The sequence below is a fragment of the Cupriavidus sp. FW306-01-F10A genome (assembly GCF_058782785.1).
Window position 1 is genome coordinate 55367 of record NZ_JBYSYA010000011.1, and the last position, 56474, is coordinate 111840.

The following is a 56474-nucleotide window of genomic DNA, read 5'->3' on the forward strand; positions in this document are numbered from 1 at the left end:
GACCTCCATCACCTTGACCTTGACGATCTGGCCGGCCTTGACCACCTCGTGCGCGTCCTTGACGAACTTGCTGGACAGCGCCGAGATGTGGACCAGGCCGTCCTGGTGCACGCCGATATCGACAAAGGCGCCGAAGGCCGCCACGTTGGTGACCACGCCTTCCAGCACCATGCCGGGCTGCAGGTCCTTCACGTCTTCCACGCCTTCCTGGAAGGTTGCGGTCTTGAACTCGGGGCGCGGATCGCGGCCCGGCTTTTCCAGCTCGGACAGGATGTCGCGCACGGTCGGCAGGCCGAAGGAGTCGTCGGTGAACTGCGTCGGCGACAGGCCGCGCAGCGCGTCGCGGTTGCCCATCACGTCGCGCAGGCCCTTCTTCACGTGTTCCAGGATGCGCTGCACCACCGGATACGCTTCCGGGTGCACCGAGGAGCGGTCCAGCGGATTGTCGCCGTCGTTGATGCGCAGGAAGCCGGCCGCCTGCTCGAAGGTCTTGTCGCCCAGGCGCGGCACCTTTTTCAGCGCGTCGCGGTTGGGGAAGGCGCCATTGGCGTCGCGGAACTCGACGATATTGCGCGCCAGCACCGTGTTCAGGCCCGACACGCGCGCCAGCAGCGGCGCCGAGGCGGTGTTGACGTCCACGCCCACGGCGTTGACGCAGTCTTCGACCACGGCGTCCAGCGCCCGCGCCAGCTCGCGCTGGTTGACGTCATGCTGGTACTGGCCCACGCCGATCGACTTGGGATCGATCTTGACCAGTTCGGCCAGCGGATCCTGCAGCCGGCGGGCAATCGATACCGCGCCGCGCAGCGACACGTCCAGGTCCGGGAATTCCTTGGCGGCCAGCTCCGACGCCGAATACACCGAAGCGCCGGCCTCGCTGACCACGATCTTGGTCAGCTTCAGCTCGGGCATTTGCTTCATCAGGTCCTGCACCAGCTTGTCGGTTTCGCGGCTGGCGGTGCCGTTGCCGATCGACACCAGCGCCACATTGTGCTGCTTTGCCAGGCGCGCCAGCGTGGCGAGCGAGCCGTTCCAGTCGCGGCGCGGCTCGTGCGGGTAGATGGTGGCGGTGTCCAGCAGCTTGCCGGTGCTGTCCACCACGGCGATCTTGCAGCCGGTGCGGATGCCCGGGTCGACGCCCATCACCGACTTGGGCCCGGCCGGCGCGGCCAGCAGCAGCTCATGCAGGTTGCGGCCGAACACCTTGATGGCTTCGTTCTCTGCGGTTTCGCGCAGCTGTGTCAGCAGTTCGGTTTCCAGGTGGGGCTGCACCTTGACGCGCCAGCACCAGCGGCATACATCGCCCAGCCACTTGTCGGCCGGGCGGCCCAACTGCTGGATGCCGACATGGCGCGCGATCATGCCTTCGCACGGGTGCGGCACCATCGCGTCCTGTTCTTCGCCCAGGCCCAGCTTGACCATCAGCACGCCCGCGTTGCGGCCGCGGAACAGCGCCAGCGCGCGGTGCGACGGCACCGTGCGGATGGTCTCGCTGTAGGCGTAGTAGTCGCGGAACTTCTCTTCCTCGGCGGTTTCCTTGCCTTCCATCACGGTGGAGGACACCACGCCGTTGATCCACAGGTGCTCGCGCAGCTTGCCCAGCAGTTCCGCGGTCTCGCCGAACTGCTCGGACAGGATGTCGCGCGCGCCGTCCAGCGCGGCCTTGACGTCGGGCACGCCGCCGTCGGCGGTGGGGTTGCCGTTGACGTACTTGGCGGCCTCGGCCTGCGGGTCCAGCGTGGGATCGGCCAGCAGCGCCAGCGCCAGCGGCTCCAGCCCGCATTCGCGTGCGATCTGGGCGCGGGTGCGGCGCTTGGGCTTGTAGGGCAGGTAGAGGTCTTCCAGCGTCTGCTTGGTTTCGGCGGCCTCGATGGCGGCTTGCAGCTCGGGCGTCAGCTTGCCTTGTTCCTGGATCGAGGCGAGGATGGCAGCGCGGCGGTCTTCCATGTCGCGCAGGTACAGCAGGCGCTCTTCCAGGTTGCGCAGTTGCGTGTCATCCAGGTTGCCGGTCACTTCCTTGCGGTAGCGGGCGATGAAGGGCACGGTGGCGCCTTCGTCGAGCAGCGCCACGGCCGCGGCCACCTGGCGGGGCTGCACGGACAGTTCAGCCGCGATGAGCGAGACGATCTTTTGCGAGACGGATGCGGGCAGGTTGGACATCGGAGAGCGCGGCGAAAAACGCAGTCAGTCGAAAGCGGGGCATTTTGCCACAAGCGCGCGAGGGATCAGCCAGGGCGCGCAGCGGGTGCGGGGCGGGCGGCGTCCCGCGCACGTCCGCACCGGCCCGGCAGGGCAGGCCGGTGCCCGGCCCGGATGCTAGAATCCGGTCATGATCGTCAAGTCCCGCCCGGCCGCCGCCAAGGCCACCATCCTGGCCATGCCAACCTTCGCCAACGTGCCTGAAACTTCCCTGTTCCGCTTCGGCCGCCTGGCTGCACTGGCCGTGGCTGCATGCGCCGTGCTGATGCCGCTGCGCGAGGCGCGCGCCCAGGCTTCCGCGCCCGCGGCGCCACCCGCCGCCAACGGCCAGCGCGACTTTGCCGCCGAACGCAAGGCCGTCGAGGATTCGCGCGCCTGGACCAACTACCGCTTTGCCGCCGCCGAGCGCGAGTGCTACGGCAAGTTCTTTGTCAACCACTGCATCAACAGCGCCAAGGAAGTCCAGCGCGAGGAGCTGCAGGTGCTGCGCAAGCGCGAACTGGAGGTAGGCGAGGCCGAACGCGCCTACCGCGCCGCCGAGCGCGACCGCGAACAGGCGGTGCGCAACGCCGAGTTCGAGGCCAGCCAGCCGAAGCGCTCGGCCAGCGAGCAGTCCAGCCGCGAGGCCTTCCAGAAGAAGCAGCAGGAACAGCAGCTGCGCGAGGCGCAGCGCCAGGGCGAGGCGCCGCAGCGTGCCGCCAATGCGCAGGCGTACGAAAAGAAGCAGTCTGACTTCGATGCCCGCATGCAGGAGGCCCAGCAGAAGGGCGCCGAGCAGGCCCGCCAGCGGCAGGAGAATGCCAAGGCATACGAGGCCAAGCAGCGCGACCTCGAACGGCGCCAGAAGGAGCTGGAAGAGCGCCGCGCCAAGGCGAAGGAGCAACAGGGGCAGGCATCGGCGCCGCGCCCGTTCGGCTTTTGAGGTCCGGCACCGTGACTGCGCAGCGGAGGCATAGATGGACAGCAACCTGAATACCCTGGAGCGGCGCATCATGGAGTTGCAGATCGAGCACCGCGATCTGGATTTCCTGATCGACCGGCTTGCCAACGATGCCGTCCATGACGAACTGCAGCTGCGCCGGCTGAAGAAGCGCCGCCTCAAGCTGAAGGACGCCATCACGCTGCTGCAGCTGCAGCTCGAACCCGACGTGCCGGCCTGAGCGCATCCGCGCCAGGCTTGCCGATCGCCGCCGGCGCTGTCCGGCGGCCCATACAAAATTCTCCCCCTGCCTTGTCCGATCTTCCAGATTCTCCTGAGCCGTCCGAAGCCGTCAGCCTGACCGACGCCGGGTCGCCCGCGCCTGCCGCGCCCGCCGACGACGTCGCCAGCCGCGGCGCGGAACTGGCCACCATCTTTGCCGATACCGGCACGCTGGCCCAGGCGATTCCCGGCTACCGGCCGCGCGCCTCGCAGCACAAGATGGCCGAGGCCGTCGCCGACGCGATCGTGCAGAACGATTCCGTCATCGTCGAAGCGGGCACCGGCACCGGCAAGACCTACGCCTACCTGGTGCCGGCGATGCTGTGGGGCGGCAAGGTGATCCTGTCGACCGGCACCAAGAACCTGCAGGACCAGCTCTTCCTGCGCGACATCCCCACCGTGCGCCATGCGCTGAACGTGCCGGTCTCGGTGGCGCTGCTCAAGGGCCGCGCCAACTACGTCTGCCACTACCACCTGGAACGCGCGCAGGCCAACGGCCGCCTGGCGTCGCGCCAGGATGCGGCGTGGCTGCGCGACATCGGCCGCTTCATCAAGGAAACCTCCACCGGCGACAAGGCCGAGCTGGCGTCCGTTCCCGAGAACGCGCCGGTATGGCAGCTGGTGACCTCCACGCGCGACAACTGCCTGGGATCGGAATGCCCGCATTACAAGGAATGCTTTGTGATGCGCGCGCGCAAGGAAGCGCAGCAGGCCGACGTGGTGGTGGTCAACCATCACCTGTTCTTTGCCGACGTGGTGCTGCGCGACACCGGCATGGCGGAACTGCTGCCGGCCGCCAACACCGTGATCTTCGACGAAGCCCACCAGCTGCCCGAGACCGCCACGCTGTTCTTCGGCGAGACGCTGTCCACCAGCCAGCTGCTGGAAATCGCCCGCGATACCGTGGCCGAAGGCCTGTCGCACGCGCGCGATGCGGTGGACTGGGTTGCGCTGGCCGCGCCGCTGGAGCGCGCCGCGCGCGACCTGCGCCTGGCCTTCAGCAAGGACAATGCGCGGCTGGCGCTGGGCCAGATCGAGGCCGACCGCCGTATCGCCGAGCCTTTCAACGAAACGCTCGATGCGCTGGACGAGGCCCTGTCAGACTTCGTCGAGATGCTCGAAAGCCAGGCCGAGCGTGCCGAATCGCTGCAGCAATGCCACCGCCGCGCGCTGGAGCTGGCCAACAAGCTGGCCGCGTGGCGCGCCGATGCCGCGCCCGCGCCGGCACCGCAGCCGACCGAGGGCGAAGGCGAAGCCGCGCCGGCGCTGCCCGCCGGCCCTGAAACCGTGCGCTGGGTCGAGGTGTTCTCGCATACTGTGCAGCTGCACCGCACGCCGCTGTCGATCGCGCCGATCTTCACGCGCCAGCGCGACGGCCAGCCGCGCGCCTGGGTTTTCACCTCGGCGACGCTGTCGGTGAAGGGGAATTTCACCCACTACGCGGCGCAGCTGGGGCTCGACAAGGACCGCTCGCTGACGCTGCCCAGCCCGTTCGATTACGCGAAGCAGGGGCTGCTCTATGTGCCGCGCGATATGCCGCAGCCGCAGTCGCCGCAGTTCACCGACGCGGTGGTGCAGGCGGCATTGCCGCTGATCGAGGCCGCCGGCGGACGCACCTTCCTGCTGTGCACCACGCTGCGCGCGGTGCAGCGTGCCTCGGACCTGCTCTATGACGCGTTTGCCGAGCGCGGCCTGAACCTGCCGCTGCTGGTGCAGGGCCAGGCCAGCCGCACCGAATTGCTGGACCGCTTCCGCGAGCTGGGCAACGCGGTGCTGGTCGGAAGCCAGAGCTTCTGGGAGGGCGTGGATGTGCGCGGCGAGGCGCTGTCGCTGGTGATCATCGACAAGCTGCCGTTCGCGCCGCCCGACGACCCGGTGCTGGCCGCGCGCATGGAAGTGCTGCAGAAGAAGGGCCTGAGCCCGTTTGCCGTGCACCAGCTGCCGCATGCGGTGATCACGCTCAAGCAGGGGGCGGGGCGGTTGATCCGTTCGGAATCGGACCGCGGCGTGCTGGCGATCTTCGATACGCGGCTGGTCGAGAAGCCCTATGGCCGGCAGATCTGGCAAAGCCTGCCGCCGTTCACGCGCACGCGTGAGGCAGCGACGGTGGTGCGGTTCCTGGAGTCGCTGCGCGGTCCCGGCAAGGAGGCCGCGGCAGCGGACTGATCGCTACAGGTGCCGGAAAAAGAAAAACGGGACGTATCCTCCGATACGTCCCGTTTTTTTATGGCCGCTGGCCAGCCGGCGTCAGAACACTTCCCACCAGGACTTGTCCTTGCGGCGCGCGCCGTACTTGATGAAATCGCTGTCCGGGAAATTGCGCTCCATCACGCGTGCGGTGTCGTCGCGCAGGTCCTTCATTCCCATCGCGTCATATGAACGGACCATGATGTACAGCGCTTCTTCGTTGGCCGGGGCGCCGTCGTAGTCCTTCAGCGCCTGCTGGGCGCGGTTGACGGCGGCGAGGTACGCGCCGCGCCGGTAGTAGTAGCGCGCAGCGTGCACTTCGTGCTGGGCCAGCGAGTTGACGATGTACTGCATGCGCAGCGTGGCGTCGGGGGTGTACTTGCTTTCCGGGTAGCGCGTGATCAGCGTATTGAACGCGTCATAGGCGGCGCGCGCGGCCTTGGGGTCGCGCTCGCTCAGGTCCTGGCCCGAGAAGCGGCCCAGCCAGCCCAGGTTGTCGTTGAAGTTGATCAGGCCCTTGAGGTAGTAGGCGTAATCGATATTGGGATGGTTCGGGTGCAGCTGGATGAAGCGGTCCACCGCAGCCAGGGCTGCTGCCGTTTCACCATCCTTGTAGTTGGCGTAGGCGGTATCGATCTGGGCCTGCTGTGCATAGCGCCCAAACGGATAGCGGCCTTCGAGCTTTTCATACAGCTTGACGGCACGCGTGTAGTCGCCGCCATCCAGCGCATCCTTGGCTTCCGAATATAATTTGTTGGCCGACCAGCCTGCGGTCTCGTCGGGTTGGTCCGCCAGCAGGCCGCATGCAGACAGCATGACGCAGCCGCCTGCGAGCAGAACCGCTCCAATTGTCGTGCGCCAGCGCGCGCGTTTCATGCTCTGCAATTGCATGGGCAATCGTATCCCGGATGAAGAAAAATAGCGTCAAGCATTATAGCCCAAGCCCCCAGCCCAACCCCGAAGCAGGAGCTGGCGTGGGAGGACTTCCACCAGAACGGGTGCGCGCAGCCGCGTCCGTGGCCGATTTCGAGGCCCGTCCAGAGGAATTTGAAGACCTTGCCGAGGCGCCGCCCGGCGGCGCGCCGGCTGCCGAGCCGGCCGTGACCCTGTCGCTGGAGGTGGACAGCGCCTCGCATGGCGAGCGGCTCGATAAATTGCTCGCGCGTCACTTCAGCGAGTTTTCACGCAGCCGCCTGCAGCAGTGGATCGAAAGCGGCGCGGTGCGCGTCGACGGCCACGTGCGCCGGCCGCGCGATGCGGTGCAGATGGGCAACCGCATCGAGATCCAGCCGCAGGCCGCGCCGGAATCGTCCGCTTTCTCGCCCGAGGACGTGCCGCTGGACGTGGTCTATGAAGACGACACCCTGCTGGTGATCAACAAGCCCGCCGGGCTGGTGGTGCATCCGGCAGCCGGCAACTGGAGCGGCACCGTGCTTAACGGGTTGCTGCACCGCGACCCCGCCGCAGCGTCGCTGCCGCGCGCGGGCATCGTGCACCGGCTCGACAAGGAAACCTCCGGCCTGATGGTGGTGGCGCGCTCGCTCACCGCGCAGACCGACCTGGTGCGCCAGCTGCAGGCGCGCACGGTCAAGCGCACCTATATCGCGCTGGTGTGGGGCCGCACCTATGACGAGGGCACCATCGACGCGCCCATCGGCCGCGACCCGCGCGAGCGCACGCGCATGGCGGTCGTGCATACCGCCAGCGGCAAGCCGTCGCGCACGCATTTCCGCACGCTGGCCACGGTGCCGCTGGGGCGGGGCTTCGTGTCGATGGTGATGTGCAAGCTGGAGACCGGCCGCACACACCAGATCCGCGTGCATTTCGAGTCGATCGGCCACCCGCTGGTGGGCGACCCGGTCTACTTCCGCGCCACGCAGCGCGGGCAGCGCCCGGCAGTCCGCGCACCGCTGCCGGTGCCGTATGAGCGCCAGGCGCTGCATGCGTACCAGCTCGGCCTGGTGCATCCGGCCACCGGCAAGCGCATGTCCTGGACCGCGCAGCCGCCGCAAGACCTGCAGGCGCTGATCGATGCGCTGGATTTTGACAGCGCGCAGGCCGACGAGGAAGAAGAAGGCTGGGACGAAGTCTGGGAAGGCGGCGAGGCCCACTGGGAATACGCCGGTGATGACGAAGACGGTGACGACGATGACGATGAGCGCAGCGCCTGATCGCGCCTGGCTGGTCCCTGACTGGCCCGCGCCGGCGCGTGTGCGCGCGTTGTCAACCACGCGCCAGGGCGGTGTCAGCAAGGGCCCGTACGGGCTTGCCGGCGGTGCCCCGGGCGGCCTGAACCTGGGCACCCACGTTGGCGACGACCCCGCCGACGTGGCGCGCAACCGTGCGCGGCTGGCCGCGTGCCTGCCGTCGATGCCGCAATGGCTGGAGCAGGTGCATGGCTGCGCGGTGGCCACGGTCGACCATGTTGCGGCCCCGGGCGCGCCCGTGCCCCAGGCCGACGCGAGCCTGGCGCTGGCACCCGGCCACGTCTGCGCCGTGATGACGGCGGATTGCCTGCCGGTGCTGCTGTGCGATGCGCAGGGTATGGTGGTGGGCGCGGCGCATGCGGGCTGGCGCGGCCTGTGCAGCGGCGTGATCGAAGCCACGCTGTCACGGATGCAGGCCGCTGCCGGCGCCGCGCGCTGGCTGGCATGGCTGGGGCCGGCCATCGGCCCCGATGCGTTCGAGGTGGGTGCCGAAGTGCGCGATGCCTTCCTGGCCCAGGCACGCGCCGATGAGCAGGCCGCGGTTGCCGCAGCGTTCCGCCCTGGTGCCCCGGGCAAGTACCTTGCCGACATCTATGCGCTGGCGCGCACGCGGCTGGCGCGCGCCGGCTGCACCGAGGTCTACGGCGGCGACGCCTGCACCGTGGCCGACGCCGGTCGCTTCTACTCCTATCGGCGCGACGGCGTGACCGGCCGCATGGCCAGCCTGGTCTGGCTGGCGGACTGAGCCCGCCGCTGCCTCACTCGTCCTGGCCCCTGGCCGCCTGCGCGCGCTCGGCTTCGGCCTTGCGCCGGCGCCGGCCGGGCGTGCCCATGATGTAGAGCACCAGCGCCACCGGTGCCACGCCATACATCAGGAAGGTGGCAACCCCTGCCACCACGTTGTGCTCGGTGATCGCCATCATCAGCGCCACGTAGAGCCAGCCAATGGCCACGATGTACATCAAAAATTCATCCTTCTCGCCTATGCTCTGTGGCCTCGGCAGATGCGAGCGCTGCATACCGTCCGGTAGGTCGGGAAGCGCGCAGCGCCGAGGCGGATTCCCGCATTGACAGCGCGTGCGTTGCAAGGCAACAATGGGCTCAAATGTCTCGGAATCGCTGACGATTCCCAGGTTTCTCCGGCAAGCATAGCGCATGGCGTTGCCATGCGAGGATGTCGCGCTTGCCGGATAAAAGGGGAGCCGCTATCGGAATGGACGCAAGCCACGGCCGCAGCAGGTGCGGTCGAGGGCTTCCCGCCAGTTCCAGGGCAGATGTGCCGGCAGACCCTCCCGCTTTGGGGGAGGCGCAAGCCGGGTCCATTCGGATAGCATCTCCCCATGCAAAGTGCCGGCCAGGGCAATGCCCGGAGCCGGTTCGAATAGTGACGGCAGAGAGACAATCAAATCATGGCGACCGGCAAAGGCGCGGCAGCTTCCACTCAGGAAGGCAAGTCCCAACCATTCAAGTTCACGCCGGGGCCATTCGATCCAGCCACATGGCTGGAATGGTCCCACCAGTGGCAGGGCACTGAAGGCAACGGCCACGCGGCCGCGTCCGGCATTCCGGGCCTGGATGCGCTGGCAGGCGTCAAGATCGCGCCGGCGCAGCTCGGTGATATCCAGCAGCGCTACATGAAGGACTTCTCAGCCCTGTGGCAGGCCATGGCCGAGGGCAAGGCCGAGGCCACCGGTCCGCTGCACGACCGGCGCTTCGCCGGCGACGCATGGCGCACCAACCTCCCATATCGCTTCGCTGCCGCGTTCTATCTGCTCAATGCGCGCGCCTTGACCGAGCTGGCCGATGCCGTCGAGGCCGATGCCAAGACGCGCCAACGCATCCGCTTCGCGATCTCGCAATGGGTCGATGCGATGTCGCCCGCCAACTTCCTTGCCACCAATCCCGAGGCGCAGCGCCTGCTGATCGAGTCGGGCGGCGAATCGCTGCGTGCCGGCGTGCGCAACATGATGGAAGACCTGACGCGCGGCAAGATCTCGCAGACCGACGAGAGCGCGTTTGAGGTCGGCCGCAATGTCGCGGTGACCGAAGGCGCCGTGGTTTTCGAGAACGAGTACTTCCAGCTGTTGCAGTACAAGCCGCTGACCGACAAGGTGCACGTGCGCCCGCTGCTGATGGTGCCGCCGTGCATCAACAAGTACTACATCCTGGACCTGCAGCCGGAGAGCTCGCTGGTGCGCCATGTGGTGGAGCAGGGACATACGGTGTTCCTGGTGTCGTGGCGCAATCCGGACGCCAGCATGGCCGGCAGCACCTGGGACGACTACATCGAGCACGCGGCCATCCGCGCCATCGAAGTCGCGCGCGACATCAGCGGCCAGGACAAGATCAACGTGCTCGGCTTCTGCGTGGGCGGCACCATTGTCTCGACCGCGCTGGCGGTGCTGGCCGCGCGCGGCGAGCACCCGGCCGCAAGCGTCACGCTGCTGACCACGCTGCTGGACTTTGCCGACACCGGCATCCTCGACGTCTTTGTCGACGAGGGCCATGTGCAGCTGCGCGAGGCCACGCTGGGCGGCGCCGCCGGCGCGCCGTGCGCGCTGCTGCGTGGCCTTGAGCTGGCCAACACCTTCTCGTTCCTGCGCCCGAACGACCTGGTGTGGAACTACGTGGTCGACAACTACCTGAAGGGCAACACGCCGGTGCCGTTCGACCTGCTGTTCTGGAACGGCGACGCCACCAACCTGCCGGGGCCGTGGTACTGCTGGTACCTGCGCCACACCTACCTGCAGAACGAGCTCAAGGTGCCGGGCAAGCTGACTGTGTGCGGCGTGCCGGTGGACCTGGCCAGCATCGACGTGCCGACCTACATCTACGGCTCGCGCGAAGACCATATCGTGCCGTGGACCGCGGCCTATGCCTCGACCGCGCTGCTGGCGAACAAGCTGCGCTTCGTGCTGGGTGCGTCGGGCCATATCGCCGGTGTGATCAACCCGCCGGCCAAGAACAAGCGCAGCCACTGGACCAACGATGCGTTGCCGGAGTCGCCGCAGCAATGGCTGGCCGGCGCCACCGAGCATCACGGCAGCTGGTGGCCGGACTGGACCGCATGGCTGGCCGGGCAGGCCGGCGCGAAACGCGCCGCGCCCGCCAACTATGGCAATGCGCGCTATCGCGCGATCGAACCCGCGCCTGGGCGATACGTCAAAGCCAAGGCATGACGCTTGCATGAGTGCCGGCGTGCGTCATGCACGGCGCCGGCAGGCCTGCAGGTTCCCTCCCGTTTCCATTGAAAGGACTACACAATGACTGACGTTGTCATCGTATCCGCCGCCCGCACCGCGGTCGGCAAGTTTGGCGGCTCGCTGGCCAAGATCCCGGCACCGGAACTGGGTGCCGTGGTCATCAAGGCCGCGCTGGAGCGCGCCGGCGTCAAGCCGGAGCAGGTGAGCGAAGTCATCATGGGTCAGGTGCTGACCGCCGGTTCGGGCCAGAACCCCGCACGCCAGGCCGCGATCAAGGCCGGCCTGCCGGCGATGGTGCCGGCCATGACCATCAACAAGGTGTGCGGCTCGGGCCTGAAGGCCGTGATGCTGGCCGCCAACGCGATCATGGCGGGCGACGCCGAGATCGTGGTGGCCGGCGGCCAGGAAAACATGAGCGCCGCCCCGCACGTGCTGCCGGGCTCGCGCGACGGTTTCCGCATGGGCGATGCCAAGCTGATCGACACCATGATCGTCGACGGCCTGTGGGACGTGTACAACCAGTACCACATGGGCATCACCGCCGAGAACGTGGCCAAGGAATACGGCATCACGCGCGAGGCGCAGGATGAGTTCGCCGTCGGCTCGCAGAACAAGGCCGAAGCCGCGCAGAAGGCCGGCAAGTTTGACGAAGAGATCGTCCCGGTGCTGATCCCGCAGCGCAAGGGCGACCCGGTGGCCTTCAAGACCGACGAGTTCGTGCGCCAGGGCGCCACGCTGGACAGCATGTCCGGCCTCAAGCCCGCCTTCGACAAGGCCGGCACGGTGACCGCGGCCAACGCCTCGGGCCTGAACGACGGCGCCGCCGCGGTGGTGGTGATGTCGGCGGCCAAGGCCAAGGAACTGGGCCTGACCCCGCTGGCCACGATCAAGAGCTATGCCAACGCCGGTGTCGATCCCAAGGTGATGGGCATGGGCCCGGTGCCGGCCTCCAAGCGCGCCCTGTCGCGCGCCGAGTGGACCCCGCAGGACCTGGACCTGATGGAGATCAACGAGGCCTTCGCCGCGCAGGCGCTGGCGGTGCACCAGCAGATGGGCTGGGACACCTCCAAGGTCAACGTGAACGGCGGCGCCATCGCCATCGGCCACCCGATCGGCGCGTCGGGCTGCCGTATCCTGGTGACGCTGCTGCACGAGATGAAGCGCCGTGACGCGAAGAAGGGCCTGGCCTCGCTGTGCATCGGCGGCGGCATGGGCGTGGCGCTGGCAGTCGAGCGCAAATAAGGAAGGGGTTTTCCGGGGCCGCGCGCGGTTGGCGCGGACCCGGCGACGATAACGAAGAGCCAATCAAGGAGTGGACATGACTCAGCGCATTGCGTATGTGACCGGCGGCATGGGTGGTATCGGAACCGCCATTTGCCAGCGACTGGCCAAGGATGGCTTTCGTGTGGTGGCCGGTTGCGGCCCCAACTCGCCGCGCCGCGAAAAGTGGCTGGAGCAGCAGAAGGCCCTGGGCTTCGATTTCATTGCCTCGGAAGGCAATGTGGCTGACTGGGACTCGACCAAGACCGCATTCGACAAGGTCAAGTCCGAGGTCGGCGAGGTCGATGTGCTGATCAACAACGCCGGTATCACCCGCGACGTAGTGTTCCGCAAGATGACCCGCGCCGACTGGGATGCGGTGATCGACACCAACCTGACCTCGCTGTTCAACGTCACCAAGCAGGTGATCGACGGCATGGCCGACCGTGGCTGGGGCCGCATCGTCAACATCTCGTCGGTGAACGGGCAGAAGGGCCAGTTCGGCCAGACCAACTACTCCACCGCCAAGGCCGGCCTGCATGGCTTCACCATGGCGCTGGCGCAGGAAGTGGCGACCAAGGGCGTGACCGTCAACACGGTTTCTCCGGGCTATATCGCCACCGACATGGTCAAGGCGATCCGCCAGGACGTGCTCGACAAGATCGTCGCGACCATTCCGGTCAAGCGCCTGGGCCTGCCGGAAGAGATCGCCTCGATCTGCGCCTGGTTGTCGTCGGAGGAGTCCGGTTTCTCGACCGGCGCCGACTTCTCGCTCAACGGCGGCCTGCATATGGGCTGACCTGCCGGCCTGGTTCAACCAGTCGGCAGCCGGCGCTGGCGCCCGCGTATTGCGGTGCAGCCAGCGCGGCGCACAAGGCGGCGGGCGCTTCGTTTCGCCGCCCGTTTCGCGGGCCGTCAAGGCCCGCGAATCGTTTCTGCCAGCGCGGCATTCCTCCCTTTTTGCGCCAATTCACCGGGTTTTCCTTAAGCCCGGTCGCTTTTCTTAGTGCCTTGTTGGGCATAGAATCAGGGCAGCGGCGCAGCCAGCACCATGTTCGTGCAGCGCGGCCCTCGCGGGGGCGAGGTTGCAGGCCGCCACGCGCAGCCATGCGCGAACGGGCCACCAGATGGCCGGCACGACAACAAGCAGATGGCGCGGGCGATACCGATTTGCGCACTGCACCCCATGCGGTGCAGCAGCGCGCAAACAGCGATGACACAAGGACAGAGCACCGATGGCCACGACCAAAAAAGGCGCAGAGCGACTGATCAAAAAGTATCCGAACCGCAGGCTCTACGACACCCAGACCAGCACCTACATCACCCTGGCCGACGTCAAGCAGCTGGTCATGGATTCAGAGGAATTCAAGGTCGTCGACGCCAAGTCTGGTGACGAACTGACCCGCAGCATCTTGCTGCAGATCATCCTGGAAGAAGAAACGGGCGGCGTGCCGATGTTCTCCAGCGCGATGCTGTCGCAGATCATCCGCTTCTACGGCCATGCCATGCAGGGCATGATGGGCACCTACCTGGAAAAGAACATCCAGGCCTTCATCGACATCCAGAACAAGCTGGCCGAGAACTCCAAGGGCCTGTATTCCGGCGAAACCTTCAGCCCCGACATGTGGTCGCAGTTCATGAACATGCAGGGCCCGATGATGCAGGGCATGATGAGCAACTACATCGAGCAGAGCAAGAACCTGTTCGTGCAGATGCAGGAGCAGATGCAAAGCCAGGCCAAGAATATGTTCGGGACGTTCCCGTTCAACCAGCCGGACAAGAAGTAGGACACCGGCAGCGGCGGGCCCCGGTCCGCCGCATATCCCGCGCGCTGGCTGGCACTCAGCCAGCGCCCGCATCACCTTCCAGATCGTCCCGAACTCCGGATTGCCTTCGCCTGACAGCGAGCGGTAGAGGCTTTCGCGCGAAAGCCCCGTCTCGTGCGCCAGTCGCGTCATGGCGCGCGCGCGTGCCACCACGCCGAGCGCGTAGGCAATGAATCGATCGTCGTCGCCGGCCTCGGCCAGGCTGGCATCCAGGTAGGCGGCGATCTCCTGCTCGTTCCTCAGATGCTCAGCGGAGTCCCAGGGGCGGGTTGGTTCTTTCATGGCTCACTCCAGATCAAGATTGGCCGCCAGATTGTGTGCTCTTTCCAAATCAGCGTGCCGGGTCGACTTGATCCACGCGCATTTCGCTGATCCCACCGCCAAGGGCTTTAACGTCGCCGGGGTTCCCATTCAGCAAGCGGTCTTGTACCTCGCCGCGTTGCTGAAATTAGATGCGGTAGCCCGGGCCGTGGGCAGACGCAAAGCAGGTAGAATGCGCGGTCTGCGTCCCCCAGGCGCACGCAATCACGCAACTTTCTTCCAGCGGCGGCTCAGTGTGGACTCGCCTTTTGTGCGCGAAACCCCATGCCCTCCGTTATCCAATTTGCTCGTCCGGCCTTTAAGGCCCGGCTCTCCGCTTCGGTGAAGGCTTCGCCATGAGCCGGCTGTTCCTGGCCCCCATGGAAGGGCTTGCCGACTACGTCTTGCGCGACGTGCTGACCGACACCGGCGGCTACGACGGCTGTGTGTCCGAGTTCGTCCGAGTGACGGGTTCGTTGCTTCCAGCCCGCGTCTACGAGCGCGATACGCCCGAAATCCTCGCCGGCGGCTATACCCGCAGCGGCACGCCGATGGTGATCCAGTTGCTCGGCAGCGATCCGGAATGGCTGGCGCGCAATGCGGCCTATGCCGCCACCTTGTCGCCGCATGGCATCGACCTGAACTTCGGCTGTCCCGCCAAGGTCGTCAACCGGCATGGCGGCGGCGCCATGCTGCTGACGAACCCTGAGTTGTTGAACCGGATCGTTGCGTCCGTGCGCGCGGCGGTGCCGGCCCATATCGCCGTGACGGCAAAAATGCGGCTGGGCGTGTCCGATACCTCGCTGGCCATTGATTGCGCCACGGCGCTGGCCGAAGGCGGCGCGGCGTCGCTGGTCGTGCATGCCCGGACGCGGGACCATGGCTACCGGCCGCCGGCCCACTGGGACTGGATCGCGCGCATTGCGGCGGCGGTGGACGTGCCGGTGATTGCCAACGGAGATGTCTGGACCGTCGCCGACTGGGAGCGTTGCCGGGCCGTCAGCGGCTGCGCCGACGTGATGATCGGGCGCGGCGCCGTGTCCGATCCTTTCCTGGCCTTGCGCATTCGCGGGCTGATGGACAGTTCGCCGTCAGACCAGGAGTGGCCGCTGGTGCTGCGCCAGATCGCCACCTACCTGAAAAAGCTGCATGCCCGTATCGCCTCGTGCCATGAGCATGGGCGCGTGAAACTGTGGCTCAGCTATCTCAAGCGGACCTGGCCACAGGCCGCCGAACTGCATGCGGCCATCCGGCGCATGCAGGACTCGCTGGAGATAGAGCGGGTCCTGGAAGGCCTGCCGGGAGCCGCGACCGCGCCGGAATGACGCAGCCTGGGCCACATGTGTGGAGTCAGGCGCCGAGAATTCATGGCAAACGGTTAAAATGCGCGATTAGCTCACCGGCTGCCGGCCTTGTCCCCGCATATTCCGCCGCGCCCGCCCCCACATTCGGATTGCACTGTGAAAAACCCTTCAGAATCAACGACCCAGAAAGACCATAGTCCGCGTGTGGGATTCGTTTCCCTGGGCTGCCCCAAGGCCCTGGTCGACTCCGAGCAGATCATCACCCAGCTGCGCGCCGAGGGCTATGCCATCAGCGGCACCTATGACGGCGCCGACCTGGTCGTGGTCAATACCTGCGGCTTTATCGACGAGGCCGTGCAGGAGAGCCTGGACGCCATCGGCGAGGCCCTGACCGAGAACGGCAAGGTCATCGTCACCGGCTGCCTGGGTGCGAAGAAGGATGCGGCGGGCCACGACATCGTGTCGTCGGTGCACCCCAAGGTGCTGGCCGTGACCGGCCCGCATGCGCTGGGCGAGGTGATGCAGGCGGTGCACACGCACCTGCCCAAGCCGCATGACCCGTTCACCGACCTGGTGCCGGCCGCCGGCATCAAGCTGACGCCCAAGCATTACGCCTACCTGAAGATCTCCGAGGGCTGCAACCACCGTTGCTCGTTCTGCATCATCCCGTCGATGCGCGGCGACCTGGTGTCGCGCCCGGTGGCCGAGGTCATGCTGGAGGCCGAGAACCTGTTCAAGGCCGGCGTCAAGGAATTGCTGGTGATCTCGCAGGACACCAGTGCCTACGGCGTCGACGTCAAGTACCGCACCGGCTTCTGGAACGGCCGCCCGCTCAAGACCCGCATGACCGAACTGGTGGCGGCGCTCGGCGAGCTGGCCGCGCAGTACGGTGCGTGGGTGCGCCTGCACTACGTCTACCCGTACCCGCACGTGGACGAGATCATCCCGCTGATGTCCCAAGGCCATGTGCTGCCGTACCTCGATGTGCCGCTGCAGCACGCGCACCCGGACGTGCTCAAGCGCATGAAGCGCCCGGCCAATGCCGAGAAGACCATGGACCGGATTCGCGCCTGGCGCGAGATCTGCCCTGAGCTGACCATCCGCAGCACCTTTATCGCCGGCTTCCCGGGCGAGACCGAGGCGGAGTTCCAGACCTTGCTCGACTTTATCGCCGAAGCCGAACTGGACCGCGTCGGCTGCTTCGCCTACTCGCCGGTGGAGGGCGCCACCGCCAACGACCTGCCGGGCGCGCTGCCCGACGAGGTGCGCGAGGAACGCCGCGCCCGCTTCATGGAAGTGGCCGAAGCGGTCTCGGCACGCCGCCTGCAGCGCAAGGTCGGCCAGACCCTGCGCGTGCTGGTGGACGAGGTCAACCAGGATGGCGGCATCGGCCGTTCGTCCGCGGATGCGCCGGAAATCGACGGCCTGGTCTATATCGCGCCGCCGGAACGCCACTCCCAGCGCTATCGCGCCGGCGAGTTCGTCGAGGTGAAGATCACCGGCGCCGATGGCCACGACCTGTGGGGCGAGGTCTGAAACGGGTTGATTAGGTAAAAGTACGCCCGTTCGATTTCGTCCGCGTCCCGCTATACTGTGCGGTGCAACATAACCTCATGGAGACAAAGTCATGACGCGTGAAGTGGTAGTGGTAGGCGGTGTCCGTACCGCGATCGGGACCTTTGGCGGCAGCCTGAAGGATGTGGCGCCGGCGGAGCTGGGTGCACTGGTGGTGCGCGAGGCGCTGGCGCGCGCGCAGGTGTCGGGCGACGATGTCGGCCACGTGGTGTTCGGCAACGTGATCCAGACCGAGCCGCGCGACATGTATCTGGGCCGCGTCGCGGCCGTCAACGGCGGGGTGACGATCAACGCCCCCGCGCTGACCGTGAACCGCCTGTGCGGCTCGGGCCTGCAGGCCATCGTCAGCGCCGCGCAGACCATCCTGCTGGGCGATACCGACGTCGCCATCGGCGGCGGCGCGGAAAGCATGAGCCGCGCCCCGTACCTGGCGCCGGCGGCGCGCTGGGGCGCACGCATGGGCGACGCCGGCCTGGTCGACATGATGCTGGGTGCGCTGCACGATCCCTTCCATCGCATCCACATGGGCGTGACCGCCGAGAATGTCGCCAAGGAATACGACATCTCGCGCGCGCAGCAGGACGAGGCCGCGCTGGAATCGCATCGCCGCGCTTCGGCAGCGATCAAGGCCGGCTACTTCAAGGACCAGATCGTCCCGGTGGTGAGCAAGGGCCGCAAGGGCGACGTTACCTTCGACACCGACGAGCACGTGCGCCATGACGCCACCATCGACGACATGACCAAGCTCAGGCCGGTCTTCGTCAAGGAAAACGGCACGGTCACGGCAGGCAATGCTTCGGGCCTGAACGACGCCGCCGCCGCGGTAGTGATGATGGAGCGCGCCGAAGCCGAGCGCCGCGGCCTGAAGCCGCTGGCCCGCCTGGTGTCGTACGGCCATGCCGGCGTGGACCCGAAGACCATGGGCATTGGCCCGGTGCCGGCGACGAAGATCGCGCTGGAGCGCGCCGGCTTGCAGGTGTCGGACCTGGACGTGATCGAAGCCAACGAAGCCTTTGCCGCACAGGCGTGCGCGGTGACCAAGGCGCTCGGCCTGGACCCGGCCAAGGTCAACCCGAACGGCTCGGGCATCTCGCTGGGCCACCCGATCGGCGCCACCGGTGCCCTGATCACGGTGAAGGCGCTGCATGAACTGAACCGCGTGCAGGGCCGCTACGCGCTGGTGACGATGTGCATCGGCGGCGGGCAGGGCATTGCCGCCATCTTCGAGCGTATCTGAGGTTAGCCTTGCGCCTGGCTTCGCTGACGAAGAACCTCTGCACGCTCGGCCTGGCCGCCGTGCTCGCGCTGGCGGGCACGGTGCAGGCAGCGCCGGGCACCGAGCTGTCGACTGGCCCGGTGATCGGCGGGGAAGGCCTGGGCATCAACCAGGCCATTCGCGATGGCGAAGCCCGGCGCGGCGGCACCTCGCTTTCCACTGGCGCGCCAAGACCTCTGGCGCCGCGGCCGGAGTATGCGTCGCTGCCGGTCTATGTCGGCAAGGTCGGCGACCAGCCGGTGCGGTTGCGCCTGGGCCCCAAGCCTGACGAGCGCGACAGCGTGCGCGGAGAATACGCCGGCCGTGGCGCCGGTGTGCGCCTGCTGGCCGGCGAGTGGGAGGACGGCGCTTTCCTGATGGAGGAGTCCGACGACGGCACCCGCGTATCGGGCAACTGGGAAGGCAGCATCGACGCCAGCGGCGCCGTGCGCGGCACCTGGACCGACGCGTTCAACCCGGCCATCGTGCTGCCGTTCTTTATCCGCCCTCTGGGCGTGCTCGTGATCCCCCCGTTCGACATGACACCCAACAGCGGCGTCACCTACGCGCCGCCGCCGCCGAAGTCCTCGATTTCCGGCTGGTAAGCCACTTCCTGGTGCCCGCCGTTGCCATCGCCGGTGGCGCGGCCGGCATTTGCTGGTAAGCTCGGAGGCTCATCGAGTCTCATTCCTGACCGTGCCGCGCTTCTGCCTGGGCGATACCGCCACGGCAGCGCGCCGTGGCCCGCCAGCAGCCAGCAAGGAAACCGCCGTGTCCGATTCGCCATCCGGCAAGCCCGCGTCGCCCGCCCATTACCTGCAAACCGTTGCGGTCCAGCCCGAGCTGGAGATCGCGCCCGGCTTTGCCTCGTTTTCTCCCGCCACGCACCGCGGCTCCACCGTGGTGTTCCGCAACCTGGCCGAACTGCGCGCCCATGGCGACGGTGCCACCACCTACTGGCGCTATGGCCTGCACGCCACGCCGACCAGCGAGGCGCTGTGCCAGCACCTGGCGCTGCTGGAGGGCGCGCGCCACACGCTGCTGCAGCCGTCGGGGCTGGCGGCGATCTCGCTGGTCTACTTCGCGCTGCTCAAGAGCGGCGACGACGTGCTGGTGCCGCACAACGTCTACGGCCCCAACCGCGACCACGGCGAGTGGCTGGCACGCGAATTCGGCGTGGCCGTGCGCTACTACGACCCGATGGACGCTGCTGCGATGGCGGCGATGATTCGGCCGAATACGCGCCTGATCTGGATGGAGTCGCCCGGTTCGGTGACCATGGAAGTGCCCGACAGCGACGCCATCGTCGCCGCGGCCAGGGCGCGAGGCGTGCTGACCGCGATCGACAATACCTGGTCGGCCGGCATCTACTTCCGTCCGTTCGACAAGGGCATCGACATCTCGGTGCAGGCGCTGACCAAGTACCAGTCCGGCGGCAGCGACGTGCTGATGGGCGCGGTGCTGACCTGCGACGATGCGCTGCATGAGCGCCTGAAGCGCACCCGCATGCTGATGGGCTGGGGGGTTTCCGCCGATGACTGCCACCTGGTGCTGCGCGGGCTGCCGAGCCTGCCGGTGCGCCTGGCCGCGCATGACCGTGCGGCCCGCGAAGTGGCGGAGTGGCTGCGCCAGCGGCCCGAGGTTGCGCGCGTGCTGCATCCGGCGCTGCCGGACTGCCCGGGCCACGCCAACTGGCGGCGCGATTTCACCGGTGCCAGCGGGCTCTTTGCCATCATCCTGCGGGCAAGCTATACGCGCCAGCAGGTGGATGCCTTGGTCGAGGCGCTGCAACTGTTTGCGATCGGCTGGTCCTGGGGCGGCGCCCACAGCCTGGCCGTGCCGTACCACGTGCAGGGCATGCGGCCGGCGGGCACATGGCCGCCGGCCGGCTGGCAGGATAGCGGCGAACTGGTGCGGCTTTATATCGGCCTGGAAGACACGCGCGACCTGATCGCCGACCTGCGCCAGGCGCTGGAGGCTACGCTGGCCGCGTAAGCGGCCTCAGGCCGGCTGTCTCAGGGCGAGATTGAGCTGGTCGACGACCTCGGCCCAGTCGGCGTCGTCCAGCAGCTCGTCGCGCAGCAGCGTGGCCTGGGCGGGGGTCCAGAACGGTGCCTCGGCCAGTTCGACATCGTCGGGCAGTGGGGCGTGCGTGCCGATAAAGCTGCGGATGCTGGCTTCGTCGGAGGCCAGGCCGAGTTGGGCGAACAGTTCGGAAAACTGGTGGAAGGTCGATTCCATGGTGGTCGGCTCGATGTTGTTGGCCTGAGATAGTGTAGGGCAGCGGCCGGGCCGGCGCTGCCCGGGAAACAAAAACGGACGCTGCTGCGTCCGTTTTTGCGTGCGGGCGCCATGCGCTCAGGGCGTATCCGTGCTGGGCATGGTCTTGGCGCTCGCGGTGGGCCTGGCGGCCCGGGCTGCCCGGGCTGCCTGCGGCATCGCCCAGACCGACTCCGCCGGCCCGCTGCGCGCGCGGCGCTGCGTGGCGCGGGCCAGGGCGACAAAGCCCGCGGCCAGCGCGATCGCGCCGATATCGAAGCCCGCGATGATCCAGTGCCCGCTGGGGATGCTGTGCAGCAGGTGGTCGCCGGTCAGGAGCGCGTTCGCCAGCGGCACCGTCAGCGAGGCCAGCGCGGCGGCGTAGAGCAATTCCACCGCGGCGCGCACCGGCGGGCGCAGCAGCGCCCAGGCACAGGCCAGGCCAAACACCGTGAAATAGGTGTAGCTCACCGCGCGCTCCGGCCACAGCAGTGCGGCCGGGAAGCACAGCGCCACGCCGATGCAGCAGCCGATGCACACGCCGACCGTGCCCTGCGCCAGCAGCCGGTGCACGCGCGGCTGCTCGGCCTGGCGCAGCTTGCGCCGCGACTCGATCCACAGCAGGTTGCCCGAATAGAACAGGAAGGCGCCGGCCAGCCCGGCCAGCAGGTAGACCAGCCGCACCGGCAACTCGCCGAAGGTGCCGAAATGCAGCGCGTACAGCGCGCTGTAGAGCCCGTGGTTGCTGTCGCGCGTGCCGGCGGTCTGGTTGGCGGTCAGCTGGCCCGCGTTGGGCTCGCCGCTGGCGGCGTGGATGCCGACCGAGCCCAGGTTGCCGAGGGCCTGCGTGCTGGTGCCGCGCACCTCCACCACGGCGTTGGCGTCGCCATGGCGCTGGAAGCGGAACGACTCGGGCGTGAAACGCTCGCCGCCGTGCTCGCGCGCGATCTGCATCAGCGTTGCCGTGGGCATGGTCGGCACCGCGCGGTTGGCCGCGGCCACTTCCAGCACGGCGGTGGTGGCGCGGGGTACCGCCTCGAACAGGCGGCCGTCGAAGGTCAGCGTGTTGAACACCATCATCAGCACCAGCGACAGGCAGAACAGTGCGCCGGTGATGGCAAAGACCAGGTGGAAGGGCAGGCTGAACAGGCCCAGCACGTTGTGGGTGTCCATCCAGAAACGCTTCAGGTTGCGACCGGGGCGCACCGCGAACAGGTCCTTCTTCAGCCGCGGCAGGTGCAGCAGCACGCCCGACACCAGCGCCAGCCCGTACAGCACCGAGATCGCGCCCATGAAATAGATGCCGCCGACCGGGATCCCCAGCGAGTAGTGCAGGCTATTCAGGAACGCCGACAGCTCGCCGATCACGTGGTCGCGCGAGGTGTCGCGCTGCATCGCGGCGTCGCCTGCCAGGCGGGCGTCAGTGGTCATCTGCCACTCGCCGGCCTTGTCCTGCCAGTAGGCCGAGATATTGGGCTCGCCCTCCGAAGGCATGATCACGTATGAGCTGGCCGCGGCCTCGGGGTGGATCGCGACCAGCTTCTGCATGAAGCGGTCGACTGCGGCCGGGTCGGCCTTGGCCTCGACCGGCGCGCTGCCCTTGAGCCGCGACGGCGACTGCCATACATGCAGTTCGTGGTGGAACACGGTGACCGCCCCGGCAAAGAAGGCGATAAACAAGGCCCAGCCGGCCATCAGGCCGACCCAGGTATGCAGCGTCTGGTACAGGCGCAGGGTTGCGGTTTTCATGATGGGCTTTCTCAGGAGGCGGGCAGGACGGCCAGTGCAGCCGGCGCCAGGCCGGCCAGGCGCAACACCCACAGCGCGCCGAAGCAGAGCAGGTTGGCGCCACCCAGCCAGATCCAGGCGGTGCGGCTGGAACGGAACAGCAGGCTGGCGCTGATGATGGCCACCCACACCGGCAGGCAGGCCACCACGGCCGCGACGATGCCGGTCTCCCAGCCGCCCGGCAGCCACAGGATCAACAGCGTGCACAGCGACACCGCCAGCGGCAGCCCGAGCAGCGCGCCGGCCAGCCATTTGGTGCCCATCGCGGATTGGTCTGCGCTCATGCCCGTTGCTCCCGCGCTGCCCGGCGCTTGCGCGCGGCATGGGTGCCGATGAAGGGCCATACCGACAGCGCGCAGGGCACGGTCACCAGGCTGGCGGCAATGGCCACGGGCCAGCCGTCGGTGGTGCTCCACAGCCAGGTGCTGACGATGACCAGGGCCAGGCCCAGCCAGCCCAGCATACGCGGTTGCGTGACCCTGCCGGGCGGCAGCAGGACCTGGTTGGGCGCGGCCAGGTACAGGCACGCAGCCGCAGCCAGGCCAAGAAGGGCAGCCAGAACTTGCATGGGGAAATGTCAGATAAACGAAACATTAATGGTAATGATTCGCATTTGAAGAGGCAAGCGCTAAGTAGACGTTGCGTCTCAGTAGGGATTTATCTGCACTTGGTGGAAGGATTTGCGCTGGCTGTTGCGATTAGTCGCTGGCGCCCCGGCGGACGGGGCCGGCCGGGCGCTTGCCGCCCGGCGCGCATTGCCGCGTTTGCCGCGGCCCGGGATCAGTGCGGGAACAGCGCCAGCAGGCCGTCCAGCCCGACGTGGTTGAACGCGACGCTGGCTTGCGTGCGCACCACCGGCTTGGCCCGGAAGGCCACCGACAGGCCGGCCACGGCCATCATCTTCAGGTCGTTGGAGCCATCACCCATGACAATGGCCTGGTCCGCCGTGGCGCCGATCCGGGCGCAGACTTCCTGCACGGTGCGGGCCTTGACGTCGGCGTTGACGATCTCGCCGACGACATTGCCGGTCAGCTTGCCGTCGATGATCTCCAGCGTATTGGCGCGGGTCACGTCGAGCTGGAGCCGTGCCTTGAGCTTCTCGGTGAAATGCACGAAGCCGCCCGACACCAGCAGCGTGCGCAGGCCCAGCGCCTGCACGGTCTGCAGCATGCGCTCGGCGCCCGGCGACAGCCGCAGGCGCTCTTCATAGACGCGGTCCAGCACGCTGGCGTCCAGCCCCTTGAGCAGGGCCACGCGGCGGCGCAGGCTTTCGTTGAAATCGGTGATCTCGCCGCGCATGGCGGCTTCGGTGATGGCCGAGACCTCGGCCTTGAGGCCGCAGAAGTCCGCGATCTCGTCGATGCACTCGATCGTGATCAGGGTCGAGTCCATGTCCATCGCCACCAGGCGGAAGTCGGACAGCTTGCGCCCCGCGGGCACCACTGCCCAGTCGATCGCGCGCGGGCCGCAGAAATCGTCCAGCGCATCGCGCAGCGCCGGCGTCAGCGGCGCGCATTCCTCGGCGGCGGCCACGGTGTCGCTGCGCAGCACCAGTTCAGAGGCGCGGGCCAGGGTGCGGGCGGTGTCGAGGTCGGCTGGGGAAAGCGGGGCGGTGCTCTGGAGGATCAGGGGCATGGCGGATGAAGATCGGGCGCTTGCCGCGCGGGGCTGCAACGCGGCAAAACCGCTATTGTAGCCCCGCCGCAGCGCCCCGGGCGAGCCGCTCAGCGCTGCGCCATCACCATGTAGTCCACGGTCAGGCTGGACAGGGCGCGCACGCCGTTGATCAGCGCCGGCTCGTCCACATAGAACTCAGGGGAGTGGTTGGAAGGCGCCTTGGTCACATCCTGGCCCTTGGGCGTCACCCCGAGGTTGAAGAACAGCCCCGGGACCTTCTCCTGGTAGAACGAGAAGTCCTCCGACGCGGTCGCCTTGGGCGTGATCATCCAGTTGCCTTCGCCGGCCACGCGCTGCAGCGTGGGCGCCATCTTCTCGGTCAGGGCCGGCTGGTTGATGGTGGCGTTATACAGCTCCACCACGCGGAAGCTGGCCTCGGCGCCGGCGCTGGTGGCGATGGCCTCGGTGGTGCGCTTCATGCGGGCATGGATGTCCTTCTTCATGCCTTCGTCATAGGTGCGCACGGTGCCCATCATCTCGACCTTCTCCGGCACGATGTTCATGCGGTTGCCGCCGTGGATGGTGCCCACGGTGATCACCGACGGCTCCAGCATGGCGTTGACCTGGCGGCTCTGGATGGTCTGCAGGCCCATCACGATCTGCGATGCCACCACGATCGGGTCGATCCCGCCCCACGGCCGCGCGCCGTGGGTCTGGCGGCCCTTGACGTCGATCCAGAACTGGTCGGCCGCCGCCATCGAGGGGCCGCTGCGCCAGCCCAGCTTGCCCGATTCGATGCCGCTGCTCACGTGCAGGCCGAAGATCGCGTCGACCTTGGGATTGTCCAGCACGCCCTCGGACACCATCTGCTTGGCGCCCCAGGTGTTGGAGCCATTGGGTTCGAAGTCGGCCGGGCTTTCCTCGGCCGGCTGGAAGATGAACTTGACCGTGCCGGGCAGCTGGTCCTTCATGCCGGCCAGCACTTCGGCGGTGGCCATCAGGATCGCCACGTGGGTGTCATGGCCGCAGGCGTGCATCACGTCCACTTCCTTGCCCAGGTACTGGCCCTTGGCCTTCGACGCGAACGGCACGTCCACGCGTTCCTTGACCGGCAGCGCATCCATGTCGGCGCGCAGCGCCACCACCGGACCGGGCTTGCCGCCCTTGAGCACGCCGACCACGCCGGTCTTGGCCACGCCCGTCTTCACTTCCATGCCGAGCTTGCGCAGGTGGTCGGCCACCAGCTTGGCGGTGCGCGTCTCGTAGTTGCCCAGTTCCGGATGCTGGTGGATATCGCGGCGCCACGCGATGAGTTGTTTCTCGACGGCCTTGGCGCGGGTTTCGATCTGGGCGTGCAGGGTTTCGGCGCCTTGCGTCTGGGCCTGCGCGGTGTTGCAGAGCAGGCCGGTGGCGAGCGCCAGGGTGGCGAGGGCAAAGCGGGTGGTGGAACGGTATGCGGTTTGACGTGCAGCCATGCAGGATCTCCTTCGTTGTTGTTGGTTTGATGCTGGCAGGACGTTGGCTTCTTGGTGAATGCGGACGTATCGACGAAGTGCAAGCGACAAAGCCGCGCCGACCTTGTCAGTCCGCCACGCGCAGGCTGTCGACTACCTTGTGCAGGAACGCCTCGCAAGCAGCCAGCTGCTCCAGCGCAACAAACTCATCCGGCTTGTGCGCCTGCTGGATATCGCCAGGCCCGCACACCACGGCCGGAATGCCGGCGCGCTGGAACAGGCCGGCCTCGGTGCCATATGCCACCTTGTTGGTGTCGCGGTCGGCAGTCAGCGCGCGCACCAGCTGCGTGATGGCTTCCTGCTCGGCCACGTCCAGCGACGGAGCTGCGGCGATCTTGCTCAGCGTCAGGCCGGCGTCGGCATGCTCGGCGCGCATCTTCGGCAGCAGCACGTCGTTGGCGTAGGCCTGGATGCGGGAGTAGATGGCTTCGGGATCCACGCCGGGCAGGTTGCGGAACTCGAACACGAACTCGCATAGTGCCGGGATGGTGTTCAGCGCGATGCCGCCCTGGATGGTGCCGGTCTGCGCGGTGGTGTAGGGCACGTCGAAGGCCTGGTCGTAGGGGCCGTTGGCCTTGAACTCATCGGCGATGTCGCGGATGAAACAAATCAGGCGCGCGGCGTATTCGATCGCATTGACGCCGCGCGGCGTCAGCGACGAGTGCGCGGCCTGGCCCCTGACGCAGCAACGGTAGGCGTTGATGCCCTTGTGCGCGACGATCACGCGCATGCTGGTGGGTTCGCCGACGATGCAGCCGCCGGGCGTCACGCCGCGGTCGCGCAGTTCGGCCAGCAGGTAGGGTGCGCCCATGCAGCCGATCTCTTCGTCGAAGGACAGCGCGTAGTGCACCGGCTCGCGCAGGCTGGCCTGCAGGATGGCCGGCAGCAGCGACAGGCTGGTGCCGATAAAGCCTTTCATGTCGCAGGTGCCGCGGCCGTAGAGTTTGTCGTCGCGCACCACCGGCTTGAACGGGTCGGTGGTCCAGTCCTGGCCGTCCACCGGCACCACGTCGGTATGGCCAGAGAGCACGATGCCGCCGTTGGTGTTGCCGTCGGCGGCGGGCACGGTGACGAACAGGTTGGCCTTGTCCTGCTGCGGGTTGTAGCTCAGATGCGGCTTCAGCCCCTTGGCCAGGAAATGGTCGCGCACCGACTCGATCAGGCCCAGGTTGGAGTTGCGGCTGGTGGTGTCGTACGCGACCAGCCGCTGGGTCCATTCAAGCGCGCTGCCGCGCGCGGCGGTTTCGGTGACGGGCTGGCGGGAGGAAGCGGCTTGGGCGGGCATGGGGGCGTTATCGCTAACTTGTTAAGGAATCGATGCTACACCCGGCCGCGCGCCGCGTCCATGCAGGACGCTAGGCCAGTTGCCGCAACGTGTGCTTGATGGTCTGCGCGCGGATCGCCACGTCCGGCATCTTGGCCTCGATGCGCAGCTTGTCCTGCCCGGCCAGCTTGATATGGCGGTTCTTCTGCACCAGGTCGATGATGCGCATCGCGTCGATCGGCGGGTTGGGCACGAACTGCACGCTGATGGTGACCTCGCCCGCATCGATCTTGCGCACGCCCAGCGGCGCCGCTGCGATGCGCAGCCGGTGGGTCTCGACCAGCGCCTGCGCCTGCGCCGGCAGCCGGCCGAAGCGGTCGATCAGCTCTTCCTGGATATCGTCCACGCGCTCGGCGGTCTCGCAGTTGGCCAGCCGCTTGTACAGCGACAGCCGCTCGTGCACGTCGGCGCAGTAGTCGTTGGGCAGCAGCGCCGGCGTGCCCAGGTTGATCTCGGTGGTGGCGGCCAGCGGCGCCATCAGGTCGGGCTCCTTGCCCGCCTTGAGCGCCTTGACCGCGGCGTTGAGCATGTCGGTGTAGAGCTGGAAGCCGATCTCGTGGATCTCGCCCGACTGCTTGTCGCCCAGCACCTCGCCCGCGCCGCGGATTTCCAGGTCGTGCATGGCCAGGTAGAAGCCCGAGCCCAGTTCCTCCATCTGCTGGATCGCTTCGAGCCGGCGCTGCGCCTGCTTGGTCAGGCCTTCGACGTCATGCACCAGCAGGTAGGCATAGGCCTGGTGGTGCGAGCGCCCGACCCGGCCACGCAGCTGGTGCAGCTGCGCCAGGCCGAACTTGTCCGAGCGGTGGATCAGGATGGTGTTGGCGGTCGGCACGTCGATGCCGGTCTCGATGATGGTGGTGCACAGCAGGATGTTGTCGCGGCGCGCGACGAAGTCGCGCATCACGCGCTCCAGCTCGCGCTCATGCATCTGGCCGTGCGCGACGGCAATGCGCGCTTCCGGCACCAGCTCGGCCAGCCGCGCGCGCTTGTTCTCGATGGTCTCGACCTCGTTGTGCAGGAAGTAGACCTGGCCGCCGCGCTTGAGCTCGCGCAGGATAGCCTCGCGGATCACGCCGTCTTCCTCGCGCCGCACGAAGGTCTTGATCGCCAGCCGCTTCTGCGGCGCGGTCGCGATCACCGAAAAGTCGCGCAGCCCTTCCAGCGCCATGCCCAGCGTGCGCGGGATCGGCGTGGCGGTCAGGGTCAGCACGTCGACCTCGGCGCGCAGGGTCTTCAGCGCCTCCTTCTGGCGCACGCCGAAGCGGTGTTCTTCGTCGATGATGACCAGCCCCAGGCGCTCGAACCTGACCTGGTCGGACAGGATCTTGTGGGTGCCGATGACGATGTCGACGGTGCCTTCGTTGATCTGCTTGATGGCCGCGTCGATCTCTTTCTTGGTCTTGAAGCGCGACAGCTCGACGATGCGCACCGGCCATTCGGCAAAGCGGTCTGACAGCGTCTGGAAATGCTGCTCGGCCAGCAGCGTGGTCGGTGCCAGCATCGCCACCTGCTTGCCGCCCAGCACCGCGACAAAGGCCGCGCGCAGCGCCACCTCGGTCTTGCCGAAGCCCACGTCGCCGCACACCAGCCGGTCCATCGGCTTGCCCGAGGTCATGTCGGCGATCACCGCGGCAATGGCGGCGGCCTGGTCCGGCGTTTCCTCGAAGCCGAAGCTTTCGGCGAAGGTCTCGTAGTCCTTGGGCGAGAGCGGGAAGGCAAAGCCCTCGCGCGCGGCGCGGCGCGCGTACAGGTTGAGCAGCTCGGCGGCGGTGTCGCGGATCTGCTGGGCTGCCTTGCGCTTGGCCTTGTCCCACTGGCCCGAGCCCAGGTGGTGCAGCGGCGCGGTATCGGGATCGGCGCCGGAATAGCGCGAAATCACATGCAGCTGGTGCACCGGCACGTACAGCTTGCTGCCCTTGTCGTAGTCCAGGTGCAGGAATTCCTCGTCGCCCTGGCCCATGTCGAGCGTGACCAGGCCCTGGTAGCGGCCGATGCCGTGCTCGCTGTGCACCACCGGGTCGCCGATCTTCAGCTCGGCCAGGTCGCGCACCATCGAGTCGACGGCCGAGGCCTGCTCCTGCTTGCGGCGGCCGGTGCGGCGCGCGGTGCCGGCGTACAGCTCGGCCTCGGTGACAAAGGCGATCCGCCCCTGCGGCAGCGCAAAGCCGCTCTGCAGCGGCGCCACCGCGATCGAGAAATGCGCTTCGCCGGCCAGGAACGCGGCAAAGTCGTCCACTGGCTGCGGGCGCAGGCCGCTTTCGGCAAAGAGCTGCAGCAGGGTCTCGCGCCGCCCGGCCGAGTCGGCGCACATCAGCACGCGGGTCTGCTTGTCGAGCAGCAGTGCTTCCAGGTTGACCAGCGGATCATCGGCGCGGCGGTTCACCGCGACGTCGGGCAGGATAGCCGAGAACGCCGCCTGGTCCGCATTGGCTTCGGCCTGCAGCACCAGGCGCGCCATCGGCTTGGCGGCGACGAAGAACTGCTCCTCGGACAGGAACAGGTCCGCGGGCGGCAGCAGCGGGCGCTCGCGGTCGTGGCGCATGAAGTTGTAGCGCTGCGTGGTATCGGCCCAGAAGCGGCGGATGGCCTCGTCGACATTGCCGGCGAATGCGAGCTGCGTATCGGCGGGCAGGTAGTCGAACACGGTCGCGCTGTGCTCGAAGAACAGCGGCAGGTAGTACTCGATGCCGGCCGACGGCACGCCGTTGCCGATGTCCTTGTAGATCGGCGACTTGGTCGGGTCGCCTTCGAACACCTCGCGCCAGCGGCCGCGGAAGGCGGTGCGCGCGGCTTCGTCGAGCGGGAACTCGCGCCCGGGCAGCAGCCGCACTTCGTTGACCGGGTACAGGCTGCGCTGGGTGTCGGGGTCGAAGGCGCGGATGGTCTCGATCTCGTCGCCGAACAGGTCGATCCGGTACGGCAGCGCCGAGCCCATCGGGTACAGGTCGATCAGGCCGCCGCGCACGCTGTATTCGCCGGGGCGCATCACCGCGCTGACGTGCTCGTAGCCGGCCAGCGTGAACTGGGCCTTGAGCGCCGCTTCATCCAGCCGCTCGCCCTGCTTGAAGAAGAAGGTGTAGGCGGCCAGGAACGCGGGCGGCGCCAGCCGGTACAGCGCGGTGGTGGCCGGCACCAGCATCACGTCGCATTGCCCGGTCTGGATGTCGTGCAGCGTGGCCAGGCGCTCTGACACCAGGTCCTGGTGCGGCGAGAAGCTGTCGTAGGGCAGTGTTTCCCAGTCGGGCAGCAGGCGCACGCGCAGTTCGGGCGCGAACCAGGGGATTTCCTCGGCCAGGCGCTGGGCATCGACGGCGTGGGAGCAGACCACGGCCAGCATCGGCGCGCGCTCGCGGTGCTGCCGAGCGTACGCGGCCACAGCCAGCGCATCGGCCGAGCCGCGCAGCCCGGCCACGCTGTGGCGCAGCCCCGGCTTGACCAGCGGCAGGTTGACAAAGGGGAAGGCGGGCTTGGCGTCAGGCATGTGGGCAGCGGGGCGTTCAAAACGACGACACCCCGCCGGCATTGCGGGCGGGGGTCGGAGCAGGGGACCTCAACGGCCCGTGGCGCCTGCCGGGCACGCGTCAATGCGGAATGGCGCGGCATGGCGACGGGCAAGGGCCGTATTATAGAATGCGCACCGGTTGTCCCGCTGGCCATGCTGGCCAGCAGGCGCCCGCGCCTCTTTCACTCAACGCCGATCCTGTGCCCGCTCGCCGCTTTGCCCTGATTCCCTGTGCCGGTACCGGCAGCCGCGCCGGCGGCGCCGTTCCCAAGCAATACCAGACCGTGGCCGGCCGGCCGATGATCTGGTACGCGCTGGCGGCGTTCTCGGCGTGCGACGCCATCAACGCCACCGCGCTGGTGCTGGCGCCCGACGACATGCCGCTGGAATCGCGCTTCGGCGCGGCCGCCTTTGCCGGGCTGCGCTTCGATACCGCCTTTGTCGGCGGCGAGACCCGCCATGCCTCGGTGCTGGCCGGGCTGCACCACCTGGCGCAGCTGGGCGCGACCGACAGCGACTGGGTGCTGGTGCACGATGCCGCGCGCCCGGGCCTGACCCCCGCGATGATCCACGCGCTGGTGCGCGCGGTGGAAAGCGATGGCGACGACGACCCGGACGCCGCCATCGGCGGCATCCTGGCGGTGCCGGTGCCCGACACGCTCAAGCGCGCCCAGGACGACGCCCGCATCGGCGCCACGGTGCCGCGCGAGGGCCTGTGGCAGGCGCAGACGCCGCAGATGTTCCGCCTGGGCGTGCTGCGCCAGGCGCTGCAGGACGCCATGGCGGCCGGCGCGGTGGTGACCGACGAGGCCAGCGCGATCGAGCGTCTGGGGCTGCATCCGCGGCTGGTCAACGGCTCGCTGCGCAATTTCAAGGTGACCTACCCGGAGGACTTCGCACTGGCCGAAGTGCTGCTGGGCAACGATGGCAAAGGAGACTGACCGCATGATGCCTTTCGATATCCGGGTGGGACAGGGCTATGACGTCCACGCGCTGGTGCCCGGCCGCAAGCTGATCCTGGGCGGGGTCGAGATTCCGCACGACCGCGGCCTGCTTGGCCATTCCGATGCGGATGCGCTGCTGCACGCGGTCACCGACGCGCTCTTCGGCGCGGCCGCGCTGGGCGATATCGGCCGCCATTTCCCCGACACCGACGCGCAGTTCGCCGGCGCCGACAGCCGCGTGCTGCTGCGCGAGGCCGCGCGCCGCGTGCGCGAGGCGGGCTATGAAATCGGCAATGTCGATGCCACCGTGATCGCGCAGGCGCCCAAGCTGGCGCCGCATATCGGGGCGATGGTGGCGAACCTGGCGGAGGACCTGGGGATTGCGCGCGGGCGTTGCAACGTCAAGGCCAAGACCAACGAGAAGCTGGGCTTCGAAGGGCGCCAGGAAGGCATCGTGGCGCAGGCCGCAGTGCTGCTCTGGCGCGCCTCGGTGGGCGACGCGCAGGACTGATCAGGGCCGCGCCGCGTCTGGCGCCGTGGCGTTTTCCGGCGGGATCGCGTAGGTATAGTCGATCAGGCGGGCCATTGCGCCGGTGCGCGCACCGGCTTCGGTGCGCTTGGTGAAGCCCATCTGCTGGCACAGCCGGATGGCCGATGCCATTTCCGGCATGGTGCGCACCACCAGCGTTGACGCGCCGATATCGCGCGCGCGCTGGATGCAGATCTGCATCAGCGTGCGGCCCAGGCCCAGGCCGCGCGCCTGCGGGCTGACCGACAGCAGCCGCGCTTCCGGCTGGGTCAGGGTGATGGTGCTGCCGTCCAGTGCCGGCAGCGTGGCGCCCGGATGGCAGAACAGGACGGCCCCCATGATGCCGTGATCGGTTTCCGCCACCCACCACTCCATATCCGGATGGCTGGTCGCCAGCACTGCCTGCATGCCGCGCTGGAACGACGCGCGGCAGTCTTCCATGATGGCCAGCTCATATTGCCCGTAGGCTTGTTGCGTGACGGCGGCGATGTCGCCCCAGTCATGCACCGCCGCGAGGCGGTAGTGGAAGCGGGGGGAAGTCGGCGAAGGCAGGGTCATGGCAGCCTGAAAGTGCGTGTCCTGCCTGGATTGTAGGCCGATCGCCGCACCTGTGCAGCCATGGCGCGGGGCGGTTGCAGGATGGGAACAGCCGGCAACTCCTGATGGGAAGCTGCCGGCTGCTGTGCTACGGCGCCCGTGGCAGGGCACCGCGGAGGGCGCGGGGGCGCGCTGTGGCGGGGCTTATTGCGCGGCGATCACGTTGGCGGCGGCCACGATCACGGCGGCAATGCGGCCGACATCGCGCAGCTGCTGCGCGGTCATGCCCTGTTCATTCTTCAGCAGCTGGTAGTGCGACTTCACGCAGAAGTGGCACTTGCCCACGATCGAGGCGGCCAGCGCGTACATCTCGAAACGGCGCTTGTCCACGCCGCCATGGGTGGCATAGGCGTTCATGCGCAGGCCGGCCGGCTGGGTGGCCAGGTCCGGATCGTCGGCCATTTCGACATACGGGTACCAGGTGTTGTTCATGCCCATCAGCGCGGCAGCGGTCAGCGCGCCGTTGGTTTCCTCGGGCGACAGCACGCCGGCATTGCGGATGGCATCCACCAGCACCTTGCTCTGCGCCGCGAATGCCGCCGCCAGCGCCACGCCGACCGCATCATTGCCTTCCAGCGAGGAGCGCGCGATGGTGCCGTCCACGTTCAGGCGGATGTCCTTGGCGTAATCGGGGATGAGATTCTTAATCGTGCTGAGGAATTCCATTTATTTCTCCTATCGATAGGGGCCCAAAAAACCCGCGCAAGCGGGTTTTGGTGCGGAGGGCAGCGCCCTCCGCGAATCGCCACGGTGTCTGGCGACTGACAGCAAATTACAGCGTGGCGCCACCAACGGCACGGTTGCACGGGCACAGCTCGTCCGTTTGCAGACCGTCCAGGATACGCAGGACTTCTTCCGGGTTGCGGCCCACGTTCAGGTTGTTCACCGACACGTGCTGGATCACGTTGTCCGGGTCGACGATGAAGGTCGCGCGCAGGGCAACGCCGGCAGCGTGGTCACGCACGCCCAGTTGGTCGATCAGCGAACCGGTCACGTCGGCGAATTGCCACTGGTTCAGCTTGTTCAGGTCCTTGTGTTCGCGGCGCCATGCCAGCTTGACGAATTCGTTGTCGGTCGAGCCGCCCAGCACGATCGCGTCGCGGTCGGCGAAGTCGCCGTTCAGCTTGGCGAAGGCAACGATTTCGGTCGGGCAGACGAAGGTGAAGTCCTTCGGGTAGAAGTAGATGATCTTCCACTTGCCTTCGAACGACTTTTCGGTGATGTCTTCGAAAGCCGACTGGCCGTTCTCTTCGTGATTGTTGAAACCCGGCTTGACACCGACGACGTGGAAGGCTTCGAGCTTGTCACCAACGGTCTTCATAGACTATCTCCTGATACGGTTGCAATGAGAGCGGTGCTGCTGCCGCGCGGCTGGCGTGGGCCGGCTACGCGGCTTACCGCGACAAAACGTGATTATGCGTCATCACCAGGTGCCGGGCTAATTGATATTCTCAAAGAGCCCGATAGGCAAGGCATGTGACGCCTGGAGCGAATCCCGGCATGGGAAGCCGCGGCATCGGCCAGGCGGCTTCGATGCGGAAGGGCAAGTATGCCATGCGCGCTGGGCCCGCTTATGGCAAGTTGGTGACGATGGCGGCGAGTTCAACCCGCCGTGTTCAGGCCGGATGCATGACGGGCTCCACTCGTTGCGCCCGGAAGATCACCAGCGTGGCAACCAGTCCGCACAGCGCGGCGAACATCAGCCACAGCCCCGGCGCCGCCTTGTTGCCGGTGGCGTGGATCAGCCAGGTCGAGATTGCCGGGGTGAAGCCGCCGAACAGCGCCGTGGCCAGGCTGTAGGCCAGCGAGAAGCCGGTGGTGCGCACCGCGGGCGGCATGATCTCGGTCAGCGCCACCACCATGGCGCCGTTATAGCTGCCGTACAGGAACGACAGCCACAGCCCCACCATCAGCAGCCGCGAGAACGACGGCTCGGCCACCAGCCATGACACGGCGGGGTACGCGGTCAGCAGCGTCGCCACGGTGAAGAACACCAGCAGTGGCTTGCGTCCGATGCGGTCCGACAGCGCGCCCATCAGCGGCAGCCAGATGAAGTTGGACAGGCCCACGCACATGGTGACGATCAGGTTGTCGGTGTCGTCCAGCTTCAGCACGGTCTTGCCGAAGGTCGGCGTGTATGCGGTGATCATGTAAAACGACACCGTGGTCATCACCACCATCATGCAGCCGGCCAGGATGATGCGCCAGTTGTCCAGCATCGAGCGGTAGATCTCGTCGATGGCGGGGCGGTGCTTGCGCGCCTTGAAGGCCTCGGTCTCTTCCAGCGAACGGCGGATCAGGAACAGGAACGGCACGATCAGGCAGCCCACCAGGAAGGGAATGCGCCAGCCCCATTCATCCATTTGCGCCGGCGCCAGCGTGGCGTGCAGGATCACGCCCAGCAGGCCGGCGAAGATCACCGCCACCTGCTGGCTGCCCGATTGCCACGCGACATAGAAGCCCTTGCGGCCAGGCCTGGCGATTTCCGACAGGTAGACCGAGACGCCGCCCAGCTCAACGCCCGCGGAGAAGCCCTGCAGCAGGCGCCCGGCCAATACCAGCAGCGGCGCGGCCACGCCAATGGTGGCGTAGCCCGGCACGCAGGCAATCAGCAGCGTGCCCATGGCCATCAGCGCCAGCGTCATGATCAGGCCCTTGCGGCGGCCATGGCGGTCGATGTAGGCGCCCAGCACGATCGCACCCAGCGGCCGCATCAGGAAGCCCGCGCCAAAGGTGGCGAGCGAAAGCATCAGCGAGGCGAACTCGTTGCCGCTGGGGAAGAAGGTCCTGGCGATGGCGGCCGCGTAGAAGCCGTACACCATGAAGTCATACATTTCCAGGAAGTTGCCGCTGACGACGCGGAACACGGTGCGGAACCCGTGCTGCCCGGCGGGGGTAGCTGCGGAGGTCTCTGACATGGCTGTCTCTCAGGCACCGCCGGCGGTCCCGGCGGCATGATGGTTCGGAGAAGTCAGCCAGGCGTGCGCGGGTCACGCCGTGTGGGAAGGATTTCGCCGCGCGCCTGATGACGGGCGCCAGTGTGCGCCGCGACCCTGTCATTGCCCTGACGAATGCCTTTCAGAAGGCTATCAAATGCTGTCGAAAACCTGTCAATGCGCCGCGGATGGCGCTCAGGCCGCGCTCAGCTGACGCTCAGGCGCGCCGGAAGCAGGCGCTGACCACCAGCCCCGTGGCCGGGGCGGGGCGGTTGGCCAGCAGCAGCCGGCCACCGTTGCGCTGCATGATGCGGTTGACGATGGACATGCCCAGCCCGGCGCCCTTGGCCTCGCTGCGCGCGGCATCGAGCCGGTAGAAGGGCCGCGTCAGCAGCGACAGCTGGCCGTCGGGCACGCCGTTGCCGTGGTCGGCCACGGTCAGCACGGCTTCCTTGTCGTCCACGCGCGTCGAGATCTCGACCACGGCCATGCCGCTTTGCTCGTCCTTGGCATAGCGGCGCGCGTTCTCGACCAGGTTGTCCAGGATGCGCTGCACTTCCATGCGGTTGGCCACGGCCATCACCGGCTCGTTGGCGCGCACGTGCACGCGCACGTCGTCATGCGCGGCGTAGACGCCCACGGCATCGTGCACCAGCGCCGACAGGTCAACCGGTTCCACGGTTTCCAGCGGCGGGCGCGCGTAGTTGAGGAACTGTCCGATGATGGCGTCCATCTGCTCGATGTCGGCGATCATGGCGTCGCGCGTGGGGGTGTCCATCGGCGACATCTCGGTTTCCAGGCGCAGGCGCGTCAGCGGCGTGCGCAGGTCGTGCGAGATGCCGGCCAGCATCACCACGCGGTCGTCGTCGAGTTGGCGCAGGTCGCGCACCATCTGGTTGAAGCTGTGGTTGGCCAGCGCCACCTCACTGGCGCCGTGCTCGGGCAGCGGCGGCGGGTCGCCGCCGGCACCGATGGCGCGCGCGGCGTTGGCCAGCCGCTTGAGCGGGTAGTTGACACGCGCGGTGATAAAGGCGGCGCCGATGATCGACAGCAGCAGCGCGGCAATACTCCACCACAGCCACTGGATGCCGGGCACGCGCTCGAAGCGCTCGGGGCTGATCGCCACCCAGTAGTCGTCGCCCTCGATCTCGAAGCTGACCCACACGCCGGGTATGTCGTTGACGGTGGTGGCCAGCACCGTGTCCTCGCCCAGGCGGCTGCGGATCTCCTGCTGCACCAGGGCGGTCAGGAACGGGTTGGCGGTGGGCGCGGCGAAGTCGTCGTCCTTCTCGCGCGGATAGACCTTGATGCCTTCGTTCTGCACCAGGTCGAGCAGCAGGAAGCGCCGCCGCGCGGGGTCGGAATAGAGCAGCGCGGCGCGCGTGAGCTTGACCACGCTGACCACCTGCATGGCGATCTGCTGCGCGCGCGGGGCGCGTTCGAACAGCCGGTAGCTCTGGAACCAGATGCCCAGCGAAATCGCCAGCAGCAGGGCGATAAGCATGAAGGTTCGCCAGAACAGCGAACCAAAGAACCGCGTTGCGGTTCTACCGATAACGGTCGCCACGATGGGAACAGCGGCCGTAATCGGTTATTTCACGCCATCGGGGATGAAGACGTAGCCCAGGCCCCACACCGTCTGGATAAAACGGGGGTTGCTGGGGTCCGGCTCGATCAGCTTGCGCAGGCGCGAGATCTGCACGTCCAGGCTGCGGTCGAAGACTTCATATTCACGGCCGCGTGCCATTTCCATCAGCTTCTCGCGCGACAGCGGCTGGCGCGGATGGCGGGCGAACACCTTGAGGACCGAGAACTCGCCGGTGGTCAGCGTGATTTCCTCGTCGTTCTTGGTCAGCGTGCGCGTGGCCAGGTTCAGCACGAAGTCGCCGAAGGCGAAGGTCTCGGGCGTTTCCGACGGGGCGCCGGGCACTTCGGCCGGGCCCTTGCGGCGCAGCACCGCGTGGATGCGCGCAATCAGCTCGCGCGGGTTGAAGGGCTTGGGCAGGTAGTCGTCGGCGCCCATCTCCAGGCCGACGATGCGGTCCACGTCCTCGCCCTTGGCGGTGAGCATGATGATCGGGGTCTGGTCGTTGGCCCCGCGCAGCCGGCGGCAGATCGACAGGCCGTCTTCGCCCGGCATCATCAGGTCCAGCACCAGCAGGTCGAAACGCTCGCGCAGCCAGAGCTTGTTCATCGCGGTGGCGTTTTCCGCCACCAGCACGGTGAAACCCTGTTCGCCCAGATAGCGGCGCAGCAAATCGCGCAGACGCGGGTCATCGTCGACGACAAGAATCTTGTGGCTGGTATTTTCCATGGCGGTATCTTAGCGACTATCGCTTTCGCTCAAAATGGCTTAACAAAACGTTACATACTTTACCCCGGCGTATGGCAGTGTGCACCAATCGTGCGATTACACTGCGCAATCCGTCTTTTTGGGCGCCGTGCGCGGCAGATTTCCACGCATTTGCAACCGACGAACCACTGTCTCGACCAGCCTGCCTTGCTCGCGCTGGCGCGATGCTTGCAGAGGGCGCGGCGCCGGACGGGGTACCGGAATTCCCGGCTTCAGGACAGTCCATCCAGTCTGTCCAAAGGCTGTTTTTCCCGAAGCCAAGATCGCCATTATCAATGAAAGTGAACCGAACCCGGCACGGGCATCCGCAGCATGGTGTCGCCGGCGCCTGCCTTGCGCTGGCGCTGGCCGTGCTGGCGCTGTGCATTCCGGCCGGGACGGTGCAGGCGCAATCGGCCGGCATGGCCAACCTGCTCAAGCGCCACCCGTCGACCCAGGCCAGCGATCCAGGCAACAGCCAGCGCGAGGCGCGGGCCCGTGCCGAGCGCCATCGCGCCGAGCAGCGCGACGCCGAGCGCCGGCGCGGTGACGAGCGCGGCGGCTCGCGCCTGTCGCCGGACGAGCGCCGCAAGCTGCGCAAGAACCTCTACGACTTCGGGCGCGATATCTACCAGGGCGGCTGATCCGTTCTTATCGTGCCGCGCCCCCATGGTACGCCAGTGTGGCGCTCAGGCGCGCGGCTGGAAGTGCCGCAGGAAATCCACGAAGACCTCCGCCGCCAGCTGGGCATCCTCCGCCGTGATGGTTTCCAGCGGGTTGTGGCTGATGCCGCCGTTGCCGCAGCGCACGAACAGCATGGCCACGTCGGTGATGCGCTGCATCATCATGGCGTCGTGGCCGGCGCCGGAGGGCAGCTCGAAGGCCTGCAGCCCGCGCTTCTTCAGCACCGCCCCGAACTGGTCCATCAGCCAGCGCGCGCACGGCGCGTTGTTGACCGGCGGCACGCGCTCCACCTGGGCGGCCAGCCCGCGCCGTTCCGCGATCTGGCCGATGCCGGCCACGATGTCGGCGATGGCGGCCTCGCGGATGCCATCCTCGCCGGCGCGAATATCCATCGAGAAGGTGCAGGCCGCCGGGATGACATTGCTCGACCCGTTGGGCACCTGCAGCTGGCCCACCGTTCCGACCAGCGTCGGCGCCGCCGCGCAGCGCTGCTCCACCAGCAGGATCATCTCGGCAGCGCCCGCGGCGGCGTCGCGGCGCATGCCCATCGGCGTGGTGCCGGCATGGCTGGCCAGGCCTTCGACCCGCACCGCAAAGCGGCTGCTGCCCGCGATCTGCGTGACCACGCCCAGCGGCAGGTCGTGGTGCAGCAGCACCGGGCCCTGCTCGATATGCACCTCGACAAAGCCCAGCAGCGACGCCGGATCGACCGCCGCGGCGCGCAGGGCCTGCAAATCGCCCGCGCCGGGCAGGTCCGATGCCGCCAGTGCCTCGCGCAGTGTGATGCCGTCCGCGTCCTGGCGCTCCAGCAGGGCGGGGTCGAAGCGGCCCGCCAGCACACTGCTGGCCAGGAAGCTGGTCTTGAAGCGCAGGCCCTCCTCTTCGGCGAACCCCACCACTTCAAAGTGATAGGGCAGGCGGATGCCGGCCTGGTTGAGCGCGCCGACCACGGCGATCGGCAGCAGGATGCCAAGCCGCCCGTCATAGCGCCCGCCATTGCGCACGGTGTCGAAGTGCGAGCCGGTCATCAGCACGCGCGCGTCGGGCACGGCCGGGTCGGCTGCATAGCGGCCGATGACGTTGCCGATGGCGTCGATCCGCACCTGCATGCCGGCCGCCTCCATCCACTGCGCAAGCCGGGCCTGCGCGGCGCGGTGGGCCGGGGTCAGGTAGGCGCAGGTAAGGCCGCCTTCCATGTCGGAGAAACTGGCGAGCTGGTCGGCGTGGGCAAGGATGGTGTCGCCGAGGGAGGCGGATGTCTGCGTCATGGCGGTACGGCTTGGCGGGTCGGAGAGGAAAGAGAGCAGGACGCTAGCTGTTGCGCACCCAGGTCTTCCAGGCAATCCACAGCTTGCGCAGCGGGGTCAGCGCAATGCGCTGGTTCAGCACCTGGAACTGGCTCGCTTCCAGTTCGTCGAGCAGCGCGTGGTAGATCGCGCCCATCAGCAGGCCGGCGCGCTGGGCGCGGCGGTCCTGCCTGGGCAGCAGCGCCAGTGCCTCATGGTACAGCGCGCGGGCCCGGCCGGCGTGGTACTGCATCAGCGCGACAAAGCGATCGGAATGCTGGCCCTTCAGGATCTCGGATGCAGGCACCTGGAACTGCTGCAGGGTATTGACCGGCAGGTAGATGCGCCCGCGCCGCGCGTCCTCGCCGACGTCGCGCAGGATATTGACCAGTTGCAGCGACTGGCCAAGCTTCTCGGCAAACACCAGGGTCTGCGGGTCGGTATAGCCGAACAGCCGCGCGCTGAGCGTGCCGACCACGCCGGCCACGCAATGGCAGTAGCGGGCCAGGCCGGGCTCGTCCAGGTAGCGGGTCTGGGTCAGGTCCATTTCCATGCCTTCCAGCACTTCGGACATCTCGCCCTGGGGCAGGCCGGCGCTGCGCACATGCGGCTGCAGGGCCTTGGTGGTCGGATGGGTCGGCTCGCCCTCGAACAGGCGGCGCAGCTCGGCGCGCCACCAGTCCAGCTGCTGGTGGGCCAGGCCAGCATCATGGCTGTCGTCGACCACGTCGTCGACTTCGCGGCACCAGGCGTACAGCGCGGTGATGGCGCGGCGGCGCTCGGCCGGCAGGAACAGGAAGCTGTAATAGAAGCTCGAGCCGCTCTGGGCGACTTTCTCTTGGCAATACTGATCGGGCGTCACGCCGGTCTCGGGTCGAAGATGTGGGGGGAAGCGCCAGCGGCGCGGCGGATTGTAGCATCGCGCCGGGCAGGGTATGGTCGCGCATGCCGAAGCCTGTCGGCGCAGTTCACCGGCCCGGAACGGCAACTGAGTCTTCATTCCAGCGGTTTCGTCGCCTGCCGTTTGACGCACCCGGGGTGCGTCGCTATATTACTGACCGGAAAGTTATTTATTGCCGATGCCGGCTGCGCGCGGCCATCCCCGCGCCTCGACGACTTCCCGGGCGCAGGGGATTGCGCTCACCGGCCAGTCTTGTCAGTGGTTCCATCCGACTTGTTGCCTACCGATGCCAGTGCTTTGCCAAGTGCCGGAAGTTGCGGCTGCAGATTCTCCTGTTGTTACGATGCCGCCGCGCCACCTCCGCCGAGGCGTGGCCGTGGCCACACTTTTGACGGCCAGCCTGCTGGCCCTGGCCGGCTGCGGCAAGAAGGCCGAGCCGGCGCCGGAGGTGCGCCCGGTGCGCCTGATGCAGCTGAGCCCGCACAATGGCAAGACCGCCTTCGAGTTCTCCGGCGACGTGCGCCCGCGCGTGGAGTCGCGGCTGGGCTTCCGCGTCGGGGGCAAGATCGCCGCCAGGCTGGTGGATGTGGGCGCGGTGGTCAGCAAGGGCCAGCCGCTGGCGCGCCTGGACCCCACCGACCTGTCGCTGGCCGAGGCCGGCTCGCGCGCCCAGTTCGAGGCCGCGAAGACTGACCGCGACCTGGCCGCCGCCGACCTGAAGCGCTACAACGACCTGTTCGCCAAGGGCTTTATCAGCGCTGCCGAGCAGCACCGGCGCCAGGCCAACTATGACGCCGCCGAATCGCGGCTGCGCCAGGCCCAGGCCGGGCTGCGCAGCCAGTCCAACCAGACCGGCTACGCGGTCCTGCATGCCGATGCCGACGGCGTGGTCACGGCGATCGATGCCGAGGTGGGCCAGGTGGTGACGCCGGGCCAGCCGGTGGTGCGCGTGGCGCAGACGGCAGAGAAGGAAGTCGCGATCGGCCTGCCCGAAGACCAGGTCGACCTGCTGCGCGGCATTACCGACGTGACCATCCATACCTGGGCCGAGCCGCAGCGCACGCTGCCTGGCCGCGTGCGCGAGATTGCCGCGGCGGCCGACCCGGTCACCCGCACCTATGCCACCCGCGTGACGGTGCCGAACCCGCCCGCCGACCTCAAGCTCGGCATGACCGCGGTGGTGACCTTCATGCGCACCGGCGCCACCCCGGCCATCCGGGTGCCGCTGACCGCGCTGCTGCAGGAGCAGGGCCGCAACCAGGTCTGGATCTATGACGCCGCCGCCGGCACGGTCAAGCCGGTGCCGGTGACGCTGGGCGAGGCCATCGGCAACGAGGTGGAGGTGCGCCAGGGCCTGGCCCCGGGCCAGACCATCGTCACCGCCGGGGTGCACCTTTTGCGCGCAGGCCAGAAGGTGCGACCGCTGCAGACGGTCGCGCCTGCGGCAGGGCCTGCATCGGCCCCGGCATCGGCACCGGCCGCCACCCCGAAGCAGGGGTGAGCGGATGGATCATTCCCGCTTCAACCTGTCGCGCTGGGCACTCGAGCACCAGCCGCTGACCCGCTACCTGCTGGTGGTGCTGCTGCTTGGCGGCATGCTGGCGTTCTTCCAGCTGGGCCAGGACGAGGATCCGCCCTTTACCTTCCGCGTGATGGTGGTGCAGGCCTTCTGGCCCGGCGCCACCGCCGAGCAGATCGCCGTCCAGGTGACGGACAAGATCGAGCGCCAGCTGCAGGAAGTGCCCTATGCGGACAAGATCCGCAGCTTCTCCAAGCCGGGCGAGACCACGGTGATCTTCCAGCTCAAGGACACCTCGCCGGCGAAGGAGACCGCGCAGGTCTGGTACACCGTGCGCAAGAAGATCGGCGATATCCAGCAGACGCTGCCCGCGGGCGTGCGCGGGCCGTTCTTCAATGATGAGTTTGGCGACGTGTACGGCACCATCTACGCGCTCTCCGCCGATGGCTTCAACTACAAGGAGCTGCGCGAGTACGCCGACCTGGTGCGCCAGGAACTGCTGCGCGTGCCGTCGGTGGCCAAGGTGTCGCTGATCGGCCTGCAGGACGAGAAGGTTTTCATCGAGTTCAACCAGGCGCGCTTTGCCCAGCTGGGGCTGGATATCAACGCCATCGCCGACCAGATCTCGCAGCAGAACAACCTGACCGGCAGCGGCGTGCTGGTCACCCCGACCGACAACCTGCAGGTGCGCCTGTCGGGCCAGTTCGCCAGCGTGGAAGACCTGGAGAACCTGGTGCTGCGCGGGCCCAACGGCATCGCCAACATCCGCCTGGGCGACATCGCGCACGTCTACCGGGGCTATGTCGACCCGACCCAGACGCGCATGCGCTTCAACGGCAAGGACGTGATCGGGCTGGGCATTTCGATGCAGAAGGGCGGCGACATCATCGAGCTGGGCAAGAACCTGCGCACGGCCTTTGACCAGCTGCGCGGCCAGCTGCCGGTAGGCATCGAGATGGACCAGGTGCAGGACCAGCCGCAAGCCGTCAAGCGCTCGGTCGGCGAGTTCGTGCGCGTGCTGATCGAGGCGGTGGTGATCGTGCTGGCGGTCAGTTTCATTGCGCTGGGCCTGCATACGCGGCCCTTGCGGCTGGACGTGCGTCCCGGGCTGGTGGTGGCGCTGACGATCCCGCTGGTGCTGGCCGTGACCTTCCTGTTCATGCATATCTTCGGCATCGGCCTGCACAAGATCTCGCTCGGGGCCTTGATCGTGGCGCTGGGACTGCTGGTGGACGACGCCATCATCGCGGTCGAGATGATGGTGCGCAAGCTGGAAGAGGGTTTCTCCAAGATGGAGGCGGCCACCTTCGCCTATACCTCCACCGCGATGCCGATGCTGACCGGCACGCTGATCACCGCGGCCGGCTTCCTGCCGGTGGGCCTGGCGCGCTCGACGGTGGGCGAATACACCTTCGCGATCTTTGCGGTGACGGCGCTGGCGCTGGTGCTGTCGTGGCTGGCGGCGGTCTATTTCACGCCCTACCTGGGCTACCTGCTGCTCAAGACCCGCGGCCCCGGCGCGGGCGAGGCCCACGAGGTCTTCGACACGCCGTTCTATGCGCGCTTTCGCCGGCTGGTGGACTGGTGCGTGAGCTGGCGCAAGGTGGTGATCGCGATCACGCTGGTGGCCTTTGCGCTGGGGATCTACGCCTTCAAGTTTGTCGAGAAGCAGTTCTTCCCCGATTCCAGCCGCCCCGAGCTGATGGTGGAACTGTGGATGCCCGAGGGCACCAGCTTTGCCCAGATGGAAACCGAGGCCAAGCGCTTCGAGCAGCTGGTCGGCAAGGACCGCGAGGTCGAGAGCCTGACCACCTTCGTCGGCACCGGCGCGCCGCGTTTCTACCTGCCGCTGGACCAGATCTTCCCGCAGACCAATGTGGCGCAGGTGATCGTGATGCCGGTCAGCACCGAGGTGCGCGATGCGCTGCGCCGCCGCATCATCAAGCTGATGGATGCCGAATTCCCGTACCTGCGGGGCCGCGTCAAGCTGTTGCCCAACGGGCCTCCGGTGGCCTATCCGGTGCAGTTCCGCGTGATCGGGCCGGACGCCGCCGGGGTGCGCCAGCTGGCCGACCAGGTCAAGGCCGAGATGCGCGCCAACCCCAACACCGTCGGGGTCAACGACAACTGGAATGAGAACGTCAAGATGCTGCGCCTGGAGATCGACCAGGACAAGGCGCGCGCACTGGGCGTGACCACCAATGCCATCGCCCGCGTCACGCAGACCGTGCTGAGCGGCGTGCCGGTGGGCCAGTACCGCGACGGCGACAAGCTGATCGACATCCTGATGCGCACCCCGCGCAGTGAGCGCGACGCGATCTCGGACCTGAACAACATGCTGGTGCCGACCAACACCGGGCGCATGGTGCCGCTGACGCAGGTGGCGCGCGTGACGCTGCGCTCGGAACCGGGCGTGGTGTGGCGCGAGAACCGCGACTTCGGCGTGACCGTGCAGTCCGACGTGGTCGACGGCATCCAGGGCCCGACGGTGACCGCGCAGATCAACCCGAAGCTGGACAAGCTGCGCGCGCAGTTGCCGCCAGGCTACCGCATCACCGTGGCCGGCGCGGAAGAAGAGAGCGGCAAGGCTGGCGCTTCGATCGCGGCGCAGCTGCCGCTGTGCATCTTCATCATCTTCACGCTGCTGATGCTTCAGCTGCACAGCTTCTCGCGCGCGGCCATGGTGTTCCTTACCGGCCCGCTGGGCCTGATCGGCGCCGCCGCCACGCTGTTGCTGCTGCGCGCGCCGATGGGGTTTGTGGCGCAGCTGGGCATCACCGCACTGCTGGGCATGATCATCCGCAACTCGGTGATCCTGGTCGACCAGATCGAGCAGGACGTCAGCGCCGGCGTGCCGCAGTGGACCGCCATCGTCGAAGCCGCGGTGCGCCGCTTCCGGCCGATCATCCTGACCGCCGCCGCGGCGGTGCTGGCGATGATCCCGCTGTCGCGCTCGATGTTCTGGGGGCCGATGGCGGTGGCGATCATGGGCGGGCTGATCATTGCCACGGTGCTGACGCTGCTGTTCCTGCCGGCGCTGTATGCGGCGTGGTTCCGCGTCAAGCGGCCGGAGGGCGGGGTGTCGGCGCTGGCGAGTTGAGGCGCGGCGCGGTTCAGGCTGCGGCTTCGCGGAAGCCGCGGGCCGGTCCTGGCGAGACGATGCCGGCATCGACCTCGCCGTCGGCATGCCGCGTGCCCTTTGCGTTACTGGTTCAAGCCTGGTGCGCCATGATCCGCTCCGCCAGAGCGACCAGGCTGCGGTCACTGCCCGCCGGCCCCAGCAGCGAGATGCCGAGCGGTGCGCCGTCGCGGCCGGCCAGCGGCAGGTTCAGCTGCGGGAAGCCGCTCAGCGGCGTCAGGCACAGCGTCTGGGCGGCGAGGTTGCGGTAGGTCTCCAGGGACTCGATCGGTTCGGCGCGCAGCGGCGCGATATCGGGCATGGTCGGCAGCACCAGCACGCCGTCCGGCCCCAGCAGGCGGCCCAGGTGCGCGGTGAAGTCGCGGCGCACGGCACTGGCTTCGTCGAACTGGCTGCGGGTGACGGCCTTCGCGAAGGCGAAGCGTGCCGCGACATCGGCACCCAGCTCCAGTCCGTGTTGCTCGATCAGTTCGCCGTCGCTGTGCCATGCCTCCCAGCCCTGCACGTAGCGGAACGCCCACCACAGCTCGGACAGCGGCCGGTCGGCTACGGTGACTGGCGCGGCGTGGCCCAGCGCGGCTTCGATCCGGGCGGCAGCCGGCGCCAGCGCGTCGCGGGCCTCCGGGGTCGGCTGGCCGAACAGGTCGGTGGCAAACAGCAGCCGCGGCGCGGCCGGCAGCGGCGCCGGGTCCGCCCCGAACAGCACCTCGGCCACGCGCGCGAAGGTGCCGATGTCGCGCGCAAAGAAGCCGCAGGTGTCCAGGCTTTCGGACAGCGGCAGGCAGCGTTCCAGTGAAATGCGCCCGTGCGTGGGCCGGATGCCGAACAGGCCGCAATGGCTGGCCGGCGCGCGCACCGAGCCGCCGGTGTCGGAGCCCAGCGCAAAGTCGCACAAGCCGTTCGATACCGCCGAGGCCGAGCCCGACGACGAGCCGCCGGTGATGCGCTCCGGCGCCGCGCCGTTGACCGGGCGCCCGTAGTGGGCGTTCTGGCCGTTCATGGAGAAGGCCAGCTCGTCGGTGTGGGTCTTGCCGACGAAGGCGGCGCCGGCATCCAGCAGCCGCTGCACCGCCGGCGCGGTCGCGGCCTTGATGCCCGAGCGCGCCAGCACGTGCGGATTGCCGCCGCCGGTCGGATAGCCAGCTACGTCGAACAGGTCCTTCACGGCGAAGCTCAGGCCCCGCAGCGGGCCGCCGGCGGCGTGCGGGACGGTGATCTGTGGGTACGGCATGAAGGCACGGGCAGGATGGGTGGCAAGCGTCATGGGTGGCCTGGAATACGTTGGGGTTCTGGGATGGGGGTCATGCCGCGGTGGCGACCGCGGGCTCGGCGGCCAGCACGCAGCTGACGCGGTGGCCGGTGCCGACGGTGAGCGCCTGCGGCACCTCGGCCAGGCATTGCGGGCGCGCATGCGGGCAGCGTGGCGCGAAGGTGCAGCCCGGCGGCAGCGCGGCCAGGTCGGGCGGGGCGCCGCCGATGGCCTGCAGCCGCTGGCCGCGGTCCATGCCATGCTGGCGGCTTTGCAGCAGGGCGATGGTGTAGGGGTGGCGCGCCGCGCGCAGCAGGGTGCGGATCGGGCCTTCCTCGACAATGCGCCCGCCGTACATCACCGCGACGCGGTCGGCGATCTCCACCGCGGCGCCGATATCGTGGGTGACGAAAACAATGGACAGCCCCAGTTCGCGCTGCAGCTCGCGCAGCAGGATCAGCACCTGGATCTGCACGGTGGCGTCCAGCGCGGTGGTGGGCTCGTCGGCCAGCAGGATCCTGGGCCGCGCCGACAGTGCCAGTGCGATCATGGCGCGCTGGCGCATGCCGCCCGACAGCTCGTGCGGATACGCTGCCAGCCGCCGCTCCGGGCTGGGAATGCGCACGGACTCGAGCGCCTGCAGCGCGCGCGCGCGCGCCTCGGCGGCCGAGACCGTGTCGTGGGTGCGGATGCATTCGACGATCTGCTGGCCCACGGTGTAGACCGGGTCCAGCGCCAGCAGCGGCTCCTGGAACACCATCGCCATGGTGCCGCCGCGCAGCCGGGCCAGCGCGCGCTGGTCGAGCGCCATCACGTCGGCGCCGTCGACGCGGATCTGGCCTGCCATGCGGGTGCGGCGCGGCGGGTGCAGGCGCATCAGCGCGCGCAGCGTGACACTCTTGCCGGAGCCGGATTCGCCGATCAGGGCCACGGCCTCGCCGGCGCCCACGTCGAGCGAGACGCCGTTGACGGCGCGGATGGTCTTGCCGCCGCCGGAGAAGGTGACGTGCAGGTCCCGCACCGAGATCATCGGCGCGCCGGGTGTGCTTTGTGGGGTGGTGGACATGGTGGGCTCCTCAGGGCGCGGCGGCCAGCAGGCAGGCGACCGGATGCCCGGCCACCAGGTCGGTCAGCTGCGGCTCGCGCCGCCCGCACACGTCCTGCGCCATGGCGCAGCGCGGATGGAAACTGCAGCCGGACGGCGGGTTGATCGGGTTGGGCGGGTCGCCCGTCAGCGGCGCGACCGCGGTGCGGCGGTCCGGGTCCATCGACGGCATCGACGCCAGCAGCGCGCGCGTGTATGGGTGCGCCGGGTGCTGATAAAGGGTCTCGGTATCCGCGATCTCCACCACCTTGCCCAGGTACATCACCATCACGCGGTCGCACAGGTAGCGGATCACGTTGAGGTCGTGGCTGATGAAGACGTAGGTCAGGTCGAACTCGGCCTTCAGGTCCAGCAGCAGGTTCAGCACCTGCGCCTCCACCGACTTGTCCAGTGCCGAGACCGCCTCGTCCAGGATCACCAGGCGCGGGCGCAGCGCCAGCGCGCGGGCAATGTTGACGCGCTGGCGCTGCCCGCCCGACAGCTCGTGCGGGTAGCGCCCGGCAAAGCGCACCGGGTCCAGCCCGACGCGCTGCAGCAGGTAGCGGGCGCGCTCGGTGGCTTCGCGCGCCGGCACGCCATGGACGCGTGGCGTGAAGGCGATCGACGCCTCGATGGTCAGGCGCGGGTTCAGCGACGAATAGCTGTCCTGGAACACCATCTGCACCTGGCTGCGGAACTTCTTCATCGGCAGCTGGGCCGAGCCCACGCCCTGCGCGTCGAAGATCAGCTCGCCGCGGTCCTGCTGCGTCAGCTGCATCAGCAGCCGCGCGGTGGTGGACTTGCCGCAGCCGGACTCGCCGACCACGCCCAGGGTCTCGCCCTTGAGCACGTCGAAGCTGACGCCATCGACCGCGCGCACCGACGCGGCGCGCGCGCGCAGGCCGGGCAGGCCGGAGTTGATGGGAAAGTGCTTGACCAGCTGGTGGGCGATCACCAGTGGCTGCGCCGGGCCGCCGACATCGCGGCCGGCCTGTGGCGAAGGGGCCTGCATCAGTGCTGGCATGGTTCAGTCCTTGATTTCCATGGCCGAGCGGATGCCGTCGGCCAGCAGGTTGAACGAGACCGAGGTCAGGAAGATCATGGCGCCGGGCAGGGCGGCAACCCACGGCTGGGTGTAGATGGCCGTGCGCAGCGTGTTGAGCATCAGGCCCCACTCCGGCTCGGGCGGCTTGACGCCCAGGCCCAGGAAGGACAGCCCCGAGGCCAGAATCATCGACACCGAGATCAGGCTGGTGGCATAGACGAAGATCGGCCCGAGCACGTTGTTGAGCACATGGGCGCGCACGATGGTCAGCGACGACGCCCCGGAAGCACGCGCCGCGTCGACAAACTCGCGGTTGCGCACCTGGGTGGTCACGCTTTCGGCCACGCGCACGATCTGCGGGATAAAGACGATGGTCAGCGACAGCAGCGCATTGCCCACGCCCGCCCCCAGCGTGCCTGACAGCGCGATCGCCAGCAGCACCGACGGGAAGGCGTACAGGATGTCGGTGAGCCGCATGATCACGGTGTTGGTCCAGCCGCCGGCATAGCCGGCGACGATGCCGAATGCGCTGCCGATGACAAAGGCAAGCAGCACCGGCGTGATGCCCATGAACAGCGACAGCCGCGCGCCCAGCATCAGCCGCGACAGCATGTCGCGTCCCAGCTCGTCGGTGCCGAGCGGAAAGTGCTCGGTGCCGATCGGCTTGAGGCGCTTGAGGATCGATGCCGCGTACGGATCGGCGGGCATCAGTGCCGGGGCGAACAGCGCCATCAGCACCAGCCCCAGCAGCACCAGCGCGGCCAGCATGGCCAGCCGGTTGCGCAGCAGGCGCCGGCCGACCGTGGTCCAGTAGCCGGGCGAGCGCTGCACCGCGGCGGCGGCCGGTGATTGGTCGAGGGTCATGTCCATGTCGGCCTCCTCAGTTGCGCTGGATGCGCGGGTCGAACAGCGTCTGCAGCGCATCGACCAGCAGGTTGAGCAGCACGAAGAACAACGCCAGCACCAGGATGGTCCCCTGCAGCAGCGGGAAGTCGCGCTGGAAGATGGCGGCGTTGAGCAGGAAGCCCGTGCCGGGCCACGAGAACACGGTCTCGATCAGGATCGAGCCGCCCAGCAGGTAGCCCAGTTGCAGGCCCATTACCGACAGCGCGGTTGGCGCCACGTTCTTGAGCACGTGGCGGAACACGGCCAGGTCGGACAGGCCGCGCGCGCGCAGGCCGACGATGAACTCGTTGGCCAGGATCTCCGCCACCAGCGCGCGCACCGTGCGCGCCACGATGCCCATCGGGATCACAGACATGGTCACCGCCGGCAGCAGCATGTACTGCATGTGCTCCCAGTCCCACGCCCAGTCGCCCGAACCGCCCGGCCCGGCGCCGGTGGCCGGCAGCCAGCCCAGCAGCACCGAGAACGCGATCACCAGCACCATCCCCAGCCAGTAGTGCGGGATGCTGACGCCCAGCACCGACAGCAGCGACGCGGTGCGGTCGGCCACGGAATCGCGCAGGTAGCCGGCGACAAAGCCGAACAGGCAGCCGAAGCTGAAGCCGATCAGCGTGGCCACGGTGGCCAGGCGCAGGGAATTGACCACGGCGGCGCCGACTTCGGCCATCACCGGTCGGCTGGTGGCGATCGAAGTGCCCAGGTCGCCCTGCAGCGCACGGCCCAGCCAGTGCACGAATTGCTCCAGGAAGGGCTTGTCGAAGCCGTAGAGTGCGGTCAGCTGGCGGCGCAGGTCTTCCGAGGCGTCGGGCGGCAGCACCGACACCAGCGGATCGCCGGGGGCGATATGGACCAGCGAGAAGCACAGCAGCGCCACCCCGAGCAGGATGGGAATGGCATAGAGGATGCGGCGGAACAGGTATTGCATGGGAGGATCCGGCAAGTTGGGGCGTGCGTGCGCCGTGCGCGGCACGCGGGGAAGACCGGGCGGGGTTGCCGGGCCGCGCGGGCGGCGGGCTGCCGCGCGGCGTCCGTCGGGCGCGGCCGGGATCAGTCCATCGACATTGTCGCGATATCGATAAACCAGCTCTGCGGCTGCACCACGCCCTTGACCTTCTTCGAAATCGCGCGCGGGCCGACGTCGTGCGCGATCAGCACGAACGGCGACTCCTCGACGATGCGGGCATGCAGCCTGGCCAGCGCCGCGTCGCGCGATTTCTCGTCAAACGCGGTGCGCGCGTTCTCGATCAGCTTGTCAAACTCGGCATTGCCGAAGTAGCCCCAGTTGTTCGAGACCGGCGGCTGGGTCTTGGTGCTGACGAAGCGGACCATGGCAAAGAACGGGTCCATTGCCGCAAAGCTGACGTTGATTGCGTTGGCGCCGTGCGCGCTGGCGTCCTTGGCGCCGACGCGCCAGTTGGTGAAGAGGGTGTTCCACTCGACCACGTCGAAGTCGACGTCGATAAAGCACTCCTTCAGGTTCTGCTGCACGTACTCGTTCATCGGCAGCGGCTGCATCTGGCCGGAGCCCGACGCCGACACCTGCACCTTGACCTTGACCGGTTTGGCGGCCGAGTAGCCGGCCTCCTGCATCAGCTTCTTCGCCGCGGCCGGGTCGTACTTGATATCGAACTTCGGATTGCCCCACCACGGATTGCCGGTCTCGACGATGCCCTTGGCCTCGGCCATGTACCCGCCCAGCAGGGTCTTCAGGCCGCTGCGGTTGACGCACAGGTTGGCGGCCTGGCGCACACGCTTGTCCAGCCATGGCGAGCCGGGCGCGAACGACAGCTGCCACGGCCACATATGCGGCTGCGCGTTGGCATAGACCTGGAAGCCGCGGCTCTTGATCTGGGTGATGGCGTCGGGTGCCGGGGCTTCGATCCAGTCGACCTGGCCCGACAGCAGCGCGGCGGTGCGCGCGTTGGCCTCGGGCATCGGCACCATCACCACCTTGTCGATCTTCGGCACGCGCTTCGCGTCCCAGTATTGCGCATTGCGCACCACTTCCAGGCGCTCGCGCGGCACGAAGCGGCTCATCCTGAACGGCCCGGTGCCGGCGGCGTCGGCGGCAAACGCGACCCAGGCCTGCTTGGAGCGCTCGACCGGATCGGTGACCGAGGCCGGCACCGCGGCGAATTTCTTCTCCCACTGCGTGGGCGAGGCCATGAACAGGTTGGTCAGGTTGTAGGGCAGGAACGAATCCGGCTCGGAGGTGACCAGCTCCACGGTGAGGTCGTCGATCTTCCTGGCCGTGCGCAGCGTCGGCATTCGCGAGGCGGTCACGCCGACCTGGCTGGGATCGAACTGCCTGGCGGTCTTGTCCAGCACTTTGCCGACGTTCCAGACCACGGCATCGGCGTTGAACGGGGTGCCGTCGTGGAACTTGACGCCGGGGCGCAGCTTGAACACCCATCTGGTCTTGTCGGCGGCGTCGACCTTCCATTCGGTGGCCAGGCCCGGGATCAGCAGGCTGGGGCCGTTGCCCCGGGACAGGTCCCACTGGGTGAGGCCGTCGTACATCGGGATACCGGAGAAGCGGTTGCCCTCGAAGCCCTGGTCGGGCTGGCCGAGCGTGCGCGGGATGTCGGCGGCGGTCATGCCGATGCGCAGCACCTTGTCGGCATGGGCGGCACCGGGCAGCGCGAGCAGCGCCAGCACGGCGGCGCTCATGACCGAGGCAGCTGACTTGAGACCTTTCGCGAGAAGGGAGGGATCGTGGTGCACAGGCTTGCTCCTGGGTTGGCTTGAGGGGACGGATGTCTGCAAAGCAAGTCATGTGCCACGGTGGCAGGGCCGGGAATGCGGGCCGAAGTGCCGGCGACGGTGGTCTGCTTCTTGCTGAACCTGCTGCCGTTTCCTCTCCCTCCCCCTACCCGCAACCAGACATGGACCAGCTACACCTTCCCTGCATCAATGGCGCCCGCCTGTGGCAATCGCTGATGGACCTCGCCGCGATCGGCGCCACGCCCAGGGGCGGCGTGTGCCGCATCGCGCTGACCGAAGCCGACCGCAAGGGGCGCGACCTGGTGGTGCAGTGGTGCCGCGAGGCCGGGCTCGAGGTGCGCGTCGACGAGATCGGCAACGTCTTCGCGCGCCGCGCCGGCAGCGACCCCGACGCGCGCGCCGTGGCCACCGGCAGCCATATCGACACCCAGCCCTCGGGCGGCAAGTTCGACGGCAACTTCGGCGTGCTGGCCGGCCTGGAAGTCATGCGCACGCTCGACGACCTGGGCATCGTCACGCGCGCGCCGCTGGAGGTCGCGTTCTGGACCAACGAGGAGGGCACGCGCTTCACGCCGGTGATGATGGGCTCGGGCGTATTTGCCGGAGAGTTCGACGCGGCTTTTGCGCGCGCGCAGACCGATGTGGATGGCGTCAGCGTGGGCGACGCGCTGGCGGCGATCGGCTACCGCGGCGCGCAGCCGGCGGGCGCGGTGCCGGGCGGCATGTTCGCGGCCTACTTCGAGGCGCATATCGAGCAGGGGCCGGTGCTGGAGGCGGCAGGTCTGCCGATCGGCGTGGTCTCGGGCGCGCTGGGCCAGCAGTGGTACGACGTGACCGTGACCGGCATGGACGCGCACGCCGGCCCGACGCCGCTGACGCTGCGCCACGACGCGATGCTGGCGGCCGCGCGCATGGTCGAGGCGGTCAACCAGATCGCGCGCGACGAGGCGCCGCACGGGCGCGGCACGGTCGGCTATCTGCAGGTCACGCCGAACTCGCGCAACGTGATTCCGGGCCGGGTCGATTTTTCGGTCGACTTCCGCAACCTGTCGCAGGCTGGCCTGGACCGCATGCATGCGGCCATGCAGGCGGCGTTCGAGGGCATTGCCGTGGCCGCCGGCGTGGAGGTCGAAATCTGCCAGGTGGTGAAGTTCGAGCCGTGCGTGTTCGCGCCCGAATGCGTTGACAGCGTGCGGCGCGCGGCCACGGCGCTGGGCCTGCCGCATATGGACGTGGTCAGCGGCGCTGGCCACGACGCGGTCTACGTCGCGCGGCGCGCGCCCACAGGCATGATCTTCGTGCCGTGCAAGGACGGCATCAGCCATAACGAGCTGGAAGACGCGCTGCCCGAGCACATCGAGGCGGGCGCCAACGTGCTGCTGCAGGCCATGCTGGCGCACGCGCGCTAGGCGCCCGCGCCAGATCCAGAGGCTAGTTGCAGATCGTGCCGGGAACCGGCTTGCCCGAGGCGGTCAGCCCCTGGCACGCATCGCCGCTCGCCAGGCTGGTATCCGAGGCCGCGGCCGGTGACAGCTTGAGCTTGCCTGCCACGGTGCAGCACCCGCGGGCTGGCGGCGGCGCTGGCGTGCGCTTGGTCGCCGGCAGCGGCGCCGGCCCACCGGCTTCCGCGGTTTCTTCCGCGTCAGGAAAGACGCACTGCCCTTGCTGGCAGATCCGCTCTCCTTTGCACTGCATGTCGTACTGGCATCCGGCAGCATAGGCGAGCGATGACCAGCCAGCGGCCATCGACGCTGCCAACAGCAAGGCAGGGAATTTCATATGCCCTCCGATCAGGGCTGAGGTGAAGATGCCGGAGCGGCTCGGTGCCGCCCCGACACCTTCAGCATAGATCGCGGCAAGGGTCCGCGAAAGGCACTGGCACTCAGGTGTTCTACCACCCCTGCGCGAGTTGGCCGGCCTTCGCCGTGCCGGGCCTCAGTGTGCGATCGAACGCGAGATCGCCCGCGCGCATTCCAGCACCAGCGGCGCCAGCTTTTTCTGCGCCTCGGCCATGCTCCAGCGGCTGGCCGGCGGCGACACGTGCACCGCGCCGACCGCAACGCCCTGGCTGTTGACGATGGGCGCGGCCAGGCCCATGTCGCCGATGAACAGTTCCTCTTCATTGCTGGCGTAGCCCAGCCGGCGGCACGCCGCCACGCGCTCGAAGATCGCATCCACGCCGGTCAGCGTCGAGGGCGTGCGCGCCACGCGCGCCGACTGCTCCAGCATCGCCAGGACCTGCTCGTCGGGCAGCGTGCTGAGGTAGGCCCGGCCGGAGCTGGTGCAATACATCGGGATGCGCATGCCCACCGGCGTCAGCACCGGCATGTGTTTGGCGGTCATCAACTGGGCCACGTAGACCATGTCCAGCCCGACCGGCTCGGTCAGGTTGGCGGTCTCGCCGCTGGCTGCGGCCAGCTGCGACAGGTAGGGGCTGGCCACCGGGATCAGCGCATCAGCCGCCAGGTAGTTGTAGCCGATCTCCATCACCCGCGGCGTCAACCGGAAGCGCCGCGTCTGCGGGTGCTTGTCGACATAGCCCAGCGCTTCCAGGGTATGGATGGTGCGCTGCGCCGAGCTCTTGTTCATGCCGGTCAGCGCGGCCAGTTCCGACAGGGTCAGCGTACGGTGGACGCCGTTGAAGGCGCGCAGGACTTCGAGGCCTTTTTCGAGCGACTGGTTGAACAGCGGGTTGTCGCGGTCGGGCGCGGGTGACGGGACGGGTTTTGACGGCATAGTTGCGTCGCGGGCGAAGGGACCGGGCAGCACCATCCACGGGATGGCTGCACCACGATGAGTGAGTATTGCACCAATATACGTATGTATCGATTATCGATATGATGGCGAAATGATACCGTCACTGGCGCAGGCTGGAAAGTGGCGCGGGGGTGCCTGCCGGAAAAAGCGTGCCGAAGGGGATTGGGAAACGGAAGTTGTCAGCCCGCCACTAGAAGGGCGGGTGGTGCGAGGGAGGGGACTCGAACCCCTACACCATTGCTGGCGTCAGGACCTAAACCTGGTGCGTCTACCAATTTCGCCACCCTCGCGGTCCTTGCGGCGCTGCCCGGGCGGGCGGCCGCGATGCTCGCTGGCTTGCTCCGGACAGGAAAGCAAAAAAGGCGGCTGGAACTGCCCGCCTTTCTTCTGTCCGCGCTGCCGGCCCTGGCGGCCGAACCGTGGTGTCGGCATGGCTTGCGCCTGCAGTGCAACGAGGCTGCGGATTGTAGCGCAAGGCGCGGGGGGAATCCAGCCCTGCCAGGTGCTCCGGTGGCCGCGGCAAGCGGCAGGGATATATTGTCGGCTTTCCAGTGGCCGCACACATGCCGATGACTGCCTTCCCGACCCTGACCCCGCTGCGCTGGCGCCTGCTGTTCTGGGGCTGCGCGGCCGCGGTGCTGGCGCTTTCGCTGATGCCGCCGACGCAGCCCCTGCCGACCACCGGCTGGGACAAGTCCAACCATATGCTGGCGTTCGCGGTGCTGGGCGTGCTGGGCCGGCGCGCCTACAACGGCCGTGGCTGGGCCGTCTTGCTGGGGCTGGTGGCGTACGGCGCGCTGATCGAACTGCTGCAGGGGCAGACCGGCTACCGCGAGGCCGAGTGGCTCGACCTGCTGGCCGACAGCGTCGGCCTGGCCGCGGGCATGGCGCTGGACTGGCTGGTGCGCCGCCTCAGTTCTCCTCGGCTTCGAGCGTGAACTTTGCGCCGTCGTCCTGGCCGAGCAGGTCGGTCAGCACCGGCATGGCCTGCTGCAGCGATTCCTTCAGCCGCCACGGCGGATTGACGATGAACATGCCGCTGCCATGCAGGCCCAGGCCGCCCTCGACCGGATGCCTGACGGTCAGGGTCACGTGCAGCCAGCTCTTGAGCGGCAGGCCCTTGAGCTGCACCGGCAGCTGCGCCGATTCGCGCCGCTGCACCTGCGGGTACCAGACCGCATAGACGCCGGTGGCAAATCGCTCCAGCCCGTCGCGGATGGTCTGCACGGTGCGGGCGTAGTCCTGCTTGTCCTCGTAGGACGGGTCGACCAGCACCAGCGCGCGGCGCGGCGGCGGAGGCAGGATGGCCTTGATGCCGCCG

The 56474-nt window shown here is 68.0% G+C and carries 49 protein-coding genes, 1 tRNA gene and 1 pseudogene (2 of these 51 running past the window's edge); 21 read left to right on the plus strand and 30 right to left on the minus strand.

Going from position 1 to position 56474, the window contains the following annotated elements:
- Positions 1 to 2160 carry the 5' portion of a Tex family protein gene (locus AC3WLF_RS17340; protein ID WP_492358559.1) on the minus strand. 195 nt of this gene lie to the left of the window's left edge, so 2160 of the gene's 2355 nt are visible here — the first part of the coding sequence; its start codon is at positions 2158 to 2160; its stop codon lies beyond the left edge, outside the window.
- A gap of 169 nt (positions 2161 to 2329) precedes the next feature.
- Between AC3WLF_RS17340 and AC3WLF_RS17345 the strand changes: the two genes are divergently transcribed.
- The 3 genes from AC3WLF_RS17345 (at position 2330) to yoaA (ending at position 5566) form a co-directional block, all read left to right on the plus strand.
- On the plus strand, positions 2330 to 3121 hold the full coding sequence (locus tag AC3WLF_RS17345) for a hypothetical protein (protein ID WP_492358560.1): 792 nt from the start codon (positions 2330 to 2332) through the stop codon (positions 3119 to 3121).
- Positions 3122 to 3155: 34 nt separating this feature from the next.
- A complete protein-coding gene (locus AC3WLF_RS17350; RefSeq protein ID WP_010810139.1) occupies positions 3156 to 3359 on the plus strand; it encodes a DUF465 domain-containing protein in 204 nt (67 codons plus the stop codon).
- Between the two features lie 71 nt (positions 3360 to 3430).
- Positions 3431 to 5566 (plus strand): DNA repair helicase YoaA, encoded by a 2136-nt coding sequence (gene yoaA, locus AC3WLF_RS17355; RefSeq protein ID WP_492321361.1) that lies wholly within the window; start codon positions 3431 to 3433, stop codon positions 5564 to 5566.
- Positions 5567 to 5647: 81 nt separating this feature from the next.
- On the opposite strand, the gene AC3WLF_RS17360 is transcribed toward yoaA, so the two are convergent.
- On the minus strand, positions 5648 to 6478 hold the full coding sequence (locus tag AC3WLF_RS17360) for an outer membrane protein assembly factor BamD (protein WP_011615082.1): 831 nt from the start codon (positions 6476 to 6478) through the stop codon (positions 5648 to 5650).
- Between the two features lie 17 nt (positions 6479 to 6495).
- Here AC3WLF_RS17360 and AC3WLF_RS17365 point away from each other — a divergent pair, with 17 nt between their 5' ends.
- Positions 6496 to 7758, plus strand: coding sequence for an RluA family pseudouridine synthase (locus tag AC3WLF_RS17365; protein ID WP_492321362.1), 1263 nt, complete (start codon positions 6496 to 6498; stop codon positions 7756 to 7758).
- Positions 7742 to 8539 carry a peptidoglycan editing factor PgeF gene (pgeF, locus tag AC3WLF_RS17370; RefSeq protein ID WP_492321408.1) on the plus strand — a complete coding sequence of 266 codons (798 nt, stop codon included), beginning with the start codon at positions 7742 to 7744 and terminating at the stop codon, positions 8537 to 8539. The genes AC3WLF_RS17365 and pgeF overlap by 17 nt, the downstream gene beginning before the upstream one ends.
- Before the next feature lie 13 nt (positions 8540 to 8552).
- On the opposite strand, the gene AC3WLF_RS17375 is transcribed toward pgeF, so the two are convergent.
- Entirely contained in the window at positions 8553 to 8756 is a 204-nt protein-coding gene (locus AC3WLF_RS17375; RefSeq protein ID WP_492358561.1) for a hypothetical protein, read from the minus strand.
- Between the two features lie 447 nt (positions 8757 to 9203).
- On the opposite strand from AC3WLF_RS17375, the gene AC3WLF_RS17380 reads away from it, so the two are divergent.
- From AC3WLF_RS17380 to phaR, 4 genes are all read left to right on the plus strand, one after another.
- Complete coding sequence (locus AC3WLF_RS17380) at positions 9204 to 10973, plus strand: class I poly(R)-hydroxyalkanoic acid synthase (protein WP_492321364.1); 1770 nt, start codon at positions 9204 to 9206, stop codon at positions 10971 to 10973.
- 84 nt (positions 10974 to 11057) lie between these two features.
- Complete coding sequence (locus AC3WLF_RS17385; protein ID WP_492321365.1) at positions 11058 to 12239, plus strand: acetyl-CoA C-acetyltransferase; 1182 nt, start codon at positions 11058 to 11060, stop codon at positions 12237 to 12239.
- A gap of 76 nt (positions 12240 to 12315) precedes the next feature.
- Entirely contained in the window at positions 12316 to 13056 is a 741-nt protein-coding gene (locus AC3WLF_RS17390) for a 3-ketoacyl-ACP reductase (RefSeq protein ID WP_010810131.1), read from the plus strand.
- Between the two features lie 436 nt (positions 13057 to 13492).
- Positions 13493 to 14044: a polyhydroxyalkanoate synthesis repressor PhaR gene (gene phaR / locus AC3WLF_RS17395; RefSeq protein ID WP_010810130.1), complete on the plus strand. Its 552-nt coding sequence runs from the start codon at positions 13493 to 13495 to the stop codon at positions 14042 to 14044.
- A gap of 60 nt (positions 14045 to 14104) precedes the next feature.
- Here the strand turns inward: phaR and AC3WLF_RS17400 are convergent.
- Positions 14105 to 14365, minus strand: a pseudogene (locus tag AC3WLF_RS17400) (addiction module antidote protein); the annotation flags it as partial.
- Between the two features lie 374 nt (positions 14366 to 14739).
- Between AC3WLF_RS17400 and AC3WLF_RS17405 the strand changes: the two are divergent.
- The 5 genes from AC3WLF_RS17405 to AC3WLF_RS17425 all read left to right on the plus strand — a co-directional run bounded on the left by AC3WLF_RS17405 (position 14740) and on the right by AC3WLF_RS17425 (position 20512).
- Complete coding sequence (locus tag AC3WLF_RS17405; protein WP_492321367.1) at positions 14740 to 15708, plus strand: tRNA dihydrouridine synthase; 969 nt, start codon at positions 14740 to 14742, stop codon at positions 15706 to 15708.
- A 135-nt stretch (positions 15709 to 15843) separates the two neighbouring features.
- The gene (gene rimO, locus AC3WLF_RS17410; protein WP_492358562.1) at positions 15844 to 17223 is read left to right on the plus strand and encodes a 30S ribosomal protein S12 methylthiotransferase RimO; all 1380 of its coding nucleotides are present in this window, start codon (positions 15844 to 15846) and stop codon (positions 17221 to 17223) included.
- A gap of 91 nt (positions 17224 to 17314) precedes the next feature.
- On the plus strand, positions 17315 to 18499 hold the full coding sequence (gene bktB, locus AC3WLF_RS17415) for a beta-ketothiolase BktB (RefSeq protein ID WP_492321369.1): 1185 nt from the start codon (positions 17315 to 17317) through the stop codon (positions 18497 to 18499).
- Between the two features lie 8 nt (positions 18500 to 18507).
- Positions 18508 to 19122, plus strand: a complete 615-nt coding sequence (locus AC3WLF_RS17420) for a hypothetical protein (protein ID WP_492321370.1) — start codon at positions 18508 to 18510, stop codon at positions 19120 to 19122.
- Between the two features lie 166 nt (positions 19123 to 19288).
- Positions 19289 to 20512 (plus strand): cystathionine beta-lyase, encoded by a 1224-nt coding sequence (locus tag AC3WLF_RS17425; RefSeq protein ID WP_492321371.1) that lies wholly within the window; start codon positions 19289 to 19291, stop codon positions 20510 to 20512.
- Between the two features lie 6 nt (positions 20513 to 20518).
- Here the strand turns inward: AC3WLF_RS17425 and AC3WLF_RS17430 are convergent, their stop codons facing one another.
- The 8 genes from AC3WLF_RS17430 to mfd form a co-directional block, all read right to left on the minus strand.
- Complete coding sequence (locus AC3WLF_RS17430) at positions 20519 to 20758, minus strand: DUF2789 domain-containing protein (protein ID WP_010810122.1); 240 nt, start codon at positions 20756 to 20758, stop codon at positions 20519 to 20521.
- 117 nt (positions 20759 to 20875) lie between these two features.
- Positions 20876 to 22525: a PepSY-associated TM helix domain-containing protein gene (locus tag AC3WLF_RS17435; RefSeq protein ID WP_492358563.1), complete on the minus strand. Its 1650-nt coding sequence runs from the start codon at positions 22523 to 22525 to the stop codon at positions 20876 to 20878.
- Between the two features lie 11 nt (positions 22526 to 22536).
- A complete protein-coding gene (locus AC3WLF_RS17440) occupies positions 22537 to 22848 on the minus strand; it encodes a hypothetical protein (RefSeq protein WP_492356313.1) in 312 nt (103 codons plus the stop codon).
- On the minus strand, positions 22845 to 23132 hold the full coding sequence (locus AC3WLF_RS17445; protein WP_492321374.1) for a hypothetical protein: 288 nt from the start codon (positions 23130 to 23132) through the stop codon (positions 22845 to 22847). The genes AC3WLF_RS17440 and AC3WLF_RS17445 overlap by 4 nt, the downstream gene beginning before the upstream one ends.
- Positions 23133 to 23344: 212 nt before the next feature.
- Positions 23345 to 24199 (minus strand): phosphoserine phosphatase SerB, encoded by an 855-nt coding sequence (serB, locus tag AC3WLF_RS17450; RefSeq protein ID WP_492351938.1) that lies wholly within the window; start codon positions 24197 to 24199, stop codon positions 23345 to 23347.
- Between the two features lie 89 nt (positions 24200 to 24288).
- Positions 24289 to 25656 carry an amidohydrolase gene (locus AC3WLF_RS17455; protein ID WP_492356312.1) on the minus strand — a complete coding sequence of 456 codons (1368 nt, stop codon included), beginning with the start codon at positions 25654 to 25656 and terminating at the stop codon, positions 24289 to 24291.
- 106 nt (positions 25657 to 25762) lie between these two features.
- Complete coding sequence (gene argE, locus AC3WLF_RS17460) at positions 25763 to 26980, minus strand: acetylornithine deacetylase (RefSeq protein ID WP_492321377.1); 1218 nt, start codon at positions 26978 to 26980, stop codon at positions 25763 to 25765.
- Positions 26981 to 27050: 70 nt separating this feature from the next.
- The gene (gene mfd / locus AC3WLF_RS17465) at positions 27051 to 30500 is read right to left on the minus strand and encodes a transcription-repair coupling factor (RefSeq protein ID WP_492356311.1); all 3450 of its coding nucleotides are present in this window, start codon (positions 30498 to 30500) and stop codon (positions 27051 to 27053) included.
- Positions 30501 to 30649: 149 nt separating this feature from the next.
- On the opposite strand from mfd, the gene ispD reads away from it, so the two are divergent.
- Together ispD and ispF are read left to right on the plus strand one after the other, a co-directional pair.
- Positions 30650 to 31462, plus strand: coding sequence for a 2-C-methyl-D-erythritol 4-phosphate cytidylyltransferase (gene ispD / locus AC3WLF_RS17470; RefSeq protein ID WP_492321379.1), 813 nt, complete (start codon positions 30650 to 30652; stop codon positions 31460 to 31462).
- A 4-nt stretch (positions 31463 to 31466) separates the two neighbouring features.
- Complete coding sequence (gene ispF, locus AC3WLF_RS17475) at positions 31467 to 31976, plus strand: 2-C-methyl-D-erythritol 2,4-cyclodiphosphate synthase (RefSeq protein ID WP_010810113.1); 510 nt, start codon at positions 31467 to 31469, stop codon at positions 31974 to 31976.
- Here the strand turns inward: ispF and AC3WLF_RS17480 are convergent, their stop codons facing one another.
- From AC3WLF_RS17480 to ompR, 6 genes are all read right to left on the minus strand, one after another.
- Entirely contained in the window at positions 31977 to 32552 is a 576-nt protein-coding gene (locus AC3WLF_RS17480) for a GNAT family N-acetyltransferase (protein ID WP_010810112.1), read from the minus strand.
- A 183-nt stretch (positions 32553 to 32735) separates the two neighbouring features.
- Positions 32736 to 33257: a carboxymuconolactone decarboxylase family protein gene (locus AC3WLF_RS17485; protein WP_018004462.1), complete on the minus strand. Its 522-nt coding sequence runs from the start codon at positions 33255 to 33257 to the stop codon at positions 32736 to 32738.
- 106 nt (positions 33258 to 33363) lie between these two features.
- Positions 33364 to 33912: a peroxiredoxin gene (locus AC3WLF_RS17490; protein WP_010810110.1), complete on the minus strand. Its 549-nt coding sequence runs from the start codon at positions 33910 to 33912 to the stop codon at positions 33364 to 33366.
- 295 nt (positions 33913 to 34207) lie between these two features.
- Entirely contained in the window at positions 34208 to 35509 is a 1302-nt protein-coding gene (locus AC3WLF_RS17495) for an MFS transporter (protein WP_492356310.1), read from the minus strand.
- Positions 35510 to 35744: 235 nt separating this feature from the next.
- Positions 35745 to 37094 carry an ATP-binding protein gene (locus AC3WLF_RS17500; protein ID WP_492321382.1) on the minus strand — a complete coding sequence of 450 codons (1350 nt, stop codon included), beginning with the start codon at positions 37092 to 37094 and terminating at the stop codon, positions 35745 to 35747.
- Between the two features lie 24 nt (positions 37095 to 37118).
- Positions 37119 to 37841, minus strand: coding sequence for an osmolarity response regulator transcription factor OmpR (gene ompR / locus AC3WLF_RS17505; RefSeq protein ID WP_010810107.1), 723 nt, complete (start codon positions 37839 to 37841; stop codon positions 37119 to 37121).
- Positions 37842 to 38155: 314 nt separating this feature from the next.
- Here ompR and AC3WLF_RS17510 point away from each other — a divergent pair, with 314 nt between their 5' ends.
- A complete protein-coding gene (locus AC3WLF_RS17510; RefSeq protein WP_492321383.1) occupies positions 38156 to 38503 on the plus strand; it encodes a hypothetical protein in 348 nt (115 codons plus the stop codon).
- Between the two features lie 45 nt (positions 38504 to 38548).
- Here AC3WLF_RS17510 and AC3WLF_RS17515 read toward each other — a convergent pair whose 3' ends face one another.
- Both AC3WLF_RS17515 and hpnD read right to left on the minus strand, forming a co-directional pair.
- Positions 38549 to 39811: a Zn-dependent hydrolase gene (locus AC3WLF_RS17515; protein ID WP_492358564.1), complete on the minus strand. Its 1263-nt coding sequence runs from the start codon at positions 39809 to 39811 to the stop codon at positions 38549 to 38551.
- Between the two features lie 43 nt (positions 39812 to 39854).
- Entirely contained in the window at positions 39855 to 40691 is an 837-nt protein-coding gene (gene hpnD, locus AC3WLF_RS17520; protein ID WP_492321385.1) for a presqualene diphosphate synthase HpnD, read from the minus strand.
- Positions 40692 to 41073: 382 nt separating this feature from the next.
- Here hpnD and AC3WLF_RS17525 point away from each other — a divergent pair, with 382 nt between their 5' ends.
- Both AC3WLF_RS17525 and AC3WLF_RS17530 read left to right on the plus strand, forming a co-directional pair.
- Positions 41074 to 42231, plus strand: coding sequence for an efflux RND transporter periplasmic adaptor subunit (locus AC3WLF_RS17525; protein ID WP_492321386.1), 1158 nt, complete (start codon positions 41074 to 41076; stop codon positions 42229 to 42231).
- A gap of 4 nt (positions 42232 to 42235) precedes the next feature.
- Positions 42236 to 45349 (plus strand): efflux RND transporter permease subunit, encoded by a 3114-nt coding sequence (locus AC3WLF_RS17530; protein ID WP_492356309.1) that lies wholly within the window; start codon positions 42236 to 42238, stop codon positions 45347 to 45349.
- A 112-nt stretch (positions 45350 to 45461) separates the two neighbouring features.
- Here AC3WLF_RS17530 and AC3WLF_RS17535 read toward each other — a convergent pair whose 3' ends face one another.
- The 6 genes from AC3WLF_RS17535 to AC3WLF_RS17560 all read right to left on the minus strand — a co-directional run bounded on the left by AC3WLF_RS17535 (position 45462) and on the right by AC3WLF_RS17560 (position 52342).
- Complete coding sequence (locus AC3WLF_RS17535; RefSeq protein ID WP_492356308.1) at positions 45462 to 46652, minus strand: amidase; 1191 nt, start codon at positions 46650 to 46652, stop codon at positions 45462 to 45464.
- 37 nt (positions 46653 to 46689) lie between these two features.
- A complete protein-coding gene (locus AC3WLF_RS17540; protein WP_492321389.1) occupies positions 46690 to 47703 on the minus strand; it encodes an ABC transporter ATP-binding protein in 1014 nt (337 codons plus the stop codon).
- 10 nt (positions 47704 to 47713) lie between these two features.
- Positions 47714 to 48745 (minus strand): ABC transporter ATP-binding protein, encoded by a 1032-nt coding sequence (locus AC3WLF_RS17545; RefSeq protein WP_492321390.1) that lies wholly within the window; start codon positions 48743 to 48745, stop codon positions 47714 to 47716.
- A 3-nt stretch (positions 48746 to 48748) separates the two neighbouring features.
- Positions 48749 to 49636, minus strand: coding sequence for an ABC transporter permease (locus tag AC3WLF_RS17550; RefSeq protein WP_492321391.1), 888 nt, complete (start codon positions 49634 to 49636; stop codon positions 48749 to 48751).
- Positions 49637 to 49646: 10 nt separating this feature from the next.
- Positions 49647 to 50597, minus strand: coding sequence for an ABC transporter permease (locus AC3WLF_RS17555; protein WP_492321392.1), 951 nt, complete (start codon positions 50595 to 50597; stop codon positions 49647 to 49649).
- A 122-nt stretch (positions 50598 to 50719) separates the two neighbouring features.
- Positions 50720 to 52342: an ABC transporter substrate-binding protein gene (locus AC3WLF_RS17560; protein ID WP_492356306.1), complete on the minus strand. Its 1623-nt coding sequence runs from the start codon at positions 52340 to 52342 to the stop codon at positions 50720 to 50722.
- A 215-nt stretch (positions 52343 to 52557) separates the two neighbouring features.
- Between AC3WLF_RS17560 and AC3WLF_RS17565 the strand changes: the two genes are divergently transcribed.
- Positions 52558 to 53805, plus strand: a complete 1248-nt coding sequence (locus tag AC3WLF_RS17565) for a Zn-dependent hydrolase (RefSeq protein WP_492356305.1) — start codon at positions 52558 to 52560, stop codon at positions 53803 to 53805.
- A 22-nt stretch (positions 53806 to 53827) separates the two neighbouring features.
- Here the strand turns inward: AC3WLF_RS17565 and AC3WLF_RS17570 are convergent, their stop codons facing one another.
- From AC3WLF_RS17570 to AC3WLF_RS17580, 3 genes are all read right to left on the minus strand, one after another.
- A complete protein-coding gene (locus tag AC3WLF_RS17570) occupies positions 53828 to 54175 on the minus strand; it encodes a hypothetical protein (RefSeq protein ID WP_011615103.1) in 348 nt (115 codons plus the stop codon).
- A gap of 156 nt (positions 54176 to 54331) precedes the next feature.
- The gene (locus AC3WLF_RS17575; protein ID WP_492321395.1) at positions 54332 to 55132 is read right to left on the minus strand and encodes an IclR family transcriptional regulator; all 801 of its coding nucleotides are present in this window, start codon (positions 55130 to 55132) and stop codon (positions 54332 to 54334) included.
- 224 nt (positions 55133 to 55356) lie between these two features.
- Positions 55357 to 55443, minus strand: a tRNA-Leu gene (locus AC3WLF_RS17580).
- A 273-nt stretch (positions 55444 to 55716) separates the two neighbouring features.
- Between AC3WLF_RS17580 and AC3WLF_RS17585 the strand changes: the two genes are divergently transcribed.
- A complete protein-coding gene (locus AC3WLF_RS17585; protein ID WP_492321396.1) occupies positions 55717 to 56091 on the plus strand; it encodes a VanZ family protein in 375 nt (124 codons plus the stop codon).
- On the opposite strand, the gene AC3WLF_RS17590 is transcribed toward AC3WLF_RS17585, so the two are convergent.
- On the minus strand, positions 56066 to 56474 hold the final stretch of the coding sequence (locus AC3WLF_RS17590) for a 23S rRNA (adenine(2030)-N(6))-methyltransferase RlmJ (RefSeq protein ID WP_492321397.1). It continues 449 nt past the right edge of the window; the window shows 409 of its 858 coding nt (coding positions 450-858); its start codon lies off the right edge, out of view — the gene reads right to left on this strand; its stop codon occupies positions 56066 to 56068. The genes AC3WLF_RS17585 and AC3WLF_RS17590 overlap by 26 nt on opposite strands.

Excerpts from the sequence above, each read along its gene's own strand:
- AC3WLF_RS17345 (WP_492358560.1), top strand. The coding sequence starts at position 2,330 with ATGATCGTCAAGTCCCGCCCGGCCGCCGCCAAGGCCACCATCCTGGCC.
- AC3WLF_RS17350 (WP_010810139.1), top strand. The coding sequence starts at position 3,156 with ATGGACAGCAACCTGAATACCCTGGAGCGGCGCATCATGGAGTTGCAG.
- AC3WLF_RS17360 (WP_011615082.1), bottom strand. The coding sequence starts at position 6,478 with ATGCAATTGCAGAGCATGAAACGCGCGCGCTGGCGCACGACAATTGGA.
- AC3WLF_RS17365 (WP_492321362.1), top strand. The coding sequence starts at position 6,496 with ATGAAGAAAAATAGCGTCAAGCATTATAGCCCAAGCCCCCAGCCCAAC.
- pgeF (WP_492321408.1), top strand. The coding sequence starts at position 7,742 with ATGAGCGCAGCGCCTGATCGCGCCTGGCTGGTCCCTGACTGGCCCGCG.
- AC3WLF_RS17375 (WP_492358561.1), bottom strand. The coding sequence starts at position 8,756 with ATGTACATCGTGGCCATTGGCTGGCTCTACGTGGCGCTGATGATGGCG.
- AC3WLF_RS17380 (WP_492321364.1), top strand. The coding sequence starts at position 9,204 with ATGGCGACCGGCAAAGGCGCGGCAGCTTCCACTCAGGAAGGCAAGTCC.
- AC3WLF_RS17385 (WP_492321365.1), top strand. The coding sequence starts at position 11,058 with ATGACTGACGTTGTCATCGTATCCGCCGCCCGCACCGCGGTCGGCAAG.
- AC3WLF_RS17390 (WP_010810131.1), top strand. The coding sequence starts at position 12,316 with ATGACTCAGCGCATTGCGTATGTGACCGGCGGCATGGGTGGTATCGGA.
- phaR (WP_010810130.1), top strand. The coding sequence starts at position 13,493 with ATGGCCACGACCAAAAAAGGCGCAGAGCGACTGATCAAAAAGTATCCG.
- AC3WLF_RS17405 (WP_492321367.1), top strand. The coding sequence starts at position 14,740 with ATGAGCCGGCTGTTCCTGGCCCCCATGGAAGGGCTTGCCGACTACGTC.
- bktB (WP_492321369.1), top strand. The coding sequence starts at position 17,315 with ATGACGCGTGAAGTGGTAGTGGTAGGCGGTGTCCGTACCGCGATCGGG.
- AC3WLF_RS17430 (WP_010810122.1), bottom strand. The coding sequence starts at position 20,758 with ATGGAATCGACCTTCCACCAGTTTTCCGAACTGTTCGCCCAACTCGGC.
- AC3WLF_RS17435 (WP_492358563.1), bottom strand. The coding sequence starts at position 22,525 with ATGAAAACCGCAACCCTGCGCCTGTACCAGACGCTGCATACCTGGGTC.
- AC3WLF_RS17440 (WP_492356313.1), bottom strand. The coding sequence starts at position 22,848 with ATGAGCGCAGACCAATCCGCGATGGGCACCAAATGGCTGGCCGGCGCG.
- AC3WLF_RS17445 (WP_492321374.1), bottom strand. The coding sequence starts at position 23,132 with ATGCAAGTTCTGGCTGCCCTTCTTGGCCTGGCTGCGGCTGCGTGCCTG.
- serB (WP_492351938.1), bottom strand. The coding sequence starts at position 24,199 with ATGCCCCTGATCCTCCAGAGCACCGCCCCGCTTTCCCCAGCCGACCTC.
- AC3WLF_RS17455 (WP_492356312.1), bottom strand. The coding sequence starts at position 25,656 with ATGGCTGCACGTCAAACCGCATACCGTTCCACCACCCGCTTTGCCCTC.
- argE (WP_492321377.1), bottom strand. The coding sequence starts at position 26,980 with ATGCCCGCCCAAGCCGCTTCCTCCCGCCAGCCCGTCACCGAAACCGCC.
- mfd (WP_492356311.1), bottom strand. The coding sequence starts at position 30,500 with ATGCCTGACGCCAAGCCCGCCTTCCCCTTTGTCAACCTGCCGCTGGTC.
- ispD (WP_492321379.1), top strand. The coding sequence starts at position 30,650 with ATGCGCACCGGTTGTCCCGCTGGCCATGCTGGCCAGCAGGCGCCCGCG.
- ispF (WP_010810113.1), top strand. The coding sequence starts at position 31,467 with ATGATGCCTTTCGATATCCGGGTGGGACAGGGCTATGACGTCCACGCG.
- AC3WLF_RS17480 (WP_010810112.1), bottom strand. The coding sequence starts at position 32,552 with ATGACCCTGCCTTCGCCGACTTCCCCCCGCTTCCACTACCGCCTCGCG.
- AC3WLF_RS17485 (WP_018004462.1), bottom strand. The coding sequence starts at position 33,257 with ATGGAATTCCTCAGCACGATTAAGAATCTCATCCCCGATTACGCCAAG.
- AC3WLF_RS17490 (WP_010810110.1), bottom strand. The coding sequence starts at position 33,912 with ATGAAGACCGTTGGTGACAAGCTCGAAGCCTTCCACGTCGTCGGTGTC.
- AC3WLF_RS17495 (WP_492356310.1), bottom strand. The coding sequence starts at position 35,509 with ATGTCAGAGACCTCCGCAGCTACCCCCGCCGGGCAGCACGGGTTCCGC.
- ompR (WP_010810107.1), bottom strand. The coding sequence starts at position 37,841 with ATGGAAAATACCAGCCACAAGATTCTTGTCGTCGACGATGACCCGCGT.
- AC3WLF_RS17510 (WP_492321383.1), top strand. The coding sequence starts at position 38,156 with ATGAAAGTGAACCGAACCCGGCACGGGCATCCGCAGCATGGTGTCGCC.
- AC3WLF_RS17515 (WP_492358564.1), bottom strand. The coding sequence starts at position 39,811 with ATGACGCAGACATCCGCCTCCCTCGGCGACACCATCCTTGCCCACGCC.
- AC3WLF_RS17525 (WP_492321386.1), top strand. The coding sequence starts at position 41,074 with ATGCCGCCGCGCCACCTCCGCCGAGGCGTGGCCGTGGCCACACTTTTG.
- AC3WLF_RS17530 (WP_492356309.1), top strand. The coding sequence starts at position 42,236 with ATGGATCATTCCCGCTTCAACCTGTCGCGCTGGGCACTCGAGCACCAG.
- AC3WLF_RS17535 (WP_492356308.1), bottom strand. The coding sequence starts at position 46,652 with ATGACGCTTGCCACCCATCCTGCCCGTGCCTTCATGCCGTACCCACAG.
- AC3WLF_RS17540 (WP_492321389.1), bottom strand. The coding sequence starts at position 47,703 with ATGTCCACCACCCCACAAAGCACACCCGGCGCGCCGATGATCTCGGTG.
- AC3WLF_RS17545 (WP_492321390.1), bottom strand. The coding sequence starts at position 48,745 with ATGCCAGCACTGATGCAGGCCCCTTCGCCACAGGCCGGCCGCGATGTC.
- AC3WLF_RS17550 (WP_492321391.1), bottom strand. The coding sequence starts at position 49,636 with ATGGACATGACCCTCGACCAATCACCGGCCGCCGCCGCGGTGCAGCGC.
- AC3WLF_RS17555 (WP_492321392.1), bottom strand. The coding sequence starts at position 50,597 with ATGCAATACCTGTTCCGCCGCATCCTCTATGCCATTCCCATCCTGCTC.
- AC3WLF_RS17560 (WP_492356306.1), bottom strand. The coding sequence starts at position 52,342 with ATGAGCGCCGCCGTGCTGGCGCTGCTCGCGCTGCCCGGTGCCGCCCAT.
- AC3WLF_RS17565 (WP_492356305.1), top strand. The coding sequence starts at position 52,558 with ATGGACCAGCTACACCTTCCCTGCATCAATGGCGCCCGCCTGTGGCAA.
- AC3WLF_RS17570 (WP_011615103.1), bottom strand. The coding sequence starts at position 54,175 with ATGAAATTCCCTGCCTTGCTGTTGGCAGCGTCGATGGCCGCTGGCTGG.
- AC3WLF_RS17575 (WP_492321395.1), bottom strand. The coding sequence starts at position 55,132 with ATGCCGTCAAAACCCGTCCCGTCACCCGCGCCCGACCGCGACAACCCG.
- AC3WLF_RS17585 (WP_492321396.1), top strand. The coding sequence starts at position 55,717 with ATGCCGATGACTGCCTTCCCGACCCTGACCCCGCTGCGCTGGCGCCTG.